Raw genomic sequence first — 50,438 nt, forward strand, 5'->3', positions numbered from 1 at the left:
CTTTTTCGTATTCCATTTGAACTGCCATAGTTTTTCTCTCTTTTCTATTTTTTATTGCCTTTTAGGCTGGTTTAACAAATTTAAGTTTTTTTATACTCAATGAAAATCAAAGAGCAAACTAGGAAGCTAGCCGCAGGCTGTACTTGAGTACAGCCAGGCAAAGCTGACGTGATTTGAATTTGATTTTCGAAGAGTATTAATCGCGGGTAAATCCAGTTGCACCCGTACGAGCAATATTGCGAATACCGTATGGTCGAATGACTCGCAATAGGGCTTCACTCTTTTCTGCATTTCCTGTCATCTGAATAGTAATCGAGCTTGGCGCTACGTCTACCACCGTTGCACGGAAAGGTTGGATAATGGCCAAGATTTCTGCACGTTTTTCAGCAGGAGCAGATACCTTCACCAAGATAACTTCTCTTTCCAAGTGTGGTTTATCTGTGATATCTCGAATGCGAATCACATCAATCTGACGATTGAGTTGCTTGATGATTTGCTCCACTTCATCATGAGAAGCTACATCAATAATAATGGTAATACGCGATACATTCGGATCTTCTGTTGCTCCAACAGAGATGCTTTCAATATTAACCTGACGACGAGATAGGACACCCGTAAAGCGATTGAGGACTCCTGATCGATTTTGTAGTTTTGCTGTTAACATTCTACGCATGGAACTTCACCCCCAACATCTCATGATTGCTCTTACCAGCTGGTACCATCGGTAAAACCTGTTCCTTACGAGAAATATCCACCTCGATAAACATGGGCACATCCTCCAGAATGACTTCTAGATCCTTCTCTATCGTCTCTGGATTATCAAATTTATAGTTTTTGATGCCGTAAGCCTGTGCCATCAGCTGGAAGTCAGGAAGTGTATCAAAGACTGACTCGGAAGTTCTACCTTCATAGAAGGATTCCTGCCACTGACGAACCATTCCTAGGGAGTGGTTATTCAACATGACTACCTTAATCGGTACCTTGTAAATGTTCAAAATAGCTAGTTCTTGGTTGGTCATTTGGAAGCCACCATCACCGACAAAAAGGATAACCTCTTTTTCTGGATTGGCAATCTTGGCTCCGATAGCTGCAGGAACTCCGAACCCCATGGTACCCAAACCACCTGAAGTGACTAACTGACGCTCATTTTGGTAAGGATAATACTGAGCTGTCCACATTTGGTGTTGACCAACGTCTGTGACAACAATGGCATCTCCATTTGTCAATTCACCGATGCGTTCAATAACAGCCTGAGGTTGAACCACACGTTCTTTCTTATCATAAGAACGAACGCGGTTCTTGTCTTTAGTGACTTTTTCAATCCATTTTTCGGTATTGTTATGAACAGTTGGCTCTGCCAACAACATCTGCAAGGCTTTCTTAGCATCCCCCACCACAGGAATATCTGCACTGATAATCTTACCAATCTCGGCTGGATCAATATCGATATGAGCAACCTTGCCATTCTTAGCAAAGGTCTTAGGATTACCAGTCAGGCGGTCATCGAAACGGCAACCAATACTAATCATAAAGTCCGCTTCGGTCATGGCAATGTTGGCCGCGAAAGATCCGTGCATGCCTCCCATTCCAAGAAAGAGCGGATGACTCGTCGCAATCGTACCTTGCCCTAAAAGACTGGTCACGACTGGAATTTGGTAACGTTCAGCAAACTCATTGAGTTCTGTAGCTGCTTCTGCATAACTAACCCCGCCACCTGCCAATAAAACAGGTTTCTTGGCTTTTGACAATTGCTTCAAGATTTTCTTGATTTGCATGTCATTTGGCTCTAGAGTCGGTTGATAACTTGGCAAATTCACTTCGGGTGAATAGATGAAATCTGTCTCTAAGGCAGATACGTCTTTTGGTAGGTCAATCACGACGGGCCCTGGACGACCTGTCGTTGCGATATGGACAGCTTCCGTAATGATGCGAGGAATATCTGCCGTCTCACGAACTTGGTAATTGTACTTAGTGATTGGCATGGTAATGCCCACGATGTCTGCCTCCTGAAAGGCATCCTTCCCAATCCCTGCACGCGCCACCTGACCTGTAAAGACCAAAAGGGGAACGCTATCACTCATGGCATCTGCAATCCCTGTAATGGCATTTGTAGCTCCCGGTCCACTCGTGACGACAGCAACACCCAACTTTCCAGTTGATTTGGCATATCCTTCAGCTTCGTGCAAACAACCTTGCTCATGGCGTCCTAAAATGTGGCGAATGCCTTTAAAATTATATATCGCATCATACAAAGGCAAGACTGCACCACCAGGATAGCCAAATATGGTATCAATTCCTAAATCACGAAGTGTTTCCAAAACTAGGTCTGACCCCGTCTTAGGAGATTCTAAACTGATTTTCTCCATTGTTCCCCTTTCTCTTCTCTTAAAAATAGCTTGTTACTATCATACCATTTTTTCAAAAATTTTCAAGATAAAAGAAGCAATTTTCTGAATTTTCTATCTAAAAGTGTATTTATGAACTTTTTTATCATTTTTATTAACATATCCTCAAACTAAGGAACTTTTCCTTGCTTTCATTTATTAAATCAGTCTAATTTCTTCGTACATGGGATGGAAGTTGGCAAGATTTTCATTTAATTCCTAAACTCCCATAATATATTCAGCAAATATGCGTGTAATAAAGGTAATCGAGTAGGGAGGACTTTCTCCTCCCTCTCACACCACGGAGCGTGCCGTTCGGCACTCCGCGGTTCAATTCAAATAGTAATCTAAACAACTAATGAGTCCTCGTTTTGCGAGGATTTCTTTTGTTATCTTGCGAAGTCCCGCTGTTTTGGCTGCCGCCTGATAATAGTCTGTAAATCCTACGGATTGTCTAGCCATCCACTCTGGTACACCTAGCTTTCTTAGTCCCCACATCCTGTTCTTGCTAGTTTTCCATTGTTTCCATATAACTATCCTCATACGATTACGAAGATGTTTGTCTATTTTAGTCATATTTTGTTTCATCTTACCTATCCTAAAATAGTTTATCCATCCTCTTATCACCTGATTTAATCTCAGTATCCTCTAGTCCATAGGCACTGACCACGAACGATAGGTTAGTTTCTTGAGCTTTCTCTTGAATCTGTTTATTGAATCTTTATGTGGTCTGGCTTCCCATTTTCCATTCATTTTCACAAAGCCAAATCCTAGGTACTTGAGCCTTGTTGGTTTTGTGACTTTGGATTTAGTAGCATTTACCTTAAGGCTTAGCTTCCTCTCTATCCACGATGTGACCGTATGCATCACTCTATTTGCAGCTGCACTGCTTGCAACGGTTATTATACAGTCATCTGCATATCTAACAAAGTGCAAGCCTCGTGCTTCTAACTCTTTGTATAGTTCATTGAGCATTATCTTACTAAGCAAAGGGGATAAGTTACCTCCTTGCGGAATTCCTATAGTGGTTTCTTCGTATTTCCCTTTTACCATAACTCCTGCTCTTAGATACTTAGTTACAAGAGATATTACATCTGGGTCTTTCACCGTTTTACCTACCAAGTACATAAGCTTGTCCTGTGGTACGTTATCGAAAAATTTTTCTAGGTCAATATCCACTATGTATGTGTATCCATCATTTAGATATTCTAGTAGCTCTACTATTGCTTGTTGTGCTCTTCTACCTGGTCTAAAGCCATAACTATGTTCACTAAATTGTGGCTCAAACATTGGTATTAGAACTTGGGCAATTGCTTGTTCTATGATTCTATCTACTACTGTTGGAAGTCCAAGATTTCGTACTCCACCGTTTGGTTTTGGTATTTCTACTCTGAGTACTGGTTGTGGTTTATATTTCCTTTTCAGGATTTTCGTTTTGATATCTATCCAGTTTTCTTTGAGGTATTTGTTAACATCTTCGACGCTTATACCATCTATGCCTCCGGCACCCTTATTGGCTTTTACCTTTTTGTATGCCATTTTCATATTTTCTCTGGATAATATTTGGTTCATTAGTTGTCCCATAGATTGTCTCACTTTCCTAATTTTCTTTTGTACATATTAGTCCTAGCTCCTGTGAAATGTTCACTCCGTTACGTCTTTGCTACTATGTTTCTTGTCGGACTTATATACTCAGTTTGATTAAGTCACTTTGACTTTTAGAATTGTTCAGCCCTTCGCTCCATTTCCATTACAGAAACTTCCCCACTACTATGGCTTCTGCTGACTTCTCACAGTTCGTTGTTACTAGGTTTTCCCTCTGTGAGACCTCACGGGATAAGTCGTCAGTCTTTCCTCGTCTACCTGCCTAATTTACTTACATAAGTTACGTTTGCCTTTTGGACTTTGTGACCTTATGCCCACTCATCCTTTATGTAAGCCTTGATATTAGGTTTCTGTACGTCAGGCTACGATTTTGCTATTGCTTCTTCTCGCCATCACCTCACGATGATAACCTTGCAAGTTGCTGTGAGGTTCGTCGGCAACTACGCCCTACGTGGACTTTCACCACAGACTGACGGCATGCCCGTCATACATAAAAAAGGAAGCCACCAAGTGACTTCCTTCTATTGCGAAGACAGATTAGTCTTCACCTTTGTTTTTCTTAATGATTTCTTCTTGTACTGACTTAGGTACATCTTCATAGTGGTCAAATACCATCATGAAGGTACCACGCCCTTGAGATGCAGAACGAAGAACTGTTGCGTAACCGAACATTTCAGCAAGTGGAACGTAAGCACGAACGATTTGGCTGTTACCGTGTGCTTCCATACCATCTACACGTCCACGACGAGCAGTTACGTGACCCATAACATCACCAAGGTTTTCTTCTGGAACAGTGATTGTTACAAGCATCATTGGTTCAAGGATTGCTGGTTGTGCTGATTTAGCAGCTTCTTTAAGGGCAAGTGAAGCCGCAATCTTGAAGGCAGTTTCAGATGAGTCGACATCGTGGTATGAACCATCGTAAAGCTTAGCTTTAACGTCAACCATTGGGTAACCTGCAAGAACACCGTTAGCCATAGATTCTACCAAACCTTTTTCAACCGCTGGGATAAATTCACGAGGAACCACACCACCGACGATTGCGTTTTCGAATTCGAATCCTTTACCTTCTTCGTTTGGAGTAAATTCAATCCATACATCACCGAATTGACCTTTACCACCAGACTGACGTTTGAAGAATCCACGTGCTTGAGTAGAAGCGCGGAATGTTTCACGGTAAGATACTTGAGGAGCACCTACGTTTGCTTCAACTTTGAACTCACGACGCATACGGTCAACAAGGACATCAAGGTGAAGCTCACCCATACCAGAGATAACTGTTTCACCAGTTTCAACGTTTGTTTCAACGCGGAATGTTGGATCTTCTTCAGCCAATTTTTGAAGGGCGATACCCATCTTATCTTGGTCTGCTTTAGATTTTGGCTCAACCATCAATTGGATAACTGGTTCTGGAACGTTGATTGATTCAAGGATGATTTTAGCTTTTTCATCAGTCAAAGAGTCACCAGTTGTAGTATCTTTCAAACCAACGGCAGCAGCGATATCACCTGAGTAAACAGTGTCAATTTCTTGACGGCTGTTGGCGTGCATTTGAAGGATACGTCCGATACGCTCACGTTTACCTTTAGAAGTGTTCAATACGTATGAACCTGATTGAAGAACACCTGAGTAAACACGGAAGAATGTCAAACGACCTACGAATGGGTCAGTCATGATCTTGAAGGCAAGAGCTGCAAATGGCTCTTCATCAGATGCTGGACGAGTTTCTTCTTCTTCTGTATCTGGGTTGATACCTTTGATCGCTGGGATATCAAGTGGGCTTGGAAGGTAGTCGATAACCGCATCAAGCATCAATTGAACACCTTTGTTCTTGAAGGCTGAACCACACAATACTGGGAAGAATTCAACATTGATAGTCGCTTTACGGATACCAGCTTTCAATTCTTCGTTAGTGATTTCTTCACCTTCGAGGTATTTCATCATCAATTCTTCATCAGTTTCAGCAACTGCTTCGATCAATTTTTCACGATATTCTTGAGCTTGGTCAAGGTATTCAGCTGGAATGTCTTCTTCAAGGATATCTGTACCAAGGTCGTTTGTATAGATTTCAGCTTTCATCTTGATCAAGTCGATGATACCACGAAAATCATCTTCAGCACCGATTGGTAATTGGATTGGGTGTGCGTTTGCTTGAAGACGGTCATGAAGTGTGCTTACTGAGTAAAGGAAGTCAGCACCGATTTTGTCCATTTTGTTAGCAAATACGATACGTGGAACTCCATACTCAGTTGCTTGACGCCAAACTGTTTCAGTTTGAGGCTCAACACCTGATTGTGAGTCAAGAACGGTAACCGCACCGTCCAATACACGAAGAGAACGTTGTACTTCGATTGTGAAGTCCACGTGCCCGGGTGTGTCGATGATGTTTACGCGGTGGTTGTTCCATTGAGCTGTTGTCGCAGCAGATGTGATAGTGATACCACGTTCTTGCTCTTGCTCCATCCAGTCCATTTGTGACGCACCTTCGTGAGTTTCACCGATTTTGTGGATTTTACCAGTGTAGTAAAGAATACGCTCAGTAGTTGTTGTTTTACCGGCATCGACGTGAGCCATGATACCGATATTACGAGTTTTTTCAAGTGAAAATTCGCGTGCCATGAGGTTTGTTTCTCCTATATTTTTTATTTCTATTCTATTATAACACGATTTCAATAAAAACGGATAGGCAGGACCCACCCGTTCTCAATGTTTTCATGTTATTGTTGGTTTCAACTTGTAGATAAGTTGAGTTGTAGCTAAGACTAATCGATTTAGCTAATTTGAACCCGAGCGAGGCTCTGCGCAAAAAAGATAAACTACTTTGTGTTCACGGAACACTGCATCAGTTTCCTATTTTTGCTTTGCGCCTTTAGCGCTCTTGGTATCATAATTGAACCCGGGCTAAAGTTAATTAGCCGATTTGAGCCGGAACGGGATGCTGTGTGAAAAAGATAAACTTCCTTGTATTCGTCGAATACTGCGTCAGTTTCCTATTTTCACCTTGCATCCTTACCGTTCCTAGCATCATAATCTAGTTGAGCTCAAGCTAAAAGTCTGGAGAAAAAGATGAATCTCATTGGTTGCAATCGCAACCTGCTTCGATTCCCTATTTTCTCTGGGACTTTCTTAACGCTTTCGCATCCCATATTACCAACGGAAGTGTGCGAATGCACGGTTAGCTTCAGCCATACGGTGAGTGTCTTCACGTTTCTTAACTGCTGCACCAGTGTTGTTCGCAGCATCCAAGATTTCTTTTGCAAGACGGTCTTGCATTGTGTGTTCACCACGAAGACGAGCGATTGTTACCAACCAACGAAGTCCAAGTGTTGTACGACGTTCTGGACGAACTTCAACTGGGACTTGGTAGTTAGAACCTCCAACACGACGTGCACGTACTTCAAGTACAGGCATGATGTTTTCCATAGCTGTTTCAAATACTTCAAGCGCATCATTGCCAGTAGCTTCTTTGATTTGCTCAAAAGCACCGTAAACGATTGAAGCAGCTGTACCACGTTTACCGTCAAGCATAACGCGGTTGATAAGACGAGTAACTAATTGTGAATTGTAAAGCGGATCTGGCAATACGTCACGTTTTGGAGCTCTATTTTTACGACTCATTTCTCTTTATCCCCTTTCCTTATGCTTTTGGACGTTTAGTACCGTATTTAGAACGGCCTTGTTTACGATCGTTAACACCTGCAGTATCAAGTGCACCACGGACGATATGGTAACGTACCCCTGGAAGGTCTTTTACACGTCCACCACGAAGAAGAACCACGCTGTGCTCTTGCAAGTTGTGTCCGATACCTGGGATGTAGGCAGTAACTTCGATAAGGTTGCTCAAACGTACACGAGCGAATTTACGAAGGGCTGAGTTAGGTTTTTTAGGTGTCATTGTTCCAACACGAGTTGCAACACCACGTTTTTGTGGTGAAGAAACGTTTGTTTGAACTTTTTTATGACTGTTGTAACCAACGTTCAAAGCTGGTGATTTAGATTTTTCTACTTTTGATTTACGCGGTTTGCGAACCAATTGGTTAATTGTAGGCATCTACATTCTCCTGTGTTTTTTTATTTTTGGTGATGATACACTTGGTGACAGCTATCATCTGTGTGTACTTTTGCAACATTTGTCAGCACGTCCCTGTACACTCTTGAGAGACCAAAAGTAAAAAGTACCGTCTGTTATTGTAACAAATTTTCCCCTTGCTTGTCAAGATGTTTTTCTTTTTATTGTTAATTTTAGCTCTTCGGTACTACCTTAGACGAAACAAAAAGGAGGAAACCAAGCCCTCCTCTAGTTACAAAATTGTTTGATTGAATAATTTCAATTTTAGCACATAATGATTTTCGAGATATGATAGTATCACAACCAACCAGATTCTTTCGCTATATTAGCTGCCTCTGTTCGATTAGCAGCATCTAGTTTCGAAAGAATATTGGTGACATAGTTTCGGACGGTTCCGTTTGATAAATAAAGTTGATCTGCAATTTCTTGGTTAGAGAAACCCTGAGCGACTCCCTTTAAAACGGCGATTTCTTGCTCCGTTAATGGATTGGGATGCGTCATCACCACTTCCATCAATTCAGGCGAATACTCCTTGCCTCCTTCGAGGACAGTGTGCAAGGTTTTCATGAGGTCTGCAATCCTTCTTTCTTTCAAGACATAAGCATCTACTCCAGCCTTAACCGCACGTTCAAAATACCCAGGACGCTTGAAGGTCGTCACCACAACCACCTTTGTTTCTAGCTTTTCTGCTCGAATCCATTCCAAGACTTCGAGGCCAGTCTTAACAGGCATCTCTACATCAAGAATAGCGATATCTACGGATTCTTTTTCTAAGAGTTGGATTGCTTCTTGTCCATTCTTGGCTTGTAAGACATACTCTACATCTGCTTGAAAGGCGAGCAACTGGCACATGGCATCTCGCAACATACTTTGATCTTCTGCAACAAGTAGTTTCATCTTAGTTTCTCTCCTTATAAGGTAGTCGAACTTGCACTTCCGTTGGCTGTTTCTGACTGATTACTCTTACTTCTCCTGAAAATGGAAGGACACGATCTCGGACTGTATGGAGCTCATCCCCCTTTATAGAAGCGAAACCACAGCCATCATCACTTACTGTTAGAATAAGTTCCTTCTCTGTACGTTCTAATTTTAAGTAAGCTTTAGACGCTTGGGCATGTTTGATGATATTGGTCACTAACTCAAGCAAAATCATAGAAGCCGTTGACTCTAATTCCTGAGTAAGACTAGCAGTATCAAGTTGATTATCTGTCTCTACCTCAATTCCAGCAATTTCTAACATCTTTTTCACAGTCCCTAGTTCGGATGTCAAAGTTCTAGACTTAAGATTTTCCACAATGGTTCGCACTTCACGCATTGATTCTTTGCTAATTTGCTGTATTTCTCTTAATTCCCTTTCCACCTGTGGATAAGCCTGCATCTGTAATAACTGCAAGGCTAGATCAGTTTTAACACTCAGCATAGCAAAGGTATGTCCCAGACTATCATGCAAATCCTGACCGATACGATTGCGCTCATTTTCTGCTAGCAATAGATTTATCTGGGTATTTTGCTTAGTCTGATTTTCTTTCAAATCCTCCACAATTCGAATCCGAACCAAACCAAAAGTCATCAAATCGACAAAAGTAAGAATAACAAGCAGATAGACTAGAAACTCAACTTCGATTCTCTGAAAAATCAAAAGTCGCCCCACAACAAGGACTTGAGCAAGGAGAAATGTCCAGACATGTAAAGACTTTAAACTACGTACGCCAAAATGATAAATTAAGAGATTGGAAAGGAAAAAGAAAAACCAGATATAATTCACAGCAACAAAGGCGGTATTCCCAGCTACATAGACCAGCATGATCCCCCAGAAAAGCCAAGATAGGCGCTGGTTCTTAGTTATTAAAACGCCCAAATACGTCACTACAAATAGAATATCAACCAATAAATGCCAAGCAGGAAGCTCCCCAACCACTACAGGTAAGATGGGGAAAACCATAAAAATCAAACTGACCCAAAACATATAGTGTATGCTTTTCAGTCTTTCAAGCATTAAGCATTCTCCTTATGACCTTGAAGGTAAATGGTCAAACCAAACAAAACTGCTGAAAAAACAAGTAGATAAACTGTGGCTGGTAGATTGATGCCACTCTCATTTAAGAATGTCTTGATCAATTCCATCAACTGATAGCTTGGTAGACGCTTCCCGATTGCTTGCATCCAGTCTGGAAATAAAGAGATAGGCATCCAGAGTCCGCCTAAAACAGCCAAGCCTAGATAGAGAAGATTGCCCACGACAGACATCAACTGACTAGTTGGTAAGAGAGTTAAGGTCAAACCAAGCGCTACGAAGGCAATACTTCCTACTATCAGCAAAAGTGCAGCCCCAATCCAGTTTCCAATAGACATATCCACACCTCTTACAAAATGCCCAACTGAGAAAACAACCAGAATTGAGACCAAATAATCAACCATCATACTTGTTATCTTTGATAGATAATATTCTACCATATTTACAGGACTATGACGTAATGTTTTCTGCCAGTTGTTTATCTTATCGGTATGTAAAACAACTGGGAATGAGAAGATAGCTGTCGACATCATGGAAAAGGCAGTCATGGAGATAAGATAATCACGCATAAAATTCGCGGGTCCACCTGGTGTGTCCTGATACATGCCAGAAAAGAATAGATAGAAGGCTGTCGGCATCCCTACGGATAATAAATAATAGACTGATTGTCGTTTGGTCAATAAAAATTCTATCTTGTTTAGTGCGATCCATCGTTTCATCTTAGTCATCTCCCTTCTGCGTTTCTTCAAAGATTGTATCTAGCAAACTACGGTTATTAACTTCGATTTCTTGTATGCTACATCCTGCTTGAGTCAATAGTTCCCAGAAAGCATCTGCTTCTCGAGTGACTACTTGCAGGGCATCTTGTTTTAGGACCCAGTTTTCAACCACGTTTGACTTCTCTACGACTTCCTTGTAAGCTATAGGAAGGATAAAGTGCTTTTCTATTTCTTCGCTACGCATAGCTAGAGGTGTCGTATCTCGAATCAACTCTCCCTTATTTAAGAGCAAAATGCGGTCTGCGGTGTGTTCCACTTCCTCAATATAATGGGACGAATAAAGAATGGTGACTCCTTGCGCTTTTAACTCCTGAATAATCTCCCAAAAACGTTGACGAGTTGAGGTATCCATGGCCGAAGTAGGTTCATCTAAAAAGACTAACTTTGGTCGCCCAATTAGAGTTAAGACAAAAGAGAAAAGACGCTTTTGACCGCCTGATAATTTTTCTGCCAACTGTTCTTTTTGTTGCTTGCCAAACTGCAATAGTTGATCAATTTCCTGGTCGCTCAAAGGATTTGGATAAATACTTTGAAAGAAAGCAATTAACTCTTTAACTTTTAATTTCTGTACAATCACATTTTCTTGAGGGAGGTAAGCCCTAGTGTAGTCTAACTTAGAACTCTTCACTGCTAAACCTTGAATAGATACTTGACCGCTGGTGACCAGTTTATCTCCTAGCAAACAGTCCAAAAGTGTCGTCTTCCCAGCACCATTAGGGCCAACCAAGGCTACACATTCACCATCGTTGATTTCAAAGGAGATGTTCTGCAAGATCTCCTTGTCTTTTATTTTCTTACTCAATTTCTCAACTTTAATCACAGTCATGAGCTTCTCCTTTCAACCACTCCATTCCTATAGAGAAAATAACGAAAATCATAAATCCACCCCCCAAGCACCACGAACGAATTGGCGAAGCTAGGTTTTGCCAAACCAACCAGTAAACATTTCCACTAACCATACTAAGAGTGACAAGCCGATAAAGAAATAGATGATTGCCTTTTTCATTCCTCAAACTCCTTTTTCACATCTCTGACCAATTTCAAACCTTCTCTGACAAGCCAAGACATCATTCCAAAGCCAGCAAAGAGCTCCCAAGGAAAACGATAAAAACCCTCGTCCAATCCTGAAAACATGAGATAGGTCATCACTCCTGCTGCTACTAAGCTTACTGCAACAATTTTTTTATTTTTCGTCTCCTCTTCCTCCATTTCATACTTCAATTATAGTCCTTTGAAGTTAGCGGAGCTAGATGCTTCTGTCACTAAGAAATATGACAAATGTCATTAAAAAAAGAAAGTGGCAAAATCAACTTTCTTTTTAATCTATTTAATTTTTATTCCACACTGAAAAGATATGGATATACAGGTTGTTGTCCTTGGTGAATCTCTACTTCAACATCTTCAAATTCTTCTGCGATTTCTTGAACAATTTCATTGGCAAGTTCTTCGCTTCCATCTTCACCGACATAGAAAGTTACGATTTCACTATCTTCATCCAACATATGTTTCAAGGTTTCGGTCAAGGTTTGGTGCATGTCAGGGTTTGACACAAGAATTTTCCCATCGACCATACCAAGATTGTCATTTTCATGGATTTCTAAGCCATCAATTGTTGTATCACGCACAGCTGTTGTGACGCTTCCGCTAACGACATCGCTAAGAGCAGCTGTCATTCGCTCTTGGTTTTCTTCGATGGACTTGCTTGGATCAAAGGCAAGAAGACTAGTCAATCCTTGAGGAATTGTACGTGCTTCTACTACAACAGCTGGTTGTTCAAGCACTTCAGCCGCAGACTGAGCTGCCATAAAGATATTTTTGTTGTTTGGCAAGAAGATAATGTTGCGAGCATTGACCTGTTCAACAGCCTTGATAAAGTCTTCTGTTGAAGGGTTCATGGTTTGACCACCTTCGATAACATAATCCACACCTTGAGAACGGAAGATATCTGCTAGACCTTTACCAGCCACCACAGCAATCAAAGCATACTCTTTTTCTTCAGTAGGCTTGTTCCCTTGAGTCGCTTCTTTTTCAACTTGCGCCTCGTGTTGGTTACGCATGTTGTCCACTTTTACCTTGATCAAGCTACCATATTTGAGACCTTCTTGCATGACAAGACCTGGGTCTTCTGTATGGACGTGAACTTTGACGATCTCATCATCATTGACAACAAGTAGAGAGTCACCGAGTTCATTCAAGTAGTTGCGGAATTCATCGTAGTCAAAGTCCTTAGAATAAGTTGGACCTTGTTTGAGGGCTACCATGATCTCCGTACAGTAACCAAAAGTAATATCCTCAGTCGCTACATGCCCTGCTACAGACTTGTGGTGCTCTGCATTGATCATTTCACTCATGTTGGCTGGAGTCACTACAAAGTCCTCAGATGCAATATATTCACCAGTAAGGGCTGAAAGGAAACCTTCGTAGATGAAGACCAATCCTTGACCACCTGAGTCCACAACGCCAACTTCCTTCAAGACTGGAAGCATGTCTGGCGTTTTAGCTAGAGCTGTTTTAGCACCTTCCAAGGCTGCGCGCATGACTTCAACAGCGTCAGCTGTTTGCTCAGCTTTTTTCTTAGCACCGATAGCAGCCCCACGAGAAACTGTCAAAATCGTTCCTTCAACTGGTTTCATGACTGCCTTATAAGCAACTTCCACACCTGATTGGAAGGCAAGAGCCAAATCTTGACCTGTTAATTCATCCTTTTCCTTAATAGCTTGGGAGAAGCCACGGAAGAGCTGAGAAGTGATAACCCCTGAGTTTCCACGCGCACCCATCAAGAGCCCTTTGGCAAGGATGCTCGCTACTTCTCCAACTGTAGAAGCAGGCTTGTCTGCTACTTCTTTCGCACCATTTTCAATGGTCATTCCCATATTTGTCCCAGTATCTCCATCTGGAACTGGAAAGACGTTCAATGAATTGACATATTCTGCTTGCTTATTCAAACGAGTTGATGCAGCCTGCACCATCTCTTGGAATAAACTGGTAGTAATTTTTGACACGATTATTCTCCTACAACTTTGATATTTTGAATGTAGACATTCACAGTCTGAGCCGTAATTCCTAGTTGATTTTCTAGACTAAAACGAACACGCTCTTGAATGTTTTTTGACACTTCGCTTATCTTTATTCCGTAGCTCAATACGGTATAAACATCAACTGCAATACTACCATCTTCGGCTGCCTTCACGACAACACCCTTAGAATAATTTTCCTTACCAAGGAGGGCTTGGAAATTGTCTTTGAGGGCATTTTTACTAGCCATACCGACCACTCCAAAAATCTCAGTTGCAGCACCACCTACTACGGTTGCAATCACTTCATCTGTCAGTTCGATTTGACCATCTTTTGTATTAATTTTTACAGTCATTTTTTTACCTCAACTAGTTGATACTCTATTTTATCATATTTCATCCCAAGTGTAAAAGCAGAATGCTGTATCGGCGGATATTTACTCTATTTTTCAAATGATTTTATCCATAGAGCAAAAGAAAAAGACCTAAGTGGTCTTTTCATCTTTATTAAACGCGTTCAACTTTACCTGATTTCAAAGCACGAGCTGAAGCCCAAACTTTTTTAGGTTTACCATCGATAAGAACAGTAACTTTTTGAAGGTTTGGTTTTACGGCACGTTTTGTTTGGTTCATCGCGTGTGAACGGTTGTTTCCTGATACAGTCTTACGACCTGTAAAGTAACATACTTTAGCCATTGTGTTTTCCTCCTATTAGATCTAATATAGCGGATGTGCTAGCACCACATACCGTACTATGTTATCACACTTTCTCTATTTTGGCAAGGAAATTAGGAGACTTTTTTTATTTAACGTAAACAACTCCAAGTTTACCAAAAGCAACTTCCCCACGAATAATCAAAGTTTTGCTGGTTGGGGCTACAGGAGCATCTGCCTTAGCTACTCCACAAGAAGTCTCCACCTTAAGATCTACCCGCCAGTGTTGAGGCACATAGATAACTGCACTCCCTAAACTGACTTCTACTTTCAAGGTTGCACTATCGCCTAATATCTCTGCATTGTCATAATAAATCTTGGCATTCCCACAGCTAACTTCAAACTGGTCTTCTACCAAGTCTTGATCCTGTTTGTAAAAAGTTCCACTACCAAAGGAAACTTCCTTTTCTGTTAGAATGGTCTTTTCAGTGTCATACCACCATTTTTTCCCGTTCCATGTTTTGTTCGAATTAGTCAACATACCAACTCCGAGAACGATTAGCACTCCCGCCCAGAACAGTGATTGATTGGGAATCGGTAAAATGCCATAAAAATGATTGGCCATAATGATGGCTATGAAAGCTGTAAAAACTGCTGATGTCAAACGACGGCGAAGCAAAGCATCAACTGATTGATAAGCAAAAAATCCAATACCGATAAAAGGCCATATCTTATCATCCAAAGAAGGAATGCCAAAATTCCCTTGCAGCAAGATCCAGGCTGCTAAAACCAATAAAACAATACCAAATGCTTTCTTTTTCATGTCTTTCACCTCATGTTTCTTAAATTTTCTTTTAGGAGGGACTGGTAATGTCGTGACACATGAACCTCCTTGTGCGTCTGATAAAAGGAAATGGTGCCCGTTCCTGAAAAGGACTTGTCCACCGAGTATATCTGACGGATGTTTGCGATCGTTGACTTGGACACTCGACTAAAATAGCGAGGCAAGATGGACTCCGACTCATAGAGTTTGAGGCGAACCTCATAGGCTTCCTTCTGGGTATGAGCGTAAATCTTGCTCCCTTCTGTTTCAAAGAAGAGAATTTCTGACAGGTCTAGATAATATTCACCTGTCCCCTTGTAAAAAGTCAACCTCGGAGCCTTTGACTCTTGCAAGAGCCGTTGCAAGTCTGCAATTTCATCTGTCAAAGTGGGGGTCTTGATGACAATTTCAGTCTCCTCTAAATTGCCGTCAATCTCAATTCGTAACTTCATCACATCTCCTTTCTGACTCTACTATATCAAAGCTAAGTTAGGAATACAAGGGAAAAAAAGCAAGTGGTCATTTTGAAGCAGTAAGTGGTTGTAGGACCAGCTTAACTTACATGTCAGAATAGGAAGAAAAGGAATCCCCACAAAAGACCGCAAATATAGCCAACCAAGACGTCCTTTGGATAATGCACACCACCTAAAACCCTCACCAATCCCAGTAAAGCTGAAAAGAGCAAACATGCTAAGCCAACAGGTAGACTAGCATGTAAGCAAGCCATGGAGATAATGGTTGCCGAAAAGACATGGCGACTGGGCATAGACTGTCCTGAACTATCCTTGTCAAGCAGGGGACAGATGTCCCAAGTTTCATAAGGTCGCGGGTGGTTGATTTTCTTACGAAAAAGTGATAACATCACAAAGCCTGTGGCAGGGATAAGCAAATAAACCCCAACTTGCTGACCCAATCCTAGTTTCAGATAAGTAGTGACTAACAAGGTCAGATAGACCAGGGGCATGGCGACTGTCATCAAGCGATTAAAACTGCGTAACAGAAATAAAAGGGTGAGATAACTAGTGAGTCTGGAGCTGATATTTCGATACCATTCTTGATAATTTTTCATTTATACTTCTCATTCATTACCTTGTTTTCGTCTACTGGTGAGACGTTTGTCTTCTAGTATAGTGCAGAAAAAGAAGGCCGTCAAGCCTTCTTTTGATTTATTCTTCTGCTTCGTCTTCTGTAAACTGGCTATTGTACAAGTCAGCGTAGAAGCCACCTTGCGCCATCAGCTCCTCGTGATTGCCTTGTTCAATGATATTGCCTTCTTTCATGACAAGAATCAAGTCGGCATTACGAATAGTTGACAAGCGATGGGCGATGACAAAGGAAGTTCGACCCTCCATCAAACGGTCCATGGCTTTTTGGATCAATTCCTCTGTCCGTGTGTCAACAGAAGAAGTCGCCTCGTCCAAAATCAAGAGTGGCGCATCCTTGAGAAGGGCACGAGCAATGGTCAGGAGTTGTTTTTGTCCAACAGACAAGGTCACGGTGTCATCCAAAACAGTATCGTAGCCATCTGGCAAGGTCATGATAAAGTGGTGGATTCCTACAGCCTTGCTAGCTTCCATCATCCGCTCATCGCTGATGCCTGTTTGATTGTAGATGAGATTTTCTCGAATGGTTCCTTCAAAGAGCCAAGTATCTTGCAAGACCATTGAAAAGGCATCGTGTACTTCTGAGCGCTTCATATCCTTGGTATCGACACCATCGATACGGATACTTCCCTTATCAATCTCATAGAACTTCATCAAAAGATTGACAATGGTTGTCTTACCAGCTCCAGTCGGCCCAACGATAGCGACCTTCTGGCCTGCATGAGCTGTCGCAGAAAAGTCATGGATGATGGTGCGTTCTGGTGTATAACCAAAGGATACGCGATCAAAGACCACTTCTCCTCTCACGCCAGTCAATTGTCTTTCCTTGTGGGATTCATCCTGCATCTCAGCTTCACCTAGAAATTCAAAGACACGTCCCATGGCTGCACTCGCTTGTTGTAAGTTCGTAATCCCTTGGGCAATCTGTGACAAGGGTTGGGAGAAGGTTCGTACGTAAACCATAAAGGCTACAATAATCCCTATAGTGATATGCCCTTCTAGAGCAAGCGCGGCCCCAACGATGATGACCAAAACATAACTAAAATTCCCAACAAAGAACATGGCTGGCATCATGATACCAGAGATAAACTGAGATTTCCAGATACTATCATGCAAGTCTTGGTTTAAACCTGCAAATCTCGCTTTGGAGGTGTCCACTGCGTTGTAGCTGGTCACTACATTGTGGCCAGAGTACATCTCTTCCACATAACCATTGACGGCTGCTAGATTATTTTGTTGGGCTTTAAAATAACCCTGTGACTTGGCCATGATTACGGAAACCGCCGCAAAACCAACAAGCGTAGAAACAACCGTTACCAGAGCTAAAATCCAGTTCATACTAAACATGGTCACCAAAACAGCAATCAACAGGAAACTGGCTGAGATAACTGTTCCCAGACTTTGGTTGAGAGATTGCGCCGCCGTATCCACATCATTGGTCACACGAGATAGAGTGTCCCCTTGTGAATGACGATCAAAATAGCCAAGGGGCAAACGATTGATCTTTTCAGCGATTGCTGTCCGCAAGCGTTTTGAAAAATGTTGGATACTTGTTGAAAAGATATAGGCCTGTGTATAGTTAAGGATAGCACCAAGTACATAGAGAATCACTAAAAAGCTAGCAATACTTGAAACAACCTCTAAATCAATTCCTGTCATCAAACCATCTGAAATCAAGTTGGTAATTTCCTTAATCTTGGTTGGTCCATAAACAGTGATGATGCTTGAAGATACAGCTGCTACAACCGCTACTAGTAGGGGAAGTTGGAGACCTGCTAGAAAAGGTTTATAATATTTCCAAAAAGACATCTCCTTATTTTCCATGTTCCAATTCCTCCTTCGATAGTTGTGAGTAGGCAATTTCTTGGTAGACTTCGCTGGTAGCTAGAAGTTCCTTATGGGTGCCTTGTCCCACGACTTTTCCTTGATCCAAGACTAAGATCAGGTCAGCATCCATAATGGTAGAAATCCGCTGCGCTACGATGATCTTGGTCATGGATTGGGTTTTCTCAGCTAGCTCTTGGCGTAAGATACGATCCGTCTTGTAGTCCAAGGCTGAGAAAGAGTCATCAAAGATGAGAATCTCTGGTTTACGAGCCAAGGCACGCGCAATGGCCAAACGCTGTCTTTGACCTCCTGAGAAGTTGGTTCCGCCTTGAGCCACTTCTGATGCAAGACCTGCTTCCTTATCCTCGATAAATGCTTTAGACTGGGTCAATTCCAAGGCTTGCCACATAGCAACTTCGCTTAGAGGAGTTTCTTTGCTTTTGCCAAAATCCAAGTTCCCCTTGACATCTCCAGAAAAGAGCACAGCTTTTTGTGGAATATAGCCGACCTTATTACGCAAATCTTCCAAATCGTAATCTTGAACATTAACTCCGTCCACTAGGATTTCTCCATCTGAAACGTCGTAAAAACGAGGCAAGAGGTTGACAAGCGTGGACTTACCTGATCCAGTCGATCCGATGAAGGCCACGGTTTGACCTGCTTCTGCTTTGAAAGTGACATGTTCCACGACTGCTTCAGAGTTTTTAGAGTAGCGGAAAGTCACATCACGGAATTCCACTTGCCCTTGAACTGAAGGATCTGCTGTCTGTGCATGACTAGGATTTTCAATAGAAGGATGCAGATCCAATACTTGATTGATACGTCCTGCCGAAACTAAGGTACGAGGAAGAACGATAAAGAGTGCTCCCATGAGAAGGAAGCCCATCACGACCTGCATAGCATAGGACATGAAGACCACCATATCACTAAAGAGTGGCAGACGTTCTGTCAAACTTGCGTCGTTGATGATATAGGCGCCAATCCAGTAAATGGCTAAACTCAATCCACTCGAAATCGCCATCATAATCGGGTTCATAATCGCCATCAATCGATTGACAAAGAGATTGAGACGTGTCACCTCATCGTTGGCTGCTTCAAATTTTTCATCTTGGTAATCCTCGGCATTATAAGCACGAACAACTCGAATTCCAGTCAAACTTTCGCGAGTGATGCTATTGAGTTTATCTGTCAATTTTTGGATGACAGATTGTTTTGGAAAGGCCAGAGTCATGAGAATAGTGGTCATCAAGACATTCACAATAACAGCCACAGCGACTGCCGAGAGCCAGTATTCCGATTTTCCAAGGATTTTTCCAATGGCCCAGATAGCCATAATCGGCCCACGAGTCACTACCTGTAAGCCCATAGTAAAGAGCATCTGAATCTGAGTGATATCATTGGTCGTCCGAGTCAAAAGACTTGAGATTGAAAAACGTTTGATCTCCGTCTGTGAAAAATCCAAAACGCGATGAAATACGTCAGTGCGTAGATGGGTTGTATAGGAGGCTGCAACGCGAGCGGCAAAGAAACCAACCATAACAGATGAAAAGAAGGCCAATAAAGACAAACCAATCATCTTCGCAGCTGGTGAGCAAAGTTCACCCAACTGCGTTCCAGACGTTCCCAGTAATTCTGTAATTTGCGAAATGTAGGTCGGTACCTCTAACTCGAGATAGACCGAGAAACAAGTGAAAAGAATCGTAAGGACAATCATCCCCCACTCTTTTCCTGTGATACGTTTAGCGAGTTTCTTCATTCTCTCCTCCTATTTTTTCTACATTTGCTTGCAATTGCCCGAGTACCTTTTCAAAAATTGCCAAGTCTGACTTTGAAACACCCTCTAGCAGACTCTGATCAATCCGATCAAAAAAGGCCTTAACTTCTTGCATCTGCGAACGCGATTTCTCCGTCAAGCGAACAAACTTTGCCCGCTTATCGCTCGGGCTCGCCTCTAACTCGACCAAACCATTTTGTACCATGCGCTTGACTAAATTACTCGCCACAGATTTAGTAATATTGAGTTCCCGCTCGATATCCTTAATCAAGACCAGTTCCTCTTTCTGCTCACAATAATCTAAAAAACGCAGAACTTGCCCTTGCGGTCCACCCATAAATTCAATACCGCAACGCTTGGCTTCTTTCTGTACCATCAGGTGAACCTGATGCCCAAAGCGTTTAAACATCAACATCGGCTTGTCCACGATTGCTCCTTTTTCACGATTAAATATAGTTCTCTGGAGAACTAATATAGTTTCCATGGGAACTATATTATCACTTTCAGAAGAAATGTCAAGAAAAAAGTTCTCAAGAGAACTATTTTAGTCTGAATTGACATTGGAGAATATTTTCTCTATAATAAGCACTAACTACCGTGGATAGGAATCCATTCACTCGATGAAGGGAGAAAACGTTCAAATGAAACCAGAAGAACAAAAAGTTTTAGGGATTTTAGCAACCATTTTTGGAGCCATCGCACTTTTAGGGTCCTGGACCCCGTTTATTAACTATCTATCGTTTTTCATTGCTATTGTCGCGTTGATCTTAGGTATTATCGGACTTATTACCAATCTCAAAAAACGGAAAACAATGGCTATTATCGGAACATCTCTCGCAGTTGCTTCTGTTGTACTTTTCTTTACGACCCAGATACTGTACGCTAATGTCTACAAAGATTTTGTCAGAGAGTTTAGCCGTTCCTATAGAGAAGCTAGTTTCTCAATGGAACGCGACTTGACAGATGATACCATTGATTCACTCCCTGAAGAGGAAGAAGACGATACCTTCACTTGGACACAAGAACAGTTCGACGCTTTAATTGAAGGTGACCTTGATAACAAAGGAAAAGGTGGTACCAACTACAAGGATATTATCAAAAAACACGGACTGCCAGACTCCGAGTTTGATTCCACTATTGAGAGCTACGACACAAAGAAAATTACCTATATTGGCATTGATGATAGAATCAAGACCGTTACTCTAACCTTTGTAAAACAGGATAATGGTCAACTCTTACTAGTTCATAAAATAGCTGTAAACCTAGGAGAAAGCCAGCAGCAAAAAGATTCTGGAACCAGAATCTAATCTCAAATATAAAAAGCGAACAGCTAGCAAGTCTGTTCGCTTTTTTATTAGAATCCATCGACATTTGTGTAGATCTTTTGGACGTCCTCATCATCCTCAAGAACGCTGTAAAGTTTTTCAAAGGTTTCCAAATCTTCACCTGACAACTCAACTTCTGACTGAGGAATCATTTCCAGTTCAGTAACTTGGAATTCTTCGACACCTGACTCACGAAGGGCAACGATAGCCTTGTGAAGGTCAGTTGGAGCTGTGTAAACAGTGATTGTTCCTTCTTCTGCTTCTACATCATCCACATCAATGTCTGCTTCAAGCAAAAGCTCAAAGATAGCATCCGCATCATCACCAGCAAATACGATAACACCCTTGTTGTCAAAGAGGTAAGAAACAGAACCTGAAGCTCCCATGTTACCGCCATTTTTACCAAAAGCAGCACGAACGTTCGCAGCTGTACGGTTGACGTTTGAAGTCAAGGTATCCACAATCAGCATAGAACCATTTGGTCCAAATCCTTCGTAACGTCCTTCTGTAAAGGTTTCGTCTGTGTTCCCTTTTGCCTTATCGATAGCCTTATCAATAACGTGTTTTGGCACCTGCGCTTGTTTAGCACGATCGATAACGAATTTCAAAGCAGTGTTTGATTCTGGATCTGGTTCCCCTTTTTTAGCTGCTACATAGATTTCTACACCAAACTTTGCATATACTTTAGAGTTAGCTCCATCTTTAGCCGTTTTCTTGGCTACGATATTGGCCCATTTACGTCCCATTAGGAATCTCCTTTTTTCACATTTTAATCTTTCTTATTATAACACAAGTCTAGCTGATTTTCACTAGAGGAAATGGATTTTCTTTTGCAAAGCAAGCTAGGATTTCCCTCCGACTGCCACGATTTTCTTGCCTTCTTTTATCCAAGGGTGTCGGGAAAGGGAGAAATAAAGTTGGAGAGTCATCACAACCCAGAGTAGCGGTTCACAGAAAATAACACCTGTGTAGCCTGTCCAAGGAATAATCCAAGCTACGAAAATAATTTTCCCAAACAACTCGATAAAGCTAGATATGAGGGGCAAAAGTTTTTGGCCTAGTCCCTGCAAGCTATTTCTATAAATCAATAAAAGACTTAAAAATGGATAAAATACAGAACTGATACGTAAGTACAAGGTCCCGTTTTCTACCAAGTAGCTGTCTGTCGAACCTGCCAGGAAAGAAACTAGGCTAGGACTGGCAAAAAATAGGAAAGTACAAGCAAGGGCTGCCCAAGACATACTCAAATAGCTCCCTAAACGAAGACCTTGGACAATACGTTTGGGACGTTTTGCACCAAAGTTTTGAGAGATAAAAGTCGTCATCGATGCTGAAATAGCCGTCATTGGTAATAAGGCAAAGGCCATGATTCGCCGTGCTGCCGTTTGAGCATTGATAATGACTGCACCAAAACTATTGACAGAGGATTGCAAAATGACACTCCCGATAGAGACGATTGACCCCATCAGACCCATGGCTAGTCCCTGCTCCAAGAGATTCACATAGAGAGCCTTATTCCATTTGAAATGTTTGAGACCCGGAAGAAGCTCTGGAACACTCTTACGAATATAAAAATAACAGAGGATTGCTGACAAACCCTGCGAGATAATAGTGGCAAGACCCGCAGACTGAACTCCCAGATGCAGTTGCGTAATAAAATACAAATCCAAGATCACATTAACGATAGCTGAAAAGATAAGAAAAGCAAGAGCCGCAAGGCTATCGCCAATCGAGCGCAGTAAGCCTGCAAAAAGATTGTAAGCAAAACTAACCCCTACACAGGTAACAATCATGGAGATGTACTCATAGGATTGAGGAAGGATTTCTACAGGTGTCTCTAAATATTGCAAGAGTGGATAAAGACCGAAGAGGCCTATCAGCATGACAAGAGCACTCAGGATGGCACCCAGAATCCAAGTTGCTGCCACAGCTTCTTTAATCTTAGCAAAATTACGAGCACCGTAAAGACGAGCGATGACAACTCCCATCCCATTTCCAACTCCGAGGGCAAAGCCGATAATCAGATCAAAAATAGCCGTCGTTGCTCCTACTGCTGCTAGGGATTCTTGCCCAAGGAACCGCCCTACAATCAAGACGTCAGCTGTATTGTACAGTTGTTGGAAAATATTGGACAACAGAATTGGAAGGGCAAAGCTCAAAAGTGAGGGGAGAATGGGACCATGAATCAGGTCCACTGTTCGTTTTTTATTCATAAAGATATTATATCAGCTTTCCAGAGGACCGACAAGATTCTTTAACGAGTCCTGAAATCAATTGCTTACAGAGAGACAGTTTGCTATAATCAAGAAAAGGAGGTCATTTATGAGTTTGACCAGTCAATTAATAACCGATGTGTTTCCAGATCTTGATAAAGTTGAAAAGCTAAATAACGAAGTTTCCCCCGAAGAAGAAGAAGAACGAGTCCCTCTTTCTGAGTTTTTGCGCTATCAGGACCGAGACGACGCCCACTTTTTTGCCTTTTATAACGAAGAAAAATTTGTTGGCTTTGCTTTTACCATCTCCAACCAAAAGGCCTTCTATATTAGCTTTTTTGCCATCATGCCTCACTTAAGAAGTCACGGGTACGGGAAGGAAATTATCGATAAACTAACTGATTTTACCAGCAAACCATATTGCTTGAAGTGGAGCGATTGGATAAAGAATGCGATAACTTGGAACAAAGAAAAGCTCGTATGAGCTTCTATCAACAAAATGGCTTTAAAACAGCTAACGCTTTTCTAGAGTATGATGGCTTGAGTTTTGAAATTCTCTACCGCGGTGACCATTTCGACGAGGAAACCTATCGTGATATCTTCCAAAAATTACAAGATGGACATTATTTTGACTTTCATATCAAATACAGACGCTTTAATAATCATTAGTTGTTTCAAGGAAGAGAAGTCTAATGAACTTTCTCACGATAAAACGCATAATACCAAGGTTCTGAATACCTGATATTATGCGTTTTTATAATTTTGAAAGCTTTCCCTAGTTTTATCTCTAATCTTCAATTTCGATTTCAAGTCCATCACCTAGGTCAAGTGTTACTTCTTGGTTAGGTGCCAGATCTTCAGCGACAGAAGTAGGAGTGATTCCCTCTTCATCTTCAATCAAACCGTATTGAACACGAACCTGATAGTCAATCTCATCAAAAACTTCTGGGTGATCTGTCAAGTATTTCTTAGCATTTTCAGAACCTTGTCCAATTTTCTCATCCTTGTAAGAGTACCAAGCTCCTGCTTTCTTGATGATATCCAAATCACTTGCAATCTTCAAGAGTTCACCAGTCTTAGAAATCCCTTCTCCGTACATAATTTCAACTACGGCTTCCTTAAATGGTGGGGCTACCTTGTTTTTTACAACCTTGATTTTGGTTTCCTTACCGACATTGGTTTCTTTTTGGTCACCAGTTCCCTTAATTTGTGTATTACCACGAACATCCAAACGGACTGAAGCGTAAAATTTCAGAGCACGTCCACCAGGTGTTGTTTCTGGATTTCCAAACACGACCCCAACTTTTTCACGCAACTGGTTGATAAAGATGGCAATTGTTTTGGTCTTATTGATAGAAGCACCAAGTTTACGCATGGCCTGGCTCATCATACGAGCTTGCAAACCAACATGGCTGTCTCCAATATCTCCATCAATTTCTGCACGAGGTACAAGGGCTGCAACTGAGTCAATAACGACAAGGTCAACTGCACCTGAGTCAATCAATTTTCCTGCAATTTCAAGACCTTGCTCCCCTGAGTCTGGTTGAGACAAGAGCAGCTCGTCGATATTCACACCAAGTGCTGCAGCATAGGCTGGGTCAAGAGCATGTTCCGCATCGATAAAGGCTGCAATACCACCTTCTTTTTGCGCCTGTGCGACAGCGTGAAGGGCAACCGTTGTCTTACCAGAAGACTCTGGTCCGTAGATTTCGATAATACGTCCCTTAGGATAACCACCTGAACCAAGAGCAATGTCAAGAGCCAAGGAACCTGAACTCATGACTTGCACTTTTTGCTCCGCACGCTCGCCCAAACGCATGATTGATCCTTTACCGAAGTCTTTTTCAATCAGTTTAAGGGCATCGTTCAAGGCTTTTTCACGATCCGCTCCAAACTTTTTTGAAATTTCATCTAATTTTTTTGGTTTTTTCGCCATTCTGTTCTCCTATATTCTACTGATCCTTAGACCTATCTTTCATTATACCAAAATTCAGTCACTTAATAAAGCTTTGCGAACTAGGTTAAAGGCATGCATGACCGCGATATGTCGAACATCTGCTCGACTCCGTTCGGCGATATTAGCCTTGATAACCTCTGTCCCTTTTGCATGTGCCAGTCCAATAAAAACTGTACCAGCTGGATGACCCTCTAGGCTATCTGGTCCTGCCACACCTGTCAAACTGACTCCATAATCAGACTGAGTCTTAAGTCGTGCCTGCTCTGCCATTTTTCGAGCCGTAAACTCAGAAACGACACCGTGTTCTTTCAGCTCTTGATCGGAAATATCCAGCATCTTAGACTTTTCTTCTAAACTGTAAGTGACAAAACCGCCATTAAAGATAGCTGAAACACCTGAAAAGTCTGCTAAAGTAGCCTGAAAGAGACCTGCCGTCAAGCTTTCTGCTGCAGTAATGCTTTTCCGTCTCTTCTTTAGCTCTTCTACAACGACACTTGCTAGACTGGTTTCTTCCCCATATCCGTAACAGATGTCTCGTAGAGAAATCCCCTCGAAGGTCTGGCGAGCCAAGATTTGATTTTCTAGGATAGCCAGTGCTTGATCAGCCTTTTCTTGACTGACTGCTTTTGTGGACAAGCGCAAGGTCACTTCTCCCGTCTTGGCATAAGGCGCCAAGGTCGGATCTGTTTGATGAACAATCAAATCCGCCAAAATGGTCACCAACTGACTCTCACCAATTCCAAAGAAACGAAGCACTCGAGAATATAGTTTGGTGCCTGTCATTAGCTTGGGCAAGAGTTGATTTAAGACCATTGGTTTCAACTCGCTCGGCGGTCCTGGAAGGACTACGTAGGTCACGCCACCTACTTCCGACACCCCTCCTACTGCTAAACCTGTCTCATTTGGCAGTGGAGTTGCCCCTTCTACAATTTGGGCTTGCCGCTCATTATTTGGTGTTCGCGCATAGTCTGGCCTTTGGGCAAAAAAGATATCTAGTTTTTCCTGCGCTTGAGGGTCAAACACTAAATCTTTTCCTAAAAATTTTGCCAGAGTTTGTTTGGTCAAATCATCCTCAGTTGGTCCCAAGCCTCCTGTCAAAATCACAAGATTGCTACGTTGACTCGCAATCTCCAGCAAGGACAAAAGACGAGCTTCATTGTCTCCAACAGCTGTTTGAAAATAAACGTCTACCCCAATTTCGGCTAGCTTCTCTGATAAAAACTGAGCATTGGTATTGACGATTTGCCCTGTTAAGATTTCTGTTCCAACAGCAATGATTTCTGCTTTCATGTTTCCTCCTACTTATCTATTCGAATTCTTTTTGAAAAAATCGCAGGAAATTTCCCACGATTGACTTTTTATTTGTATCAAGAAAGTTAATTATCTTCATCACCAACAGGTGCTCGTCCAAATAAATCTTCAAATAAGACCGCATTGGTTTCAAGCTGAGTGACTTCTTCTTGTCCCAAAGAACGTCGGAGTAGATTTTGCATTTCCAACATATGGGCTCTCGAAACAATCTGGTAAGAAACACCTTGAAGCATCTCTCCTTCACCCTGCAACTGCTGAGTTTCAATGGTTTTAAATGAATCTTTATAGCCTAGCAAGTTAGGGATACTTTTTGCAGACAAATCAATATTGGTCTGCATATTATCACTCAAAGCTTTTAGAATCTCTTGATAATGACCAACGCTATTTAAACTGAGGGCTTTTTCCATGACTTTTTGAATGACTTCACGTTGACGCTTTTGACGACCATAATCTCCCTCAGGATCTTGGTAACGCATTCGTGCATAGACTAGGGCTTCTTCTCCCCCAATGTGTTGCTCCCCAACACCGATAGAAATGGTATTAAATTCTTCTTGGTCGCTGATAGAGATTGGGAAACCTAGAGTATTATTGACTGTGATACCACCTACTGCATCCACTAGTTTTTGCAAACCTTTCATATTGACCATCACATAGCGGTCAATATGGATATTCATCATTTTTTGAATGGTTTCGATAGCAAGCTCTGCTCCACCATCTGCATATGCTGAATTCAGTTTCGCTTCATGAGCCTGACCATTTCCTAATTCAATGCGCGTCAGAATATCCCGCTCTAAACTCATCATCGTTGTTTTTTTCGTTTTAGGATTCACTGTCATCAAGATCATGCTATCACTTCTACCGACCCAAGTTTCAGTTCGTTCAGCATTCCCGGTATCCACTCCCATCAACAGAATGGTCAAAGGTTCTGTTGCTTCGATAACCTTGGTTTCTTCTCCGATTTTTTTATAGGTTTTAGCTAAGGTTTCTGTCCCTTGTTGATAAATAGTATAAGCAAAAACACCTACTCCTACTACAGTTACAGAAAGTAAAGCTAGCACCATTCCAATAATTTTTTTAACCATATTTCTACTAATCTATCAGTTTACCCATCAAGTAAACATCGATAAATTTCCCTTCTTCTATATATGCCCCACGCTCTTGGCTACCTTCAATGACAAAGCCATGCTTTTGATAAAGATGGACTGCTACTTGATTACGAGTTTGGACAGTCAGTTGGAGACGACGCAGAATGCCACTTGCTTGTGCCCACTCTATCGCTTCTTCTAGCAAGAAACTTCCCAAGCCATTATTCCAATATCTTTTTCCAATCACAATGAAGAGATCTCCAATATGACGGACTCTCTTACGCTGGTCAGCTGTAATATTTACAATACCAGCAATTTTACCATTTAAGAATGCAAGTAAGGTTATCTGATTGTCCGAACTAGCTTGCTTGTTGAGGAATATTTCCATCTCCTCACTAGTCAAGAGAATACCATCTCCGTCTAGGCTGGTAAAGTCTGTCTCCAAACTCACACGATTTAAAAAGGCCACTAATTCAGCTGCATTTTTGGGCTCTGCTTCCCTAATGAGCAATTCATACTCCATATTGAAGCTCCTCTAACAATTTCTCAGCACGCAAACCCTTTGCCTGAAAATTTAAACGGCGTCCATCTGCTTCTTTTAGAATTTCCAATTCTAAATAAGTATCTGGCAAGGCATCTCCTAAGAGATTTCCCCACTCAATAACAGTCACGCCTCCACCAAAGAGAAACTCATCCAAGTCAATAGAATCAGCGTCTCCTTCAATACGGTAGACATCCAAGTGGTAAAGTGGCAAGCGTCCTTCATACTCTCTGACAATAGTATAAGTTGGACTTTTAATCATCTGACGGATATCCAAACCCTTGGCAAGACCTTTTGTAAAGGTTGTCTTACCCGCACCCAACTCTCCCGTCAAGATCAGAACATCGTCTTTTTGAAGCAAATGACCTAATCTTTCTCCGATAGCTAGAAGCTCTTCTTCATTTTTTGTGTACATACTTTTATTATACCAAAAACTTTTCTTTTGTGTCTATTTTCCTGCTAAACTTACCATCATAACCTCCATAAAAACAGGCTTTCTCTAAAAGAAAATGAGCGTAGCAATGACCAATACAAGATCTCGGAAAACATGACCATAAAAGGAAACTTCCTTTTTAACAGAATTTGGGACAAGATAGGCTGCAAAAAACAAACCCAGTCCAATATAAATCAGAAGTGAGACAATGGTCATTGGATTTTTTAAGAAAAGAAGTGTTGCTATAATAGTCACCAACACTGTCTTTTTTCTGTCTAGCATAGCAAGTAAATCGCGCATGTATTTTTTCAAGGGTAAAAAAATCAGCAAATCTAGCCCAAACAGGAAAAAGAAGGATGGCAATAAAAAGTCAACTAATTCTTGCTGCAGCGTATTTTTGATGAACAAGTTGTCTGACAAGACAAGAACAGCTCCTAACAAATTAATTAAGAGTAACATACTGTAAAAAAGCTTCACCGACTTCTTACTGGCTAGGACACTATGGACTTCTTGCTTACGGGTATAAAGATAATTTACTCCAGCACAGATTCCTGAAACAAAGACCATACTTCCGATGAAAAAAGCTGTACTTTGTTTAAAGGACAAGATGCATTCCTTCCATAGGAAACAGCTACTCAAACTGATTTGAATTAAAGCTAACAAAAATAAGATTCTCATTGATTTCATCTTTTCTCTCCCTCCCTACCAATCATTATACTAGGAGAAAAGAGAGAACTGTTTCTAATCTTCTCAAATGTCTCTTTAAGACGCTAAACAAACACCAGAGACTAATACTCAATGAAAATCAAAGAGCAACCTGCGGCTAGAGCTGACGTGGTTTGAAGAGATTTTAGAAGAATATAAACTTGAAATAAGACTGATAGTATTAATTTCACTATCAGCCTTACAGGTTATTTAACGTTTCAGAAAAACTATAATGTCAAGATTAACTAAACAGTATCTAATTCCTTCAAATAATTTTCTATCTTCATCAACATTAAAGGATTGTTATAAATCTTACATAACTCTCTTGCTTCTATATAATAATTTTTGACTTGTTCTTTGTCTAGAAATGTGGCTCCAGCATTTCCTACAAGAATAAGTAGAGGAGCCAGTTGGTAGCTTGTCTGCCTTTGTTTACAGAGTTCAATCGTCTCAAGAGCTTCTTGGATGGCTTCATTATATTTTTCCTTTGATACTAGGTAGTGAGCGTAGTTGTAACGAACTCTGATGTAGCCAAATAAAAACTCTTGATGCTCAAAATTTTTTGTCTGATATAACTCCATCAAATGAGAGTAGTTTGCCTCATATTCTTGTTCACGACCCACTAAGGAATAGAAATTAGATAAAGTATTCAACGCCTTTAAATAAATCAGAGTATTTGAAGAGACTTTTAATAATATATTTTCCAATGAAGAAATAGCCTCACACTTACTGTCATATTGATAGAAGTCAATAATAGCTTTAATCCATTCAAGGTAAGTTCGGTCTTCTAGTGTTAGAAAAGTACTTCGTTCAATCTCTATTCTATAAATATATTCCAAATTGTCATAATTTCTGTCATCTAATAGTCGAGCAGATAATTGCTTGAAATTAGAGAGGTTAGATTTAATTTCAATTTGTTCATTAAAAAAATAATCTAATGGCACTTCGAGTCGTTGTGAGAGTTTGAACAAAAGGTCTGCGGAGGGAATGAAATGCCCTCTCTCAATTTTACTAATCTGGCTTTGTTCACAAATTCCTTCTGCAAGAGTTTGTTGGGAGAGTCTCAACTCTTTTCTTTTCAATCTGAATTTCTCTGCGAGTGTATTCATTAAAGATAATAAACCTTCCTGTTTGCTTAATTTCATTATAAAATTTTTAGTTCAAAATAGCAAGTTAAAGGAATAAATAATTCTCTATAGTAATAATAAAAAAGTTCAAAATATAATAAAAATACTTGACTAAATAAAATATATCTGTTAAAATAAGGATAAGGGAAAAGAAAGGGGTTTCACGAATGAAGAAAAATCGTGGAATTCAAAAATTAGCTACATTTGCATTACTAGGTGTTTTTATGTTTAGTAATACAATTCCTTACCAACAATTTATTCAGAAGAATAAACAATTGGAGATTCGAGTGCAATCACAAAAGAAGTCCAATGGTCTTGATGTTGGGAAGGCTGATTGATTTCGTATTACTTTAAAATTCAACTATTTAGAGAAAGGTATTCTGATGAGAGCTTGTAACAATACCAGATAGATATAAGAATGGAGATGTTTGATAAAATGCTTTCATAGCTAACCAACTGTTGAAAATTATGAGTTACAAAATCTAAAGTATTTAAGATTGGTTTATAAAATTAGATCTCTGTCTGTAGAAAGGAACGTGCAGTTAGAAAGGAGGAAAAAATAGGATACTATAATTCAGACTGAGATTTCTAATTAAAATATGTAGTTGCATTTCGCTCATTTTCATAATATTTCATTAAGAGGAGGAATAATATGTTAAAATTTAGAAAAGTAGTTGCATCATCCCTTGCCGTTTTGGCATTTAGTTTGGCTCTTCCTGTTTTGGCAGTTTCTCACCGTGGTGGCGAGTGGACCTATGGAGGCCATCATGATCCATATAATTGGGGAGCATTTTCGAATTATTATCATGGTTCAGAGTATCACTGGGCCTATGTTGGAAGTAATGAACGTGACAATCAAAAAACAGTTTATGCAGGAGCACGTAGTGCGGCCTATGCGTTTGTTAATACAAATTTTGGGGAGCAAATTACATTTGATGCGGGATGGTAAAGAATAATTGAAGAAGATTCTTTTATCAATAGTTTAGTAAGCTTGTTAGTTTATAGAGGGCAGGGGTATTTCTCCCCTCTGTTTTAGAATAAGGAATGCACTATGAAAAAATTATTTATACTCATATCCAACCTGCTTGCTAGTTTGTTCTTTGTTTGGGTATTTACCATTTGGACTGATACATATGTCTCCCATTATTACCCCAACGTTGTTGTACATGATTCTTCCCCTGAAACAACTTTTCAGCATGTTGCTACACGCTTGGAAAAACTAGCAGAAGAAACAGATAGCTTTATTGCGATTCAACACCAAGATCCTAACTCAGAAGGTACTACAGTTTTTTCTTATACAACCTTTGGGGACGGAAAGTTGCCTGATGGGCTTCAGGAAAAAAAACTAGAAGATGCTCAAAGTAGTAGTGTTGAAACAAACTATTTTGTATTCGATGGACACCTAGATATTCACTTGCTAAGGGAGGAGCTAAGTCAACTTGGCTTGACTAACATGAACCTGACAATTCCATCTAAACTATCTACGTTAATGGCTATCTTTAGTAACGGATTTCAGTTAATCAGTCTATTGATTTTCATCTTAACCTTTGGAGCACTGACTTTAATTAGTCAAATTAGCCAATTACGGTCGTCGGGTATTCGCCTCATTTCAGGAGAGAAACGGTGGTCCATTTTCCTTAGACCAGTTGGTGAGGATTTGAAAGGGATAACTGTTGGTTTCAGTTTAGCTGGCGTGCTCGCCATTCTTATGCAAAAAATTCTGTCGCTTCCAACGCAATCTCTAATGACCATAGGAGAAGGCTTGCTCAGTTATAATCTCATCTTGTTGTCGATCTCCCTGTTTTTCGCTCAACTCTTCGCAGTTGGGATAAAAAAGATACACCTGATGCAGATTATAAAAGGGCAAGTGCCTGTCAGAGGAATCATTAGTTTGATTTTAATCGGTCAACTATTAGCGATTATTATTGTAACGCTGGGAATAGGGAGTAGCTTAAAGTATTCCCAAGCCTGGCAACAGCATCGGATTGGACAAGAGGCTTGGAGCCAGGAAAGGCAACTGATTACCCTATCAATCAGCCGTGAAGGAACGAGTCCTGGTTTTGATGAACAAGCTCAAAGGAAACTCAGAACTTGGTATCAATTGATGGATCTGGCTGTTTCAGAACAAAAGGCTTTCTTATCTAGACACCAGTTAATTGACCGTACTTTGCAAAATGGCATGGCTTCCTCCAAAAACTTTATAACCTCTACAGAATGGTACGATTACAGCCCGAATGGCAATGTCCTTATCGTCACACCGCAATACTTGGAGCGTCAAAACATTCCTGTAGATACAACTATTGAGCAAAAGATGAATCACCTTGATGTAGGGGAGTTTGTCTTATTGCTGCCTGAACACCTCCGTTCAGAGGAAGAACATTATAAATCTGTTTTTGAAGACGACTTAACCAGTCGCATGTCTAGTCAAGATGAACGACAGCAAATGACTGCTACGGTAGGTTATTTAGAATCAGGTCAGGATCGTTTTGTGTATAATACGACCCCTATTTCTTACCAACAATTTTTGAAAGATCCAATCATCATTGTTATAACACCCCAATCAACTGGTCCACAGTCCATTTTGTTTTGGATAGACGCAGTACAGAACTACATTCTCTTTAATCAATTGTCTGATGCCCAAGAGCTTATCCAGAGACAAGGCATTGAAAATTGGGTCTCAGAAATGCAAACAGGTTACCACAACTACATCACATTATTGGATAATATCCAGAGGGAACGTTGGGTAATGCTAGCAGGAGCTGTGCTTGGGATTGCAACTTCAATCTTGTTGTTTAACACTATGAATAGGCTCTACTTTGAAGAATTTAGACGTGCCATTTTTATCAAACGCATTGCAGGTCTCAGGTTCTTAGAAATCCATCGCACTTATCTCTTTGCTCAACTGGGTGTGTTTTTACTGGGATTTGTTGCGAGTGTATTTCTTCAGGTAGAGATACTAGTTGCTTTCTTAGTCTTGTTACTCTTTACTGGTCTATCTCTTTTACAGTTACATGTCCAAATGCAGAAAGAAAACAAGATGTCCATGCTTGTTTTGAAGGGAGGTTAATATGATTGAACTTAAACAGGTGAGTAAATCTTTTGGAGAACGAGAGTTATTTTCGAATCTTTCAATGACATTTGAGGCTGGAAAAGTCTATGCCTTAATTGGTTCAAGTGGTAGCGGAAAAACAACCTTGATGAACATGATTGGGAAATTAGAATCTTATGATGGGACGATTTTTTACCGAGGTAAAGACTTGGCCAATTATAAATCGAGTGATTTTTTCCGTCACGAATTGGGCTACCTCTTCCAGAACTTTGGCTTAATTGAAAACCAAAGTATTGAAGAAAACCTTAAGCTAGGTCTCATTGGTCAAAAGTTGAGTCGGTCGGAACAGCGGTTGAGGCAGAAGCAGGCTTTAGAACAGGTCGGCCTGGCTTATCTTGACCTAGATAAGCGCATCTTTGAGTTATCGGGCGGAGAATCGCAACGGGTTGCCTTGGCAAAAGTTATCTTAAAGAATCCACCCTTTATTCTGGCAGATGAGCCAACAGCTTCAATAGACCCAGCAACCTCTCAGTTGATTATGGAGATTTTGCTATCTCTTCGAGATGATAATAGGCTAATCATTATCGCAACACATAATCCGGCAATTTGGGAGATGGCTGATGAAGTGTTCACGATGGATCGTCTGAAATAAAAATCCTTGTTTTTAATTGCATGATGAGTTACTGAAATATTATCATGAATCAATAATTGGAGTTAATTTAGAATTGTACTTTATTAATATTGAGGTAACTTTTTCTTGATAAAGGAAGAAATAGTGGAGAGGAAGTTAGAATGAAAAAATTCGACAATTATATTATTGAGAAGCCTTGCGATTCTAATTCAGATAAACTGCAAAAAATCTTAATAATTGAAAGTTTGGTAGATGATATTTTGCAATTTTCTCTCAGAATCAATAATAGTGTAGGAGAGATTTTCCTCCTACAACCGTTTCAAAAGAAAACTATCTTTATTCCATGTTATTTTGAGGGAGATATTGTGAAAGTCAAAGATGATGATAAAGTTGAGTGGAATTTGTTAGAATTTCAAAAATTTAGAGCATTTTTGGCTTAGTAATCTGTGTTGAAGGCTCAAAACCTATGGTAAAAAAGTAGCTTTGAAAACGTATTGCCTCCAAAGATTTAGTTAAATAATGATTTAACACAAAAAGAAATTATTGAAGTTCTGGAAAGATGTTGTTTCAGTATTGAGAAAAGGTGGGAAAAACTTGCGATTTTCACAGAGAAAGGAAGAAAAAGTATAGAAATATAGTCAATGGAAACAAGAACAGGACAAAAGAACCTTTTGTGCCATATTTTTCTCCTTTCGCTTTACAATTGGCTTGAACACCTTTATTGTATCGCGTTTGGAGTTTTTTTGGTATAACCTTCGACGCGCACCCGCATAGCGGGTGTTTTTTTCGTCTCGCACCTAACGGAGCGAGACGAACTAATAGTCACTTAATCAAAAAACGCACCATATCAAAAACTAAAAAGTTTGATATCATGCGTCATGTCTTAAACTAATTGACTATACTTTCTTTCTATTCAAATGAGCTTTTAACCAATTGATTGAGCCAATCCACTCTTAAAACCAAAGAGCAATTTCTCGCTTAGCTGACTCTTCTGAATCTGAACCATGTACAACATTTTGGATAACCTGATTTTCTCCAGCAGCTCTTGCAAAATCACCTCGAATCGTTCCTGGCAAAGCTTCTTCTGGACGAGTAGCCCCCATCATGTCACGCCAGCTTTCAATTACCTTTGGACCTGAAATGATTCCCACAATTATTGGACCTGAGGTCATAAATTGGCGGATAGGAGGATAAAAACTTTTTTCAACTAAGTCGCGATAGTGTTGGTCAATCAAATCTTCTGAAACGGTTGAACGTAACTCTAATTTTTCGAGTTTGAAACCACGTCGCTCAATTCTTTTCAAAACTTCGCCAACTAGAGCTCTCTTTACACCATCTGGCTTAATGATAAAGAATGTTTGTTCCATATAAATCCCCTTGTCATTTTAGTTCTTCTATTCTACCACATTTCATGGAAAAATGGAGAAAGTTTTCAGAAAAAGAGAAAGAGAACCCGAAGGCTCTCTCATTCTCTTTTATTCTACTGTTTCTTCCACAGTTTCAACGGCAGTATCCACAACTACTTCTGTTGTTTCTTCGTTTCCTTCTTCCTCTACTGGAGGGTTAAGGTATTCTTCTTCGTTGATAGCATGTGGTTCAAGGTTGCGGTAGCGAGCCATACCAGTACCTGCTGGGATGATCTTACCGATGATAACATTTTCCTTGAGTCCAAGGAGATGGTCTTTCTTACCGCGGATGGCTGCATCTGTAAGGACACGAGTTGTTTCCTGGAAGGAAGCCGCTGACAAGAAACTATTTGTTTCAAGTGAGGCTTTGGTGATTCCCATAAGGACTGGGCGACCTGTCGCTGGAACGCCACCGGCGATAAGGACATCTTTGTTCGCATCTGTAAAATCGTTGATGTCTAAAAGGGTACCCATGAGAAGATCTGTATCACCTGGATCCATGACACGGACTTTACGGATCATTTGACGAACCATAACCTCGATGTGTTTGTCTCCGATTTCTACCCCTTGGCTACGATAAACTTTTTGGACTTCACCGAGAAGGTAAGTTTCAACTGACAAGACATCACGAACAGCAAGGAGATGTTTTGGTTGGATAGAACCCTCTGTCAATGCTGCACCACGAGAAACTTGGTCTCCAACTTCAACACGCATACGTGCTGTAAATGGAACGACGTATTCACCTTCGCCAGTTTCACCCTTAACAAAGACTTTTTTCGTACGAGTTGAAGCATCTTCTTCGATAGCTGTAACTTGTCCCTTGACCTCTGTAATAACCGCTTCCCCTTTTGGATTGCGGGCTTCAAAGATTTCTTGGACACGAGGAAGACCTTGAGTGATATCGGTATTTGAGGCAACCCCACCCGTGTGGAAGGTACGCATTGTAAGCTGTGTACCAGGTTCCCCGATAGATTGGGCAGCGATTGTACCAACTGCTTCACCAACTTCAACCGCATCACCAGTCGCCAAGTTGATACCGTAACAGTGACGGCAGACACCATGACGAGTGTTACATGTAAATACGGAACGGATAGTCACTTCTTCCACACCAGCATTGACAATCTCGCGCGCCTTGTCTTCTGTGATTAACTCATTTGGACCAATGATCACTGCACCAGTTTCTGGGTGTTTAACAGTTTTCTTAGTGTAACGACCATTGAGACGTTCTTCGAGAGACTCGATCATCTCTTTTCCTTCCGCGATAGAGCGGATCAAGAGACCACGGTCTGTTCCACAGTCGTCCTCACGGATGATAACGTCTTGGGCGACGTCAACCAAACGACGAGTCAAGTAACCTGAGTCGGCTGTCTTAAGAGCCGTATCGGTCATACCTTTACGGGCACCGTGAGTTGAGAAGAACATTTCGAGTACTGACAAACCTTCGCGGAAGTTTGAAAGGATTGGCAATTCCATGATACGTCCGTTCGGAGCAGCCATCAGACCACGCATACCGGCAAGTTGTGAGAAGTTCGAGATGTTACCACGAGCTCCTGAGTCCATCATCATAACGATTGGGTTCTTCGGATCTTGGTTGTCAACCAAGCGTTTTTCCAATTTCTCACGAGCTGCACGCCATTCAGCTGTAACAGCATTGTAACGTTCATCATCAGTAATCAAACCACGACGGAACTGTTTTGTGATTTGTTCTACACGCTTATGAGATTCTTCAATGATTTCAGCCTTATCTTCAACCACTGGGATATCAGCAATCCCCACTGTCAATCCAGCAAGTGTTGAATGATGGTAACCTAAGTCTTTCAATCGGTCCAAGAATGCAGAGGTTTCTGTTGTACGGAAACGTTTGAAAATCTCAGCGATGATATTTCCAAGGTTTTTCTTCTTGAATGGAGGATTGAGTTCAAGGTTGCGAATGGCTTCCTTGATATCGCCACCTAGTGGCAAGAAGTATTTAGCTGGAAGCCCTTCTGTCAAGTTGGCATTATTTGGTTCTTGCAAGTATGGTAGACCCTCTGGCATGATGTCGTTGAAGAGGATTTTACCAACTGTTGTCAGCAAGACCTTGTGTTTTTGCTCTTCTGTCCATGGTTTGTTGAGGCTGTCTGTCGCGATACCAACACGTGAGTGGAGGTGAACATAACCATTGCGATAAGCCATGACAGCTTCGTCACGATCCTTGAAGACCATTCCTTCACCTTCACGACCAGCTTCTTCCATGGTCAAGTAGTAGTTACCCAAAACCATGTCCTGTGATGGTGTAACAACTGGTTTACCATCTTTCGGATTCAAGATGTGCTCAGCAGCAAGCATGAGGATACGCGCTTCTGCTTGGGCTTCTTCTGAAAGCGGTACGTGGATGGCCATTTGGTCACCGTCAAAGTCGGCATTGTAGGCTTCACAGACAAGTGGGTGCAAACGAAGGGCCTTACCATCGATCAAGACTGGCTCGAAGGCTTGGATCCCCAAACGGTGAAGGGTCGGTGCGCGGTTCAAAAGTACTGGGTGTTCTTTGATTACTTCTTCAAGGATATCCCAGATACGTTCGTCTCCACGTTCCACCAAGCGTTTAGCTGCCTTAACATTTTGCACGATGTCACGGGCAACGATTTCACGCATAACAAATGGTTTAAAGAGCTCGATCGCCATTTCGCGTGGCACACCACATTGGTACATCTTAAGAGTTGGACCAACGGCGATAACGGAACGTCCTGAGAAGTCAACACGTTTACCGAGCAAGTTCTGACGGAAGCGTCCTTGTTTCCCTTTGAGCATGTGGCTCAATGATTTCAGTGGACGGCTACCTGGTCCTGTGATTGGACGGCCACGACGGCCATTATCAATCAAAGCGTCAACTGCTTCTTGAAGCATACGTTTCTCATTTTGAACGATGATACCAGGTGCATTCAACTCAAGCAAACGAGCCAAACGGTTGTTACGGTTGATAACACGGCGGTAAAGGTCGTTCAAGTCAGATGAGGCAAAACGGCCACCATCCAACTGCAACATTGGACGAAGATCTGGTGGAATAACCGGAAGGATGTTGAGAATCATCCATTCAGGCTTGTTGCCAGACTTGTAAAAGGCATCCAAAACATCCAAACGACGGATAGCTTTGACACGTTTTTGTCCAGTAGCTGTTTTCAACTCTTCTTTGAGTTCAGTAATTTCTTTTTCAAGATCTACTTGTTTCAAAAGGTCTTGGATGGCTTCGGCACCCATCTTGGCAACGAATGATCCATAACCATACTCACGCAAGCGCTCACGGTATTCGCGCTCTGTCATGATAGACTTGTGCTCAAGTGGTGTATCCTTAGGATCAATCACCACATAAGCCGCAAAGTAGATAACTTCCTCGAGGGCACGAGGGCTCATATCAAGGGTCAAGCCCATACGGCTTGGAATCCCCTTGAAATACCAGATGTGAGATACAGGAGCTTTCAACTCGATGTGCCCCATACGCTCACGACGAACTTTTGTACGCGTCACTTCAACCCCACAACGGTCACAAACAATCCCTCTGTAACGAATGCGTTTGTACTTACCACAAGCACATTCCCAGTCTTTAGTAGGACCGAAGATGACTTCGTCAAAGAGTCCTTCACGTTCTGGTTTCAACGTACGGTAATTGATTGTTTCAGGTTTTTTGACTTCTCCATAAGACCATGAACGGACTTTGCTTGGAGAAGCTAGGGTGATTTGCATACTTTTAAAACGATTTACATCAACCACTATTTCTTCCCTTTCTATTCTAAGTGAACTGCTTATTCTTGTTCAGCAGTTTCTTCTGTTGCTTCCGCTTTTGTTGCTTTCTCTGCTGCTTCAGCCTCTTGGGCTGCTTTTTCGCGGGCTTTTTCAAGGTCATCTACGTGGATGACATCTTCGTCCATTCCTTCATCCAAGTCGCGAAGTTCCACTTCTTTGCCATCTTCGTCAAGGACACGCATGTCAAGACCAAGAGATTGCAATTCTTTGACAAGAACTCGGAAGGATTCTGGAACACCTGGTTTTGGAATTGGTTTTCCTTTTGTAATAGCTTCATATGCCTTCAAACGTCCGTTAATATCGTCAGACTTGTAAGTCAAGATTTCTTGAAGGACATTTGAGGCACCGTAGGCTTCAAGAGCCCAAACCTCCATCTCACCGAAACGTTGTCCACCAAACTGAGCTTTACCTCCAAGCGGTTGTTGGGTAACGGTTGAGTATGGTCCGACTGAGCGCGCGTGCAATTTATCATCAACCATGTGGTGGAGTTTGATCATGTACATGACTCCGACAGAAACACGGTTATCAAACGGTTCACCAGTACGTCCATCGTAAAGGATTGTTTTGGCATCGCTATCCATACCGGCTTCTTTAACAGTTGACCAAAGATCTTCAGAACTTGCTCCGTCAAAGACCGGTGTTGCGATGTGGATGCCAAGAGTACGGGCCGCCATACCAAGGTGGAGCTCCATAACCTGACCGATATTCATACGTGATGGCACCCCAAGCGGGTTCAACATGATATCAACAGGAGTTCCGTCTGGAAGGTAAGGCATGTCTTCTACAGGGACGATACGAGAAACAACCCCTTTGTTTCCGTGACGACCGGCCATCTTATCTCCGACCTTAATCTTACGTTTTTGAGCGATGTAGACACGAACCAGCATGTTCACACCAGATTGCAACTCATCACCATTTGCACGTGTAAAAATCTTAACATCACGAACGACACCATCGGCACCGTGTGGTACACGAAGGGACGTATCACGCACTTCACGAGACTTGTCTCCGAAGATAGCGTGCAAGAGTCGTTCTTCAGCTGAAAGATCTTTTTCACCCTTAGGTGTTACTTTCCCTACAAGGATATCGCCTTCTTTAACCTCAGCACCGATACGGATAATCCCCTTTTCATCAAGGTCTTTAAGGGCATCTTCACCAACATTTGGAATTTCACGAGTAATTTCTTCAGGTCCAAGTTTTGTATCGCGGGTTTCTGATTCGTATTCTTCAAGGTGGACAGATGTATAGACATCGTCTTTGACCAAGCGTTCGCTCATGATAACGGCATCCTCGAAGTTGTAACCTTCCCAAGTCATGTAGGCAACGATTGGGTTTTGTCCAAGCGCCATTTCCCCATTTTCCATAGAAGGTCCATCAGCGATAAAGTCACCTTTTTCAACAAGATCACCGACATTCACAAGAGTACGTTGGTTGTAGGCAGTACCTGAGTTTGAACGACGGAATTTTTGAATATGATAAACATCTAGGGAACCATCTTCACGACGAACTTCTACCTTATCAGCATCTGCGTAGGTAACTTTACCATCATACTGAGCAATCACAGCCGCCCCAGAATCGTGGGCTGCTTGGTATTCCATACCAGTACCAACGTAAGGTGCTTGAGGATTGATCAATGGCACAGCCTGACGTTGCATGTTGGCTCCCATAAGGGCACGGTTGGAGTCATCGTTTTCCAAGAAAGGAATACATGCTGTCGCAACGGCAACTACCTGTTTTGGCGATACGTCCATGTAGTCAACCACTTCTGCTGGATACTCTTGGTTGACCCCTTGGTGACGTCCCATGACAACTTTCTCAGCAAAGGTTCCATCTTCATTAAGACGAGAGTTGGCCTGCGCTACAGTAAATTCATCTTCTTCATCGGCTGTCAACCAAACGATTTCGTTTGTGACTACACCAGTTTCACAATCAACCTTACGATATGGTGTTTGAACAAATCCATATTTGTTCAAGTGACCATATGATGACAAGTTATTGATCAAACCGATGTTAGGTCCTTCAGGTGTCTCGATTGGACACATACGACCATAGTGAGTGTAGTGCACATCACGTACTTCATATCCAGCACGGTCACGAGTCAAACCACCAGGTCCTAAGGCTGACAAACGACGTTTGTGAGACAACTCAGAAAGTGGGTTGTGTTGGTCCATGAACTGTGACAACTGTGATGAACCAAAGAATTCTTTAACCGCAGCTGTTACAGGACGAATATTGATAATTTGTTGTGGTGTCAAGACTTCGTTGTCCTGAACAGACATACGTTCACGGACGTTACGTTCCATACGAGAAAGTCCAAGACGTACTTGGTTAGCAAGCAATTCACCAACAGCACGGATACGACGGTTTCCAAGGTGGTCGATATCATCCACACGTCCGATACCTTCTGCCAAGTTGAGGAAGTAGCTCATCTCTGCAAGGATATCCGCAGGAGTTACAACACGAACCTTGTCGTCTGGATTGGCATTTCCGATGATGGTTACAACACGGTCTGGGTCTGTTGGCGCAACAACCTTGAATTTTTGAAGAACAACAGGCTCACTCACAACGGCTGCATCATTTGGAATGTAGACAATCTTGTTCAAGTCGCCATCCAAATGGCTTTCAATGCTTTCAATCACGCTACGAGTCATGATTGTTCCAGCTTCTACCAAGATTTCTCCAGTTTCAGGGTCTACCAATGGTTCCGCAATTGTTTGGTTGAGCAAACGTGTTTTAACATTGAGCTTTTTATTGATCTTGTAACGACCAACGGCTGCCAAATCATAGCGACGTGGGTCAAAGAAACGAGCTACAAGCAAGCTACGTGAGCTTTCAGCAGTCTTAGGTTCACCTGGACGAAGGCGTTCGTAAATTTCTTTCAAGGCTTCGTCGGTACGAGAGTCCATTGGATTCTTGTGGATATCTTTTTCAACAGTGTTGCGAACCAATTCGCTGTCACCAAAGATATCAAAGATTTCATCATCACCTGAGAAACCAAGCGCACGAACCAAGGTCGTAAATGGAATCTTACGAGTACGGTCGATACGAGTATAAGCGATGTCTTTTGAGTCGCTTTCAAGTTCCAACCAAGCTCCACGATTAGGGATAACAGTTGAACCGTAGCCCACTTTACCGTTTTTATCAACTTTATCGTTAAAGTAAACACCTGGTGAGCGGACCAACTGAGAAACGATAATACGTTCACCACCATTGATGATAAAAGTCCCCATTTCGGTCATGATTGGGAAATCACCAAAGAAAACTTCCTGGGTCTTGATTTCGCCTGTTTCTTTATTGATCAAGCGGAAGGTTACAAAAATTGGTGCTGAGTAGCTAGCATCGTGGATACGAGCTTCTTCGAGCGTGTATTTTGGTTCCTTGATTTCATATCCAACAAATTCCAACTCCATTGTGTCTGTGAAGTTTGAAATTGGCAATACACCTTCAAACACTTCCTTAAGACCATGGTCTAGGAAACCTTTGAATGAATCCGTTTGAATTTCAATCAAATTTGGTAAGTCAAGAACTTCTTTGATTCTTGAAAAACTACGACGGGTACGATGTTTCCCGTATTGAACGTCATGTCCTGCCAAGATGATTCTCCTTTGTAAATAAGTTCCAAGCCTTATCAATCAGGCTTTTCTAATCGTCATATGGTTTTAAAAACCCCTATCACCGTGTCCCTTTGACGAATTTTCAGAATCTTTAAGTATTTGTTACAAACATTTGAAATCCTGAAAAAAAGCACAAAAAGAGCAGCTAAATCTGACTTTTTCAGAAGATTTAACTGCTGTGAGCCTTGTCTGGACAATATTTCAGACAAAACCTACGACAAATGATTATTTACATTATACCCTATTTAGCCAGATTTTTCAAGGTTTTTTTACTATTTTTTAAATAATCTTTTCCTATATATCATTTTAAAATTTCAAGAGAATGAAGCATTATATTTTCTCTTAAAAATCAGGAAAACGCTTGCACTAATGTTTATCTCATGCTATACTGATAGGGAACAACTACACAAGGAGAATTGTGATGAAAAAGAGCCCATCTCAAACTGAGAAAAAAATGATTTATGGTATCCGTTCCTTGAAGAACGGAACTGGTTCTGTCCTTATTGGTGCCAGCATTGTCTTGCTTTCTGCTACAATGCCAACTATTTCGGCTAACGAAAACCTTCCTCAAACTCAGGAAAATACCAGCGCTGTGACCAAGGTCCCTACTGAGACTGAAACTAGGCAAGCTCAAAAGGAAACGCCTATTTCTGAACAAAAGAATGCAAACGCTTCCCTTGATTCTAAAAAGGAAGCTCCAGCTGTGGAAACTACTACAGCACCAGAAACACCTAAAACAGAAGATACTACTACAAGCCAGGCTAACAGCAAGGAAGAGAAAGTAGATGCCAGCACCTCGGCGCCAACTTCAGATCAAAAACCACAAGCTGGCACATCTTCTGAAGAACCCATCGCAGATAACCACTTCCGTATCCATGTTAAAAAACTCCCTGAAGAAAACAAAGATTCTCAAGGTCTTTGGACTTGGGACGATGTTGAAAAGCCGTCTGAAAACTGGCCCAATGGAGCCCAGTCCTTCAAGGATGCCAAACAAGATGACTACGGCTATTACCTCGATGTCAAACTCAAAAATGAGCAAGCCAAGAAAGTCAGCTTCCTTATCAATAATACCAAGGGGGATAACCTGACGGGGGACCGCTCGGTAGAGCGCCTCTCTCCAAAAATGAATGAGGCCTGGCTAGATGAAAACTACAAGGTATACAACTACCGTCCTCAGCCAGCAGGTACTGTTCGTGTCAACTACTACCGCACCGATGGCAACTATGACAAAAAATCTCTCTGGTATTGGGGCGATGTCAAGAACCCAAGCAGTGGAGAATGGCCTGACGGTACTGACTTTACCGCAACTGGAAAATATGGTCGTTACATTGATATCCCACTCAATGAAGCTGCAAGAGAATTTGGATTTTTATTACTAGACGAAAGCAAGAAAGGCGATGATGTGAAAATCAGAAAAGAAGATTATAAATTCACTGATCTAAAAAATCACAGTCAAATCTTCCTCAAAGATGATGACGAAACCATCTACACCAACCCCTACTATGTGCACGACATCCGCATGACTGGTGCCCAACACGTGGCTAAATCTCGTATCGAAAGCAGTTTTTCTACCCTAGTAGGGGCTAAGAAAGACGATATCCTCAAACACTCCAGCATCACTGATTACCAAGGGAATAAAGTAGCTATCACAGACGTGGAAGTGGATGAGGCAGGTAAAAAAGTGACCTACATCGGCGACTTCTCTGACACTCAACACCCATACACTGTCGGCTACAATTCAGACCGATTTACCACACGTTCAAGCTGGCGCCTCAAGGATGAGTCCTACAGTTACGATGGTCAACTCGGCGCAACTCTAAAAGAAGATGGCAAGCGTGTTGACCTCACCCTCTGGTCTCCAAGTGCTGATAAGGTTTCTGTCGTTGTCTACGACAAGAAAGACCCTGACAAAGTAGTTGGAACTGTCGCCCTTGAAAAAGGAGAAAAAGGCACCTGGAAACAAACTCTGGATGCAAACTCTGGTCTCGGTATCAGCAACTACACTGGCTACTACTATCACTACCAGATCGAGCGCCAAGGTAAAACCGTTCTCGTTCTTGACCCTTATGCCAAGTCATTAGCGGCTTGGAACAGTGACCTAGCAAAAACAGATGCCGCTCATAAGGTCGCTAAAGCTGCCTTTGTCGATCCATCCAAACTAGGACCGCAAGACTTGACCTATGGGAAGATTCGCAACTTCAAATCGCGTGAAGATGCCGTTATCTACGAGGCTCATGTGCGTGACTTCACTTCAGATCCGGCCATCGCAAAAGACTTGACCAAACCATTTGGTACCTTTGAAGCCTTTATCGAAAAACTAGACTATCTCAAAGACTTGGGTGTGACTCACATCCAGCTCCTTCCAGTCTTGTCCTACTACTTTGTCAATGAATTGAAAAACCATGAACGTTTGTCTGCCTATGCTTCAAGCAACAGCAACTATAACTGGGGATATGACCCTCAAAACTACTTCTCCTTGACTGGTATGTACTCAAGCGATCCTAAGGATCCAGAAAAACGTATCGCCGAATTCAAAAACCTCATCAACGAAATCCACAAACGTGGCATGGGGGCTATCTTGGACGTGGTCTACAACCATACTGCAAATGTCGACATTTTTGAAGATATTGAGCCAAACTACTACCACTTTATGGATGCTGATGGCACACCTCGAACTAGCTTTGGTGGTGGACGTTTGGGAACTACCCACTACATGTCTAAACGTGTCTTGGTAGACTCTATCAAGTATCTGGTTGAAACCTACAAAGTAGATGGTTTCCGCTTCGATATGATGGGTGACCACGATGCGGCTTCAATCGAAGAAGCTTACAAGGCTGCACGCGCCCTCAATCCAAATCTTATCATGCTTGGCGAAGGTTGGAGAACCTATGCTGGTGACGAAAACATGCCTACTAAACCTGCTGACCAAGATTGGATGAAACATACCGATACTGTCGCTGTCTTTTCAGACGACATCCGTAACAACCTCAAGTCTGGCTATCCAAACGAAGGGCAACCGGCCTTTATCACAGGTGGCAAGCGTGATATCAACACTATCTTTAAAAATCTCATTGCCCAACCAACCAACTTTGAAGCAGATAGTCCTGGAGATGTTATCCAGTATATCGCAGCCCATGATAACTTGACCCTCTTTGACATCATTGCCCAGTCTATCAAAAAAGACCCAAGCAAGGCTGAAAACTATGCTGAAATCCATCGCCGTTTGCGACTTGGAAACCTCATGGTCTTGACTGCTCAAGGGACTCCGTTTATCCACTCTGGTCAGGAATACGGACGTACTAAACAATTCCTAGACCCAGCCTACAAGACTCCTGTTCCAGACGATAAGGCTCCACACAAATCTCACTTATTGCGTGATAAGGACGGCAAGCCGTTTGTCTATCCGTACTTCATCCATGACTCTTACGACTCTAGTGATGCTGTCAACAAGTTTGATTGGACCAAGGCTACAGATAGCAAAGCATATCCTGAAAATGTCAAGAGCCGTGACTACATGAAAGGATTGATCGCTCTTCGTCAATCTACAGACGCCTTCCGACTCAAGAGTCTACAAGATATCAAAGAACGCGTCCAACTCATTACTGTCCCAGACCAAAATGGTGTTGAAAAAGAAGATGTGGTCATCGGCTACCAAATCACAGCTCCAAATGGAGATGTCTACGCAGTCTTTGTCAATGCGGATGATAAGGCTCGCGAATTCAACTTGGGAACTGCCTTTGCTCACTTGAGAAAGGCCGAAGTCCTCGCAGATGAAAACCAAGCAGGTCCCGTAGGAATCGCTAACCCTCAAGGTCTTGAATGGACTGAAAAAGGCTTGAAATTGAACGCTCTCACTGCCGTCGTTCTCCGCTTGTCTCAAGGTGGTGCCATCGTCGCTCCAGCTGTGGAAGAAAAACCAGAATTTGATCTTTCTAACTTGGAAGTTGAACCAGAACAAGACCAAGCTCAAAACCTAGCAGCCAATCCTGAAACTCAAGAAACTGCTACAGAGACTCTTTCTCAGAAAGTCCTTCCAAACACAGGAACTGAGAGCAAATCCCTCCTTGCCCTTGCTGGATTCAGCATTCTTGCCCTTATCGGACTTGGATGGTTGATAAAAAACAAGAAAAAGAACTAATACTCAATGAAAATCAAAGAGTAAACTGGAAAGCTAGCCGCAGGACTGCTCAAAGCACAGCATTGAGGTTGTAGATAAGGCGAAGCTGACCTGATTTAAAGAGATTTTCGAGGAGTATAACCTAGCCCTCCTATAGAGAAAACGAGTCTGGGATAAAAGTCTAACCCTAAATATAAAAAGCGAACAAAATGAGTTATCTGACATTCAGAATTCGGTCTTGTTCGTTTTTTTGTCTAATCTATCGATTTTAAAAATTTATAATAAAGAATTCCTAAAATCAAAATCTTTTTGTCCCAGCCTCGTTGTTTTTATGATACACTTATCTATCAAATCATGTATTCTACACTATAGGTGGCATCCGATAAGATACGAGCTAGAAACTGCTTGGTACGTTCTTCTCGTGGACGACTAAAGAAATCGTGTGGATTATTCTCCTCTACGATACGGTCTCCCTCCATGAAAATAACGTGGTTAGCGACATCTCTAGCAAATCCCATCTCATGCGTGACGACCACCATGGTCACACCTTCTCCCGCCAACTGTTTCAGAACATCCAAAACATCTCCAACCAACTCAGGGTCTAGTGCAGATGTTGGTCCATCTAGCAAAATGACCTCGGGCTTGACGGCAATGGCACGCGCAATTCCTATTCGTTGTTGTTGCCCTCCAGATAGTTGTGAAGGGTAGTAGTCCTTATAGGCCAGTAAACCAACTTTTTCCAAGGCAGATTCTGCACGTTTGAGCGCTTCTTCCTTGGGAACTTTACGAGCTACAATTAGGCCTTCTAGAATATTTTCCAGAGCAGTTTTATTTGCAAAGAGATTGTAGAAAGAAGCAATCTCTTCGGTAAAGGTCTCTCGAATCGCTTGTACCACTTCCACCTGTTGCTGAATCCATGGGTGTTCCTCACCAATCGACTCAATAGAAGTCAGCTCCTGAATGCTTGCGATCTTAGGACTATAGACATTACTTGGATAAAGGAAAAAACCATCGCTCATAATTTTGACAAAATCAGGACAAATTCTTTCCACATAGTTGCGATGCCCATCAACACTTTTTTGAAAGATACGTGGATTATTTAATCCCTGCCCCTTTTCTTCGAGTGTTACAAAATGAAACCAAAATCCCACAGGAACTCTTCCCACTTCATCGCCTCGAATCGCTCTAAATACTAGCTCTCTTTTGCTTGCCATACCTTTCTCCTTCCATTTGGATTGAAACCATCTTACCACTCCTTTTCCCCTTTTCACAATATATATTGGCTATCAACTCGATTGGATTTTTTTATATACATCTTCATTCCTAAATTAAGTACATAATTTTATCCTAATACCAAGTTACTACTGAAAAATTTGTTTTCTCTCAATATTTTCTTGCACAAATCCCATGAAAGCGCTATAATATCAATAGACTATTATTAGGAGGATGGGATTATGAAAATACCCAAAGTCACTATTACAATTGCTTCTACATTTGCATCCATCATTTTACTGACTGGCTGTGGCACAAATTCGGCAAATTCACAGACAACACAAAGTAGTACATCTGATAATCAGGTTACAATGACCTATGATCAGTTGCGTTCAAGAGAAAATACTATGTCAACTCTTTGGTATCAAAAAGCAGCTGAAACCAAGGCACTCTATCTACAAGGTTACAATGTCGCTACTGATCGTTTAAAAGAACTACTAAAAACACAGACAGATAAACCCTACTCTATCGTTTTGGACTTGGACGAAACCGTATTAGACAATAGCCCTTATCAAGCGCAAAATGTCAAAGATGGAACAGCATTTACCCCAGAAAACTGGGATGTCTGGGTAAAAAAAGCCGCAGCCAAGGCTGTACCAGGTGCTAAAGACTTTCTCCAATTTGCAGACAAAAACGGTGTCCAAATTTACTATGTATCTGACCGCACGATAGATCAGGTAGATGATACGATCAAAAACCTAGAAAACGAAGGAATTCCTGTACAAAGCCGCGATCATCTCATGTTCCTAGAAAAAGGCGTCAAATCTAAAGAAGGTCGTAGACAAGCAGTCCAAGAAAAAACCAACTTAGTCATGCTACTAGGAGACAATCTTGTGGACTTTGCAGAGTTTTCAAAGACCTCTGAAACTGAGCGCGACCAAAAATTAGAGGAACTCCAAAAAGAGTTTGGTGAGAAATTCATCATTTTCCCTAACCCAATGTACGGATCATGGGAAAGCACTGTTTACAATGGTAATAAATTGGATGCCAAGGGTCAAACTGAAGAGCGACAAAAAAACTTACAAGGTTTTGATAAATAAAATAAGGGAGCTATCTACCAGTTTACACCAACCACAAGATATCGTATTTGCGAGGATATCAAAAAAGACGACTTCCAAGCGGAAATCGTCTTTTAATAAGGAATCAATCCCTCAGAATGTTCGCTCATATAATCTGCTAACCAGTTCATACCATAGACTATTTCAAGCGCTTCTAGTTCCGCCATATATCTAGCAATTCTTTCCTATCTATTTATGATACTTTCCTTTAACGTATCATAAACACAACCTTTGTTAATTGAGCTGAAAAAAACGATGATTTATAACAAAATCAGTACTTTCTATCACAAAATTTCATGTATTTGTCGTAAAATACTTCGGACAGACTAGTCTGAACGTCAATTAATTTACCATCAACTCTTTGAGAAACGGACTTTTCCAATTCAAAATGTACTTCATTTAGTATAGATGTAGCCATAAATCATATTTTCTAAGTGGTTTATACATGACTAGCCGTCAGGGAAAGCAAATATGCAAAATTTAGAAATTTTGATATAATAGAACTATCAAAAAGTAAAGGAATGATTGGTATGAAAGCAATCACAGCTCACAGCTCACAGCTCACAGCTCACAGCTCACAGCTCACAGCTCACAGCTCACAGCTCACAGCTCACAGCTCACAGCTCACAGTTCACAGCTCACAGCTCACAGTTCACAGCTCACAGTTCACAGTTCACAGTTTTCTCTTGTTATTTAATCGTGCGCATTTTTATGTAATCTGTAGAATGTAGTATATAGCATTTTGATGAGATGATGTTTTATATTGTA

General features: G+C 41.5%; 41 protein-coding genes and 3 pseudogenes (1 of these 44 only partly in view). 9 read left to right on the forward strand and 35 right to left on the reverse strand.

Annotation, left to right across the window (positions count from 1 at the left end; translation table 11 throughout):
* From ilvC to OVN21_RS08935, 22 genes and pseudogenes are all read right to left on the reverse strand, one after another.
* Nucleotides 1–28, reverse strand: the 5' portion of a protein-coding gene (gene ilvC, locus OVN21_RS08830; RefSeq protein ID WP_267248128.1) for a ketol-acid reductoisomerase. It extends 995 nt beyond the left edge of the window; the window shows 28 of its 1,023 coding nt (coding positions 1–28); its start codon is at nt 26–28; its stop codon lies off the left edge, out of view.
* 168 nt (nt 29–196) lie between these two features.
* The gene (ilvN, locus tag OVN21_RS08835; protein WP_033689401.1) at nt 197–673 is read right to left on the reverse strand and encodes an acetolactate synthase small subunit; all 477 of its coding nucleotides are present in this window, start codon (nt 671–673) and stop codon (nt 197–199) included.
* A complete protein-coding gene (locus OVN21_RS08840) occupies nt 666–2,366 on the reverse strand; it encodes an acetolactate synthase large subunit (RefSeq protein ID WP_267248129.1) in 1,701 nt (566 codons plus the stop codon). Before OVN21_RS08840 ends, ilvN begins: the two co-directional genes overlap by 8 nt.
* Before the next feature lie 348 nt (nt 2,367–2,714).
* Nucleotides 2,715–3,968 (reverse strand): annotated as a pseudogene (gene ltrA / locus OVN21_RS08845) (group II intron reverse transcriptase/maturase).
* Between the two features lie 558 nt (nt 3,969–4,526).
* The gene (gene fusA, locus OVN21_RS08850) at nt 4,527–6,608 is read right to left on the reverse strand and encodes an elongation factor G (RefSeq protein ID WP_267248130.1); all 2,082 of its coding nucleotides are present in this window, start codon (nt 6,606–6,608) and stop codon (nt 4,527–4,529) included.
* Between the two features lie 528 nt (nt 6,609–7,136).
* Nucleotides 7,137–7,607: a 30S ribosomal protein S7 gene (gene rpsG / locus OVN21_RS08855; RefSeq protein ID WP_000087873.1), complete on the reverse strand. Its 471-nt coding sequence runs from the start codon at nt 7,605–7,607 to the stop codon at nt 7,137–7,139.
* Between the two features lie 19 nt (nt 7,608–7,626).
* Nucleotides 7,627–8,040 (reverse strand): 30S ribosomal protein S12, encoded by a 414-nt coding sequence (rpsL, locus tag OVN21_RS08860; protein ID WP_001142332.1) that lies wholly within the window; start codon nt 8,038–8,040, stop codon nt 7,627–7,629.
* Nucleotides 8,041–8,355: 315 nt separating this feature from the next.
* Nucleotides 8,356–8,955, reverse strand: coding sequence for a response regulator transcription factor (locus OVN21_RS08865; RefSeq protein WP_267248131.1), 600 nt, complete (start codon nt 8,953–8,955; stop codon nt 8,356–8,358).
* Nucleotide 8,956: 1 nt separating this feature from the next.
* On the reverse strand, nt 8,957–10,054 hold the full coding sequence (locus OVN21_RS08870) for a sensor histidine kinase (RefSeq protein WP_267248132.1): 1,098 nt from the start codon (nt 10,052–10,054) through the stop codon (nt 8,957–8,959).
* Entirely contained in the window at nt 10,054–10,791 is a 738-nt protein-coding gene (locus OVN21_RS08875) for an ABC transporter permease (RefSeq protein ID WP_267248133.1), read from the reverse strand. The genes OVN21_RS08870 and OVN21_RS08875 overlap by 1 nt, the downstream gene beginning before the upstream one ends.
* 1 nt (nt 10,792) lies before the next feature.
* The gene (locus OVN21_RS08880) at nt 10,793–11,677 is read right to left on the reverse strand and encodes an ABC transporter ATP-binding protein (protein ID WP_267248134.1); all 885 of its coding nucleotides are present in this window, start codon (nt 11,675–11,677) and stop codon (nt 10,793–10,795) included.
* Nucleotides 11,664–11,857: pseudogene (locus OVN21_RS08885) on the reverse strand (hypothetical protein). Before OVN21_RS08885 ends, OVN21_RS08880 begins: the two are co-directional and overlap by 14 nt.
* Nucleotides 11,854–12,060, reverse strand: coding sequence for a hypothetical protein (locus tag OVN21_RS08890; protein ID WP_267248159.1), 207 nt, complete (start codon nt 12,058–12,060; stop codon nt 11,854–11,856). Before OVN21_RS08890 ends, OVN21_RS08885 begins: the two are co-directional and overlap by 4 nt.
* 125 nt (nt 12,061–12,185) lie before the next feature.
* Entirely contained in the window at nt 12,186–13,853 is a 1,668-nt protein-coding gene (locus tag OVN21_RS08895; protein WP_267248135.1) for a DAK2 domain-containing protein, read from the reverse strand.
* A 2-nt stretch (nt 13,854–13,855) separates the two neighbouring features.
* Complete coding sequence (locus OVN21_RS08900; RefSeq protein WP_000216435.1) at nt 13,856–14,221, reverse strand: Asp23/Gls24 family envelope stress response protein; 366 nt, start codon at nt 14,219–14,221, stop codon at nt 13,856–13,858.
* A 151-nt stretch (nt 14,222–14,372) separates the two neighbouring features.
* Nucleotides 14,373–14,561 carry a 50S ribosomal protein L28 gene (rpmB, locus tag OVN21_RS08905; RefSeq protein WP_001140948.1) on the reverse strand — a complete coding sequence of 63 codons (189 nt, stop codon included), beginning with the start codon at nt 14,559–14,561 and terminating at the stop codon, nt 14,373–14,375.
* A gap of 106 nt (nt 14,562–14,667) precedes the next feature.
* Nucleotides 14,668–15,342 (reverse strand): LiaF transmembrane domain-containing protein, encoded by a 675-nt coding sequence (locus OVN21_RS08910; protein WP_267248136.1) that lies wholly within the window; start codon nt 15,340–15,342, stop codon nt 14,668–14,670.
* Nucleotides 15,343–15,347: 5 nt separating this feature from the next.
* Complete coding sequence (locus tag OVN21_RS08915; RefSeq protein ID WP_267248137.1) at nt 15,348–15,794, reverse strand: LytTR family DNA-binding domain-containing protein; 447 nt, start codon at nt 15,792–15,794, stop codon at nt 15,348–15,350.
* Between the two features lie 113 nt (nt 15,795–15,907).
* Nucleotides 15,908–16,411: a phosphatase PAP2 family protein gene (locus tag OVN21_RS08920; protein ID WP_267248138.1), complete on the reverse strand. Its 504-nt coding sequence runs from the start codon at nt 16,409–16,411 to the stop codon at nt 15,908–15,910.
* A 97-nt stretch (nt 16,412–16,508) separates the two neighbouring features.
* Nucleotides 16,509–18,269: an ABC transporter ATP-binding protein gene (locus tag OVN21_RS08925; protein ID WP_267248139.1), complete on the reverse strand. Its 1,761-nt coding sequence runs from the start codon at nt 18,267–18,269 to the stop codon at nt 16,509–16,511.
* Nucleotides 18,259–20,028, reverse strand: a complete 1,770-nt coding sequence (locus tag OVN21_RS08930; protein ID WP_267248140.1) for an ABC transporter ATP-binding protein — start codon at nt 20,026–20,028, stop codon at nt 18,259–18,261. Before OVN21_RS08930 ends, OVN21_RS08925 begins: the two co-directional genes overlap by 11 nt.
* Complete coding sequence (locus OVN21_RS08935) at nt 20,012–20,473, reverse strand: MarR family winged helix-turn-helix transcriptional regulator (protein ID WP_267248160.1); 462 nt, start codon at nt 20,471–20,473, stop codon at nt 20,012–20,014. The genes OVN21_RS08930 and OVN21_RS08935 overlap by 17 nt, the downstream gene beginning before the upstream one ends.
* Nucleotides 20,474–20,666: 193 nt before the next feature.
* Here OVN21_RS08935 and OVN21_RS08940 point away from each other — a divergent pair, with 193 nt between their 5' ends.
* The gene (locus OVN21_RS08940; protein ID WP_267248141.1) at nt 20,667–21,353 is read left to right on the forward strand and encodes a DUF308 domain-containing protein; all 687 of its coding nucleotides are present in this window, start codon (nt 20,667–20,669) and stop codon (nt 21,351–21,353) included.
* A gap of 47 nt (nt 21,354–21,400) precedes the next feature.
* Here the strand turns inward: OVN21_RS08940 and OVN21_RS08945 are convergent, their stop codons facing one another.
* The gene (locus OVN21_RS08945) at nt 21,401–22,117 is read right to left on the reverse strand and encodes a YebC/PmpR family DNA-binding transcriptional regulator (protein WP_033585772.1); all 717 of its coding nucleotides are present in this window, start codon (nt 22,115–22,117) and stop codon (nt 21,401–21,403) included.
* A 96-nt stretch (nt 22,118–22,213) separates the two neighbouring features.
* Complete coding sequence (locus OVN21_RS08950) at nt 22,214–23,584, reverse strand: MATE family efflux transporter (protein ID WP_267248142.1); 1,371 nt, start codon at nt 23,582–23,584, stop codon at nt 22,214–22,216.
* A 109-nt stretch (nt 23,585–23,693) separates the two neighbouring features.
* Here OVN21_RS08950 and OVN21_RS08955 point away from each other — a divergent pair.
* A pseudogene (locus tag OVN21_RS08955) lies at nt 23,694–24,253 on the forward strand (GNAT family N-acetyltransferase).
* Nucleotides 24,254–24,371: 118 nt separating this feature from the next.
* On the opposite strand, the gene recA reads toward OVN21_RS08955, so the two are convergent.
* The 7 genes from recA to OVN21_RS08990 form a co-directional block, all read right to left on the reverse strand.
* Complete coding sequence (recA, locus tag OVN21_RS08960; RefSeq protein WP_267248143.1) at nt 24,372–25,520, reverse strand: recombinase RecA; 1,149 nt, start codon at nt 25,518–25,520, stop codon at nt 24,372–24,374.
* A 54-nt stretch (nt 25,521–25,574) separates the two neighbouring features.
* Nucleotides 25,575–26,831 carry a competence/damage-inducible protein A gene (locus OVN21_RS08965; protein WP_267248145.1) on the reverse strand — a complete coding sequence of 419 codons (1,257 nt, stop codon included), beginning with the start codon at nt 26,829–26,831 and terminating at the stop codon, nt 25,575–25,577.
* Between the two features lie 86 nt (nt 26,832–26,917).
* Entirely contained in the window at nt 26,918–27,934 is a 1,017-nt protein-coding gene (gene brpA / locus OVN21_RS08970) for a biofilm formation/cell division transcriptional regulator BrpA (RefSeq protein ID WP_267248146.1), read from the reverse strand.
* Nucleotides 27,935–27,941: 7 nt separating this feature from the next.
* Nucleotides 27,942–28,460 (reverse strand): GNAT family N-acetyltransferase, encoded by a 519-nt coding sequence (locus tag OVN21_RS08975; protein WP_267248147.1) that lies wholly within the window; start codon nt 28,458–28,460, stop codon nt 27,942–27,944.
* Complete coding sequence (tsaE, locus tag OVN21_RS08980) at nt 28,450–28,893, reverse strand: tRNA (adenosine(37)-N6)-threonylcarbamoyltransferase complex ATPase subunit type 1 TsaE (protein ID WP_267248148.1); 444 nt, start codon at nt 28,891–28,893, stop codon at nt 28,450–28,452. Before tsaE ends, OVN21_RS08975 begins: the two co-directional genes overlap by 11 nt.
* Nucleotides 28,894–28,977: 84 nt before the next feature.
* On the reverse strand, nt 28,978–29,598 hold the full coding sequence (locus OVN21_RS08985) for a hypothetical protein (RefSeq protein ID WP_261084779.1): 621 nt from the start codon (nt 29,596–29,598) through the stop codon (nt 28,978–28,980).
* Nucleotides 29,599–29,861: 263 nt separating this feature from the next.
* Nucleotides 29,862–30,725 carry a helix-turn-helix domain-containing protein gene (locus OVN21_RS08990; protein WP_267248161.1) on the reverse strand — a complete coding sequence of 288 codons (864 nt, stop codon included), beginning with the start codon at nt 30,723–30,725 and terminating at the stop codon, nt 29,862–29,864.
* Between the two features lie 185 nt (nt 30,726–30,910).
* Between OVN21_RS08990 and OVN21_RS08995 the strand changes: the two genes are divergently transcribed.
* The 5 genes from OVN21_RS08995 to OVN21_RS11095 all read left to right on the forward strand — a co-directional run bounded on the left by OVN21_RS08995 (nt 30,911) and on the right by OVN21_RS11095 (nt 34,863).
* Entirely contained in the window at nt 30,911–31,081 is a 171-nt protein-coding gene (locus OVN21_RS08995) for a PhrA family quorum-sensing system peptide (protein ID WP_267248149.1), read from the forward strand.
* Between the two features lie 314 nt (nt 31,082–31,395).
* Nucleotides 31,396–31,692, forward strand: coding sequence for a lactococcin 972 family bacteriocin (locus OVN21_RS09000; RefSeq protein WP_267248150.1), 297 nt, complete (start codon nt 31,396–31,398; stop codon nt 31,690–31,692).
* Between the two features lie 102 nt (nt 31,693–31,794).
* The gene (locus OVN21_RS09005; RefSeq protein WP_267248151.1) at nt 31,795–33,810 is read left to right on the forward strand and encodes a DUF1430 domain-containing protein; all 2,016 of its coding nucleotides are present in this window, start codon (nt 31,795–31,797) and stop codon (nt 33,808–33,810) included.
* 1 nt (nt 33,811) lies between these two features.
* Nucleotides 33,812–34,444 (forward strand): ABC transporter ATP-binding protein, encoded by a 633-nt coding sequence (locus OVN21_RS09010; protein WP_033676625.1) that lies wholly within the window; start codon nt 33,812–33,814, stop codon nt 34,442–34,444.
* Nucleotides 34,445–34,584: 140 nt separating this feature from the next.
* Nucleotides 34,585–34,863, forward strand: coding sequence for a competence protein ComA (locus OVN21_RS11095; protein WP_323744058.1), 279 nt, complete (start codon nt 34,585–34,587; stop codon nt 34,861–34,863).
* A 513-nt stretch (nt 34,864–35,376) separates the two neighbouring features.
* On the opposite strand, the gene ndk is transcribed toward OVN21_RS11095, so the two are convergent.
* The 3 genes from ndk to rpoB form a co-directional block, all read right to left on the reverse strand.
* A complete protein-coding gene (gene ndk / locus OVN21_RS09020; protein ID WP_267248152.1) occupies nt 35,377–35,790 on the reverse strand; it encodes a nucleoside-diphosphate kinase in 414 nt (137 codons plus the stop codon).
* A gap of 108 nt (nt 35,791–35,898) precedes the next feature.
* Nucleotides 35,899–39,576: a DNA-directed RNA polymerase subunit beta' gene (gene rpoC, locus OVN21_RS09025; protein ID WP_267248153.1), complete on the reverse strand. Its 3,678-nt coding sequence runs from the start codon at nt 39,574–39,576 to the stop codon at nt 35,899–35,901.
* A 32-nt stretch (nt 39,577–39,608) separates the two neighbouring features.
* Nucleotides 39,609–43,202, reverse strand: a complete 3,594-nt coding sequence (gene rpoB, locus OVN21_RS09030) for a DNA-directed RNA polymerase subunit beta (protein WP_267248154.1) — start codon at nt 43,200–43,202, stop codon at nt 39,609–39,611.
* A gap of 442 nt (nt 43,203–43,644) precedes the next feature.
* Here rpoB and OVN21_RS09035 point away from each other — a divergent pair, with 442 nt between their 5' ends.
* Nucleotides 43,645–47,361, forward strand: coding sequence for a pullulanase (locus OVN21_RS09035; RefSeq protein WP_267248155.1), 3,717 nt, complete (start codon nt 43,645–43,647; stop codon nt 47,359–47,361).
* A 326-nt stretch (nt 47,362–47,687) separates the two neighbouring features.
* Here OVN21_RS09035 and OVN21_RS09040 read toward each other — a convergent pair whose 3' ends face one another.
* On the reverse strand, nt 47,688–48,554 hold the full coding sequence (locus OVN21_RS09040) for an ATP-binding cassette domain-containing protein (protein ID WP_267248156.1): 867 nt from the start codon (nt 48,552–48,554) through the stop codon (nt 47,688–47,690).
* Between the two features lie 240 nt (nt 48,555–48,794).
* Between OVN21_RS09040 and OVN21_RS09045 the strand changes: the two genes are divergently transcribed.
* The gene (locus OVN21_RS09045; protein ID WP_267248157.1) at nt 48,795–49,652 is read left to right on the forward strand and encodes a 5'-nucleotidase, lipoprotein e(P4) family; all 858 of its coding nucleotides are present in this window, start codon (nt 48,795–48,797) and stop codon (nt 49,650–49,652) included.
* Nucleotides 49,653–50,438: the final 786 nt, after the last annotated feature.

This window comes from Streptococcus sp. Marseille-Q5986, assembly GCF_946902915.1.
GTDB lineage: Bacteria > Bacillota > Bacilli > Lactobacillales > Streptococcaceae > Streptococcus.

Coding starts and splice junctions, on each gene's coding strand:
- OVN21_RS08940 (WP_267248141.1), top strand. CDS start 20,667: ATGAAGGGAGAAAACGTTCAAATGAAACCAGAAGAACAAAAAGTTTTA.
- OVN21_RS11095 (WP_323744058.1), top strand. CDS start 34,585: ATGAAAAAATTCGACAATTATATTATTGAGAAGCCTTGCGATTCTAAT.
- recA (WP_267248143.1), bottom strand. CDS start 25,520: ATGGCGAAAAAACCAAAAAAATTAGATGAAATTTCAAAAAAGTTTGGA.
- OVN21_RS08900 (WP_000216435.1), bottom strand. CDS start 14,221: ATGACTGTAAAAATTAATACAAAAGATGGTCAAATCGAACTGACAGAT.
- fusA (WP_267248130.1), bottom strand. CDS start 6,608: ATGGCACGCGAATTTTCACTTGAAAAAACTCGTAATATCGGTATCATG.
- OVN21_RS08990 (WP_267248161.1), bottom strand. CDS start 30,725: ATGAATACACTCGCAGAGAAATTCAGATTGAAAAGAAAAGAGTTGAGA.
- OVN21_RS08965 (WP_267248145.1), bottom strand. CDS start 26,831: ATGAAAGCAGAAATCATTGCTGTTGGAACAGAAATCTTAACAGGGCAA.
- ilvN (WP_033689401.1), bottom strand. CDS start 673: ATGCGTAGAATGTTAACAGCAAAACTACAAAATCGATCAGGAGTCCTC.
- rpsL (WP_001142332.1), bottom strand. CDS start 8,040: ATGCCTACAATTAACCAATTGGTTCGCAAACCGCGTAAATCAAAAGTA.
- OVN21_RS08995 (WP_267248149.1), top strand. CDS start 30,911: ATGAAGAAAAATCGTGGAATTCAAAAATTAGCTACATTTGCATTACTA.
- OVN21_RS08925 (WP_267248139.1), bottom strand. CDS start 18,269: ATGGAAAATAAGGAGATGTCTTTTTGGAAATATTATAAACCTTTTCTA.
- OVN21_RS08985 (WP_261084779.1), bottom strand. CDS start 29,598: ATGAAATCAATGAGAATCTTATTTTTGTTAGCTTTAATTCAAATCAGT.
- OVN21_RS08875 (WP_267248133.1), bottom strand. CDS start 10,791: ATGAAACGATGGATCGCACTAAACAAGATAGAATTTTTATTGACCAAA.
- OVN21_RS08840 (WP_267248129.1), bottom strand. CDS start 2,366: ATGGAGAAAATCAGTTTAGAATCTCCTAAGACGGGGTCAGACCTAGTT.
- OVN21_RS08870 (WP_267248132.1), bottom strand. CDS start 10,054: ATGCTTGAAAGACTGAAAAGCATACACTATATGTTTTGGGTCAGTTTG.
- OVN21_RS08945 (WP_033585772.1), bottom strand. CDS start 22,117: ATGGGACGTAAATGGGCCAATATCGTAGCCAAGAAAACGGCTAAAGAT.
- OVN21_RS08880 (WP_267248134.1), bottom strand. CDS start 11,677: ATGACTGTGATTAAAGTTGAGAAATTGAGTAAGAAAATAAAAGACAAG.
- OVN21_RS08865 (WP_267248131.1), bottom strand. CDS start 8,955: ATGAAACTACTTGTTGCAGAAGATCAAAGTATGTTGCGAGATGCCATG.
- OVN21_RS09045 (WP_267248157.1), top strand. CDS start 48,795: ATGAAAATACCCAAAGTCACTATTACAATTGCTTCTACATTTGCATCC.
- OVN21_RS08930 (WP_267248140.1), bottom strand. CDS start 20,028: ATGAAGAAACTCGCTAAACGTATCACAGGAAAAGAGTGGGGGATGATT.
- brpA (WP_267248146.1), bottom strand. CDS start 27,934: ATGGTTAAAAAAATTATTGGAATGGTGCTAGCTTTACTTTCTGTAACT.
- ndk (WP_267248152.1), bottom strand. CDS start 35,790: ATGGAACAAACATTCTTTATCATTAAGCCAGATGGTGTAAAGAGAGCT.
- OVN21_RS09010 (WP_033676625.1), top strand. CDS start 33,812: ATGATTGAACTTAAACAGGTGAGTAAATCTTTTGGAGAACGAGAGTTA.
- OVN21_RS09035 (WP_267248155.1), top strand. CDS start 43,645: ATGAAAAAGAGCCCATCTCAAACTGAGAAAAAAATGATTTATGGTATC.
- OVN21_RS08950 (WP_267248142.1), bottom strand. CDS start 23,584: ATGAATAAAAAACGAACAGTGGACCTGATTCATGGTCCCATTCTCCCC.
- OVN21_RS09040 (WP_267248156.1), bottom strand. CDS start 48,554: ATGGCAAGCAAAAGAGAGCTAGTATTTAGAGCGATTCGAGGCGATGAA.
- OVN21_RS08910 (WP_267248136.1), bottom strand. CDS start 15,342: ATGAAAAAGAAAGCATTTGGTATTGTTTTATTGGTTTTAGCAGCCTGG.
- OVN21_RS08890 (WP_267248159.1), bottom strand. CDS start 12,060: ATGGAGGAAGAGGAGACGAAAAATAAAAAAATTGTTGCAGTAAGCTTA.
- OVN21_RS08975 (WP_267248147.1), bottom strand. CDS start 28,460: ATGGAGTATGAATTGCTCATTAGGGAAGCAGAGCCCAAAAATGCAGCT.
- tsaE (WP_267248148.1), bottom strand. CDS start 28,893: ATGTACACAAAAAATGAAGAAGAGCTTCTAGCTATCGGAGAAAGATTA.
- OVN21_RS09000 (WP_267248150.1), top strand. CDS start 31,396: ATGTTAAAATTTAGAAAAGTAGTTGCATCATCCCTTGCCGTTTTGGCA.
- rpsG (WP_000087873.1), bottom strand. CDS start 7,607: ATGAGTCGTAAAAATAGAGCTCCAAAACGTGACGTATTGCCAGATCCG.
- OVN21_RS08920 (WP_267248138.1), bottom strand. CDS start 16,411: ATGAAAAATTATCAAGAATGGTATCGAAATATCAGCTCCAGACTCACT.
- rpmB (WP_001140948.1), bottom strand. CDS start 14,561: ATGGCTAAAGTATGTTACTTTACAGGTCGTAAGACTGTATCAGGAAAC.
- OVN21_RS09005 (WP_267248151.1), top strand. CDS start 31,795: ATGAAAAAATTATTTATACTCATATCCAACCTGCTTGCTAGTTTGTTC.
- OVN21_RS08915 (WP_267248137.1), bottom strand. CDS start 15,794: ATGAAGTTACGAATTGAGATTGACGGCAATTTAGAGGAGACTGAAATT.